Annotated in this window: 49 protein-coding genes, 1 tRNA gene and 1 other RNA gene (2 of these 51 only partly in view); 28 read left to right on the forward strand and 23 right to left on the reverse strand. The window is 64.3% G+C overall.

All coding sequences use genetic code 11. The features are described from left to right. A protein-coding gene (locus B7R93_RS11075) for an AAA family ATPase (protein ID WP_103020824.1) crosses the window boundary here: on the forward strand, window positions 1-981 show its 3' portion. 1,488 nt of this gene lie to the left of the window's left edge; the window shows 981 of its 2,469 coding nt (coding positions 1,489-2,469); its start codon lies off the left edge, out of view; it ends in the stop codon at window positions 979-981. A gap of 79 nt (window positions 982-1,060) precedes the next feature. Here B7R93_RS11075 and clpB read toward each other — a convergent pair whose 3' ends face one another. Continuing rightward, window positions 1,061-3,751 (reverse strand): ATP-dependent chaperone ClpB, encoded by a 2,691-nt coding sequence (gene clpB, locus B7R93_RS11080; protein WP_103020825.1) that lies wholly within the window; start codon window positions 3,749-3,751, stop codon window positions 1,061-1,063. A 351-nt stretch (window positions 3,752-4,102) separates the two neighbouring features. On the opposite strand from clpB, the gene B7R93_RS11085 reads away from it, so the two are divergent. The 3 genes from B7R93_RS11085 (at window position 4,103) to B7R93_RS11095 (ending at window position 5,743) form a co-directional block, all read left to right on the forward strand. Then, window positions 4,103-4,762 carry a phasin family protein gene (locus B7R93_RS11085; RefSeq protein ID WP_103020826.1) on the forward strand — a complete coding sequence of 220 codons (660 nt, stop codon included), beginning with the start codon at window positions 4,103-4,105 and terminating at the stop codon, window positions 4,760-4,762. A 43-nt stretch (window positions 4,763-4,805) separates the two neighbouring features. Then, entirely contained in the window at window positions 4,806-5,171 is a 366-nt protein-coding gene (locus B7R93_RS11090; protein WP_103020827.1) for a cupin domain-containing protein, read from the forward strand. 98 nt (window positions 5,172-5,269) lie between these two features. Beyond that, window positions 5,270-5,743 (forward strand): hypothetical protein, encoded by a 474-nt coding sequence (locus tag B7R93_RS11095; protein WP_232798343.1) that lies wholly within the window; start codon window positions 5,270-5,272, stop codon window positions 5,741-5,743. On the opposite strand, the gene B7R93_RS11100 is transcribed toward B7R93_RS11095, so the two are convergent. Further along, complete coding sequence (locus B7R93_RS11100) at window positions 5,740-7,545, reverse strand: ABC transporter ATP-binding protein (RefSeq protein WP_103020829.1); 1,806 nt, start codon at window positions 7,543-7,545, stop codon at window positions 5,740-5,742. The genes B7R93_RS11095 and B7R93_RS11100 overlap by 4 nt on opposite strands. A 253-nt stretch (window positions 7,546-7,798) precedes the next feature. Here B7R93_RS11100 and B7R93_RS11105 point away from each other — a divergent pair, with 253 nt between their 5' ends. Further along, a complete protein-coding gene (locus tag B7R93_RS11105; protein ID WP_232798344.1) occupies window positions 7,799-8,197 on the forward strand; it encodes a hypothetical protein in 399 nt (132 codons plus the stop codon). Between the two features lie 7 nt (window positions 8,198-8,204). Here B7R93_RS11105 and B7R93_RS11110 read toward each other — a convergent pair whose 3' ends face one another. The 13 genes from B7R93_RS11110 to B7R93_RS11170 form a co-directional block, all read right to left on the reverse strand. Continuing rightward, complete coding sequence (locus tag B7R93_RS11110; RefSeq protein WP_103020830.1) at window positions 8,205-10,754, reverse strand: DUF5686 and carboxypeptidase-like regulatory domain-containing protein; 2,550 nt, start codon at window positions 10,752-10,754, stop codon at window positions 8,205-8,207. 63 nt (window positions 10,755-10,817) lie between these two features. Then, window positions 10,818-11,582, reverse strand: a complete 765-nt coding sequence (locus tag B7R93_RS11115) for an ABC transporter ATP-binding protein (RefSeq protein WP_103020831.1) — start codon at window positions 11,580-11,582, stop codon at window positions 10,818-10,820. Between the two features lie 125 nt (window positions 11,583-11,707). Further along, a complete protein-coding gene (locus B7R93_RS11120) occupies window positions 11,708-13,072 on the reverse strand; it encodes an efflux RND transporter periplasmic adaptor subunit (RefSeq protein WP_103020832.1) in 1,365 nt (454 codons plus the stop codon). A gap of 51 nt (window positions 13,073-13,123) precedes the next feature. Beyond that, a complete protein-coding gene (locus B7R93_RS11125) occupies window positions 13,124-14,530 on the reverse strand; it encodes a TolC family protein (RefSeq protein ID WP_103020907.1) in 1,407 nt (468 codons plus the stop codon). A 49-nt stretch (window positions 14,531-14,579) separates the two neighbouring features. Beyond that, window positions 14,580-15,800 carry an ABC transporter permease gene (locus tag B7R93_RS11130; protein ID WP_103020833.1) on the reverse strand — a complete coding sequence of 407 codons (1,221 nt, stop codon included), beginning with the start codon at window positions 15,798-15,800 and terminating at the stop codon, window positions 14,580-14,582. A 153-nt stretch (window positions 15,801-15,953) separates the two neighbouring features. Further along, window positions 15,954-17,198: an ABC transporter permease gene (locus B7R93_RS11135; RefSeq protein ID WP_103020834.1), complete on the reverse strand. Its 1,245-nt coding sequence runs from the start codon at window positions 17,196-17,198 to the stop codon at window positions 15,954-15,956. 160 nt (window positions 17,199-17,358) lie between these two features. Next, entirely contained in the window at window positions 17,359-18,540 is a 1,182-nt protein-coding gene (locus B7R93_RS11140; protein ID WP_103020835.1) for a hypothetical protein, read from the reverse strand. 256 nt (window positions 18,541-18,796) lie between these two features. Then, window positions 18,797-19,231 (reverse strand): hypothetical protein, encoded by a 435-nt coding sequence (locus tag B7R93_RS11145; protein WP_103020836.1) that lies wholly within the window; start codon window positions 19,229-19,231, stop codon window positions 18,797-18,799. A gap of 179 nt (window positions 19,232-19,410) precedes the next feature. Beyond that, complete coding sequence (locus B7R93_RS11150; protein ID WP_232798345.1) at window positions 19,411-19,827, reverse strand: hypothetical protein; 417 nt, start codon at window positions 19,825-19,827, stop codon at window positions 19,411-19,413. Continuing rightward, window positions 19,828-20,595, reverse strand: a complete 768-nt coding sequence (locus B7R93_RS11155; protein WP_103020837.1) for a LytR/AlgR family response regulator transcription factor — start codon at window positions 20,593-20,595, stop codon at window positions 19,828-19,830. 82 nt (window positions 20,596-20,677) lie between these two features. Next, entirely contained in the window at window positions 20,678-21,955 is a 1,278-nt protein-coding gene (locus tag B7R93_RS11160; protein ID WP_103020838.1) for a sensor histidine kinase, read from the reverse strand. Window positions 21,956-22,065: 110 nt separating this feature from the next. Continuing rightward, window positions 22,066-22,152, reverse strand: a tRNA-Ser gene (locus B7R93_RS11165). A 139-nt stretch (window positions 22,153-22,291) separates the two neighbouring features. Continuing rightward, the gene (locus B7R93_RS11170; RefSeq protein ID WP_103020839.1) at window positions 22,292-23,836 is read right to left on the reverse strand and encodes a PKD domain-containing protein; all 1,545 of its coding nucleotides are present in this window, start codon (window positions 23,834-23,836) and stop codon (window positions 22,292-22,294) included. 462 nt (window positions 23,837-24,298) lie between these two features. On the opposite strand from B7R93_RS11170, the gene B7R93_RS11175 reads away from it, so the two are divergent. The 3 genes from B7R93_RS11175 to B7R93_RS11185 are packed head-to-tail and all read left to right on the forward strand — an operon-like array spanning window position 24,299 to window position 30,027. After that, entirely contained in the window at window positions 24,299-27,460 is a 3,162-nt protein-coding gene (locus B7R93_RS11175) for a SusC/RagA family TonB-linked outer membrane protein (RefSeq protein WP_103020840.1), read from the forward strand. A 55-nt stretch (window positions 27,461-27,515) separates the two neighbouring features. Continuing rightward, complete coding sequence (locus B7R93_RS11180) at window positions 27,516-29,033, forward strand: SusD/RagB family nutrient-binding outer membrane lipoprotein (protein ID WP_103020841.1); 1,518 nt, start codon at window positions 27,516-27,518, stop codon at window positions 29,031-29,033. A gap of 43 nt (window positions 29,034-29,076) precedes the next feature. Beyond that, complete coding sequence (locus tag B7R93_RS11185) at window positions 29,077-30,027, forward strand: endonuclease/exonuclease/phosphatase family protein (RefSeq protein WP_232798347.1); 951 nt, start codon at window positions 29,077-29,079, stop codon at window positions 30,025-30,027. A gap of 705 nt (window positions 30,028-30,732) precedes the next feature. Here B7R93_RS11185 and B7R93_RS11195 read toward each other — a convergent pair. Beyond that, window positions 30,733-31,161: a hypothetical protein gene (locus B7R93_RS11195; protein WP_103020843.1), complete on the reverse strand. Its 429-nt coding sequence runs from the start codon at window positions 31,159-31,161 to the stop codon at window positions 30,733-30,735. 648 nt (window positions 31,162-31,809) lie between these two features. Between B7R93_RS11195 and B7R93_RS11200 the strand changes: the two genes are divergently transcribed. The 5 genes from B7R93_RS11200 (at window position 31,810) to B7R93_RS11220 (ending at window position 35,253) form a co-directional block, all read left to right on the forward strand. After that, on the forward strand, window positions 31,810-32,436 hold the full coding sequence (locus B7R93_RS11200; RefSeq protein WP_232798348.1) for a hypothetical protein: 627 nt from the start codon (window positions 31,810-31,812) through the stop codon (window positions 32,434-32,436). 98 nt (window positions 32,437-32,534) lie between these two features. Beyond that, window positions 32,535-32,951 carry a hypothetical protein gene (locus B7R93_RS11205; RefSeq protein ID WP_232798350.1) on the forward strand — a complete coding sequence of 139 codons (417 nt, stop codon included), beginning with the start codon at window positions 32,535-32,537 and terminating at the stop codon, window positions 32,949-32,951. Window positions 32,952-33,010: 59 nt separating this feature from the next. Continuing rightward, on the forward strand, window positions 33,011-33,337 hold the full coding sequence (locus tag B7R93_RS11210) for a hypothetical protein (protein WP_103020845.1): 327 nt from the start codon (window positions 33,011-33,013) through the stop codon (window positions 33,335-33,337). Between the two features lie 446 nt (window positions 33,338-33,783). Beyond that, window positions 33,784-34,752 carry a ring-cleaving dioxygenase gene (locus B7R93_RS11215; RefSeq protein ID WP_103020846.1) on the forward strand — a complete coding sequence of 323 codons (969 nt, stop codon included), beginning with the start codon at window positions 33,784-33,786 and terminating at the stop codon, window positions 34,750-34,752. A 234-nt stretch (window positions 34,753-34,986) separates the two neighbouring features. Beyond that, window positions 34,987-35,253, forward strand: coding sequence for a hypothetical protein (locus B7R93_RS11220; protein ID WP_103020847.1), 267 nt, complete (start codon window positions 34,987-34,989; stop codon window positions 35,251-35,253). Window positions 35,254-35,337: 84 nt separating this feature from the next. On the opposite strand, the gene B7R93_RS11225 is transcribed toward B7R93_RS11220, so the two are convergent. Next, the gene (locus B7R93_RS11225) at window positions 35,338-35,718 is read right to left on the reverse strand and encodes a hypothetical protein (RefSeq protein WP_232798352.1); all 381 of its coding nucleotides are present in this window, start codon (window positions 35,716-35,718) and stop codon (window positions 35,338-35,340) included. 723 nt (window positions 35,719-36,441) lie between these two features. Here B7R93_RS11225 and dnaA point away from each other — a divergent pair. After that, window positions 36,442-38,022: a chromosomal replication initiator protein DnaA gene (dnaA, locus tag B7R93_RS11230; protein ID WP_103020848.1), complete on the forward strand. Its 1,581-nt coding sequence runs from the start codon at window positions 36,442-36,444 to the stop codon at window positions 38,020-38,022. Between the two features lie 129 nt (window positions 38,023-38,151). Next, entirely contained in the window at window positions 38,152-39,285 is a 1,134-nt protein-coding gene (gene dnaN, locus B7R93_RS11235) for a DNA polymerase III subunit beta (RefSeq protein WP_103020849.1), read from the forward strand. 92 nt (window positions 39,286-39,377) lie between these two features. Here dnaN and B7R93_RS11240 read toward each other — a convergent pair whose 3' ends face one another. Next, window positions 39,378-40,373 carry a tol-pal system YbgF family protein gene (locus tag B7R93_RS11240; RefSeq protein WP_103020850.1) on the reverse strand — a complete coding sequence of 332 codons (996 nt, stop codon included), beginning with the start codon at window positions 40,371-40,373 and terminating at the stop codon, window positions 39,378-39,380. Between the two features lie 244 nt (window positions 40,374-40,617). After that, window positions 40,618-41,253 (reverse strand): RNA polymerase sigma factor, encoded by a 636-nt coding sequence (locus B7R93_RS11245; RefSeq protein ID WP_103020851.1) that lies wholly within the window; start codon window positions 41,251-41,253, stop codon window positions 40,618-40,620. A 327-nt stretch (window positions 41,254-41,580) separates the two neighbouring features. Between B7R93_RS11245 and B7R93_RS11250 the strand changes: the two genes are divergently transcribed. Then, complete coding sequence (locus B7R93_RS11250; RefSeq protein ID WP_103020852.1) at window positions 41,581-42,492, forward strand: SCO family protein; 912 nt, start codon at window positions 41,581-41,583, stop codon at window positions 42,490-42,492. A 57-nt stretch (window positions 42,493-42,549) separates the two neighbouring features. Here the strand turns inward: B7R93_RS11250 and B7R93_RS11255 are convergent, their stop codons facing one another. Both B7R93_RS11255 and rpe read right to left on the reverse strand, forming a co-directional pair. Next, window positions 42,550-43,464, reverse strand: coding sequence for an SDR family oxidoreductase (locus tag B7R93_RS11255; protein ID WP_103020853.1), 915 nt, complete (start codon window positions 43,462-43,464; stop codon window positions 42,550-42,552). 93 nt (window positions 43,465-43,557) lie between these two features. Further along, window positions 43,558-44,232 (reverse strand): ribulose-phosphate 3-epimerase, encoded by a 675-nt coding sequence (gene rpe / locus B7R93_RS11260; protein ID WP_198598657.1) that lies wholly within the window; start codon window positions 44,230-44,232, stop codon window positions 43,558-43,560. Window positions 44,233-44,538: 306 nt separating this feature from the next. On the opposite strand from rpe, the gene B7R93_RS11265 reads away from it, so the two are divergent. Both B7R93_RS11265 and B7R93_RS11270 read left to right on the forward strand, forming a co-directional pair. After that, window positions 44,539-44,817: a metal-sensitive transcriptional regulator gene (locus B7R93_RS11265; RefSeq protein ID WP_103020855.1), complete on the forward strand. Its 279-nt coding sequence runs from the start codon at window positions 44,539-44,541 to the stop codon at window positions 44,815-44,817. Between the two features lie 47 nt (window positions 44,818-44,864). Next, window positions 44,865-45,479, forward strand: coding sequence for a hypothetical protein (locus B7R93_RS11270; RefSeq protein ID WP_232798354.1), 615 nt, complete (start codon window positions 44,865-44,867; stop codon window positions 45,477-45,479). A 74-nt stretch (window positions 45,480-45,553) separates the two neighbouring features. Here the strand turns inward: B7R93_RS11270 and B7R93_RS11275 are convergent, their stop codons facing one another. Beyond that, window positions 45,554-46,303: a hypothetical protein gene (locus tag B7R93_RS11275; RefSeq protein ID WP_232798355.1), complete on the reverse strand. Its 750-nt coding sequence runs from the start codon at window positions 46,301-46,303 to the stop codon at window positions 45,554-45,556. Window positions 46,304-46,912: 609 nt separating this feature from the next. On the opposite strand from B7R93_RS11275, the gene ffs reads away from it, so the two are divergent. The 4 genes from ffs to B7R93_RS15540 all read left to right on the forward strand — a co-directional run bounded on the left by ffs (window position 46,913) and on the right by B7R93_RS15540 (window position 49,161). Beyond that, window positions 46,913-47,012, forward strand: an RNA gene (gene ffs / locus B7R93_RS11280) — signal recognition particle sRNA small type. 137 nt (window positions 47,013-47,149) lie between these two features. Then, window positions 47,150-47,485 carry a preprotein translocase subunit YajC gene (gene yajC / locus B7R93_RS11285; protein ID WP_103020857.1) on the forward strand — a complete coding sequence of 112 codons (336 nt, stop codon included), beginning with the start codon at window positions 47,150-47,152 and terminating at the stop codon, window positions 47,483-47,485. A 54-nt stretch (window positions 47,486-47,539) separates the two neighbouring features. Then, window positions 47,540-48,787, forward strand: a complete 1,248-nt coding sequence (gene ribB, locus B7R93_RS11290; protein ID WP_103020858.1) for a 3,4-dihydroxy-2-butanone-4-phosphate synthase — start codon at window positions 47,540-47,542, stop codon at window positions 48,785-48,787. 209 nt (window positions 48,788-48,996) lie between these two features. Further along, the gene (locus B7R93_RS15540) at window positions 48,997-49,161 is read left to right on the forward strand and encodes a hypothetical protein (protein WP_198598658.1); all 165 of its coding nucleotides are present in this window, start codon (window positions 48,997-48,999) and stop codon (window positions 49,159-49,161) included. A gap of 649 nt (window positions 49,162-49,810) precedes the next feature. On the opposite strand, the gene B7R93_RS11295 is transcribed toward B7R93_RS15540, so the two are convergent. Beyond that, window positions 49,811-52,282: a DNA internalization-related competence protein ComEC/Rec2 gene (locus tag B7R93_RS11295; RefSeq protein WP_103020911.1), complete on the reverse strand. Its 2,472-nt coding sequence runs from the start codon at window positions 52,280-52,282 to the stop codon at window positions 49,811-49,813. A 216-nt stretch (window positions 52,283-52,498) separates the two neighbouring features. Here B7R93_RS11295 and nusB point away from each other — a divergent pair, with 216 nt between their 5' ends. The 6 genes from nusB to B7R93_RS11325 all read left to right on the forward strand — a co-directional run. After that, entirely contained in the window at window positions 52,499-52,981 is a 483-nt protein-coding gene (nusB, locus tag B7R93_RS11300) for a transcription antitermination factor NusB (protein ID WP_103020859.1), read from the forward strand. 56 nt (window positions 52,982-53,037) lie between these two features. After that, entirely contained in the window at window positions 53,038-53,700 is a 663-nt protein-coding gene (locus tag B7R93_RS11305; RefSeq protein WP_103020860.1) for a metallophosphoesterase family protein, read from the forward strand. Between the two features lie 85 nt (window positions 53,701-53,785). Beyond that, on the forward strand, window positions 53,786-54,880 hold the full coding sequence (gene ychF, locus B7R93_RS11310) for a redox-regulated ATPase YchF (RefSeq protein ID WP_103020861.1): 1,095 nt from the start codon (window positions 53,786-53,788) through the stop codon (window positions 54,878-54,880). Between the two features lie 138 nt (window positions 54,881-55,018). Continuing rightward, window positions 55,019-55,870: a hypothetical protein gene (locus B7R93_RS11315; protein WP_232798357.1), complete on the forward strand. Its 852-nt coding sequence runs from the start codon at window positions 55,019-55,021 to the stop codon at window positions 55,868-55,870. A gap of 71 nt (window positions 55,871-55,941) precedes the next feature. After that, window positions 55,942-57,201, forward strand: a complete 1,260-nt coding sequence (locus tag B7R93_RS11320; protein ID WP_103020863.1) for an ABC transporter permease — start codon at window positions 55,942-55,944, stop codon at window positions 57,199-57,201. 111 nt (window positions 57,202-57,312) lie between these two features. Further along, a protein-coding gene (locus B7R93_RS11325) for a phosphosulfolactate synthase (protein ID WP_103020864.1) crosses the window boundary here: on the forward strand, window positions 57,313-57,340 show its start. 794 nt of this gene lie beyond the right edge of the window; only the first 28 of its 822 coding nucleotides appear in the window; it begins with the start codon at window positions 57,313-57,315; its stop codon lies beyond the right edge, outside the window.

Raw genomic sequence — 57,340 nt, forward strand, 5'->3', positions numbered from 1 at the left:
ATCGCAAGTGATGATGCCGTCAAGCAGATAGACGCTCTGATGGAACCGCTTGATAAATGGGAGTCAGCAGAGGTCTTGGCCGAATACCACGGCTTGATGGATGAGGTCCGTGAGGCTGGACAGCGCCTCAGTGATCACCTTCAAGACAAGCAGGAAGAAAAGTTAGAAGATCGGGGAAAGGAGATCAAAGATTGGTACGGCGTGATGAATCCTGCATCCAATGTCGTCCCCAGTCGGCTTGATGCTGGAGCGGAAAGCTTGAGAATATATGCGGAGGCTTTCGACTCGGAGCTTAATGTAGCCACCGGTTTGAGTCAGTGCCAGGCAAACACGCTTGGTCTCAGTATCCATTTTATGAGGACTTTGTCTCCCGGCAGTCCGTACAGATTTATCGTTCTGGATGACCCGGTCCAGTCGATGGATGACAAGCATTTTGAGGCTCTTTCACGCGACGTAATTGAAAGACTGCTGGACCAGGAGAACCTACAAGTCATCGTCGGTACGCACACACGCGCTCTCTCAGATAAGCTATGGAGTCTACATATCGACCAGAGGTCTAAATACCTCAGAATCTCCGACATCAGCAGGGAAGGACCGACCATCTCGAAGGAAAAAACCTTCGAAGATGAACTCGAGAGGATAGAACACTTAGCGAAAGGGAATGAAGAAGACCGAGAAATTGCGCTTGATAGAATCAGGAATTCTACAGAGCACCTGATCGGGTTAATATGTCGAGTGGAGGGCCACCCACTTCTAGATCCCAATGAGCACCGAACGGCAAAGCAGAAACTCTACCACTTGAGTGAGTGCCCATCTGTAAAGGCCAAATACATAAGCACACTGAAGGATACCATAGAATTTAGCAACTCGGCCCACCACGAATCGGAAGGTGAAAGCGTCCCCGAAGAGGGCAAAATCCAGACGCATTTGTCGACCCTTCACAGTTACGGAGACATGTTTGAGGTTCTTGAGAAAAGATAGGCTTCATTCACAAACGCCGCCGCCCCCCGATCTCTCGGAAGACGACGGCGCATTTCTCCTTCGAAATTATGGCCGAACGTTAAGCATCAACCGTCGCGGCGCCGTCCCCGCCCGCCCCCGCGGCGTCGGCGGCCGACTCGGTGCCCGCCGGTTGCACCGCCTCGAACGTCAGGCCCTCCCCGTCGTCGCCCAGCTCGATGCGGACGGTGTCGCCGTCCGTGATCGTGCCGTCGAGCAGCGCCTGCGAGAGGCCGTTCGACACGTGCCGCTTCATGACACGCTTCAGGGGGCGGGCGCCGAAGGCGGGGTCGTAGCCACGGTCGGCGAGCCAGTCCTTGGCGCCGCCCGAAAGCGTGAGCGTCAGGTCGTGGTTCTTCGCGGCGAGCCGCTGGACGCGCCCGAACTGGATCTCGACGATCTCGCGGATGTGCTCGCGGCTGAGCGAGCGGAACATCACGATGTCGTCGATCCGGTTTAGGAATTCGGGCTTCACCTGGCGGCGCAGCATCTTGAGCACCTCTTCCTCGAGCTCCTGATGCTCGCGCTCCGAGAGGTACCCGCCCTCGACCGCGTCCATCCGCTCCGAGATTACGTCGGAGCCCATGTTCGAGGTCATGATGATGATCGTGTTCGTGAAGTCGACCGTGCGGCCCTGGTTGTCGGTGAGGCGCCCGTCGTCGAGCACCTGCAGGAGGACGTTGAAGATCTCAGGGTGCGCCTTCTCGATCTCGTCGAGCAGCACCACGGAGTAGGGCGTTCGGCGGACCGCCTCGGTCAGCTGGCCGCCCTCCTCGTAGCCGACGTAGCCGGGCGCCGCGCCGATGAGGCGGCTGGCTGTGTGACGCTCCTGGTACTCGCTCATGTCGATGCGCACCATCGCGTTCTCGTCGTCGAAGAGAAACTCGGCAAGCGTCTTCGCGAGCTCCGTCTTGCCGACGCCGGTGGTGCCGAGGAAGATGAACGAGCCGATCGGCTGGTCGCCCTCCTGCATGCCGGTGCGGCCGCGGCGGACGGCGTTGGAGACCACCTCGATGGCCTCGTCCTGCCCCACCACGCGCTCCGACAGCTCGTCCTCCATGCGAAGGAGCTTCTCGCGCTCGCTTTCCAACATCTTCGACACCGGGATGCCAGTCCAGTTGGAGACGATCTCGGCGATGTCCTCCCCGTCGACCTCCTCCTTCAGCAGCGCGCCGTCCTCCTGGATCTCTTCGAGCTTCTGGTTGGCCGCCTCGGCCTCTTCCTTCAGGTCCGGAATCTCGCCGTACTGGATTTCGGCGACCGCGTCGTACTTGCCCTCCCGCTCCAGGTTTTCGGCCTTCACGCGGAGCTCGTCGATGCGCTCTTTCGCGGAGCGGACCGTCTGGATGAGGTCCTTCTCCTCCGTCCAGCGGGCCTTCAGGGCGTCGCGCTCGTCCTCCAGGTCGGCGATCTGCCGGTCGATCTCATCGAGCTTGTCGGCCAGGTCGCCCTCGTCACGCGTTACGGCCTCGCGCTCGATTTCGAGCTGACGGATCTCGCGGTCCAACTGGTCGAGGTCGGCGGGCTTCGAGTCGATCTCCATGCGCAGGCGGGCGGCCGACTCGTCGATCAGGTCGATCGCCTTGTCCGGCAGCTGGCGGTCGGTGATGTAGCGCTCGCTGAGGTCGGCGGCGTTGATGAGGGCACTGTCGTGGATGCGCACGCCATGGTGCACCTCGTAGCGCTCCTTCAGGCCGCGCAGGATCGAGATCGTGTCCTCCACGCTCGGCTCCTCCACGAGCACCTTCTGGAAGCGGCGCTCCAGGGCGCGATCGTCCTCGATGTGCTTGCGGAATTCGTCGAGCGTCGTCGCGCCGATGGCGCGCAGCTCGCCGCGGGCGAGGGCCGGCTTGAGGATGTTGGCCGCGTCCATGGCGCCCTCCGAGGCCCCGGCCCCCACGAGCGTGTGCAGCTCGTCGATGAAGAGGACGATCTCGCCGTCGGACTCGGACACCTCGTTGACGACCGCCTTGAGCCGGTCTTCGAACTCCCCCCGGTACTTGGAGCCGGCCAGGAGCGCCCCCATGTCGAGCGCCACGATGCGCTTCGACTGCATCGACTCCGGCACGTCGCCCTGGACGATGCGCGTGGCAATGCCCTCGGCGATGGCCGTCTTGCCGACGCCGGCCTCGCCCACGAGCACCGGGTTGTTCTTCGTGCGGCGGCTCAGAATCTGGAGCACGCGCCGAATCTCCTGCTCGCGCCCGATCACCGGGTCGATGGTGCCCTCACGGGCCATCTCGTTCAGGTCCTGCGCAAACCGGTCGAGCGCCTCGTACCGGCTCTCGGCGTGGGGGTCGTCGGCCCCCTGCCCGCCGCGCACGTCGTCGAGCGCCTCCATGACGTGCTCCTTCGAGCCGCCCTGGTCACGCAGGGATTGGCCGATCTCGTTCTGGCCCTCCACGAGGCCGATGAGGAGGTGCTCGGTCGACACGTACTCGTCGTCCATCACGTCTGCCTCGGCGCGGGCACGGTCGAACACCTTCTTCAGCTCCTCGCCGACGTACTGGTCACCGGCACTCGCGCCCGTCACCGTGGGCAGCGACGCCAGGGCCGCCTCGACCTCGCTGCGCAGGCGATCAACGCTCACTCCCACGCGCCGCAGGATCGACACGGCCACACTGTCGGGGGTGCTCAAGAACGCCTCCAGCAGGTGCGGGGGCTCGATGCCCTGGTGATTTTTGGACGCCGCCAGTTCCATCGCCTTTTGGACGGCCTCCTGGGCCTTGACGGTAAATTTTTGCAGGTTCATAGGTCAAAGTTTCGGTTGGACAAACGGCAATGGGAGTGCAGCCCCCCGCCCTAGATGGGCGTCTCTGGAGGGAATGCCACACCGCTCACCCACCTCTGCGAACGAAAAGTGTACCAGTCGGCCACAATCTGACAGGATGGCAGAACAACGGATCATGCGTGACGGCGCGATGCGCGAAGACCGGCGGCCCTCACGAATCGCGTGTCGCGCCTCCCTCGCCTGCATTCGCGACACGATCGGTCAATTTCCGGAACCAATGACGCACTGCGTTATTACCAAGCCTGCAGTGCCCTTCGCACTGCGGCTGTGCACTCTTCGGAGGCCCATTTATCACCAATTTGACGGACTGTCATGACGGCCACGAACGACGAGACGCCGACGGACGACCGGAACAGCTTTTCCCTCAAGACCCTGCCCGACGAGGTATCGGGGCGGGCGCGTGAGATTTGGCTCGCCGGGCTCGGGGCCCTGGAACGGCTTGAACAAGAAGGCGACAAGGTGTTCGAAACGCTCGTTGAGCGCGGCCGGCACTACGAAGACGCACGCCGTGACCAGATCGAAGAGGCCACCGAGACCCTCCGCGACCAGCAGGCGACGCTCGCCGAGGACGTGACTCAGCGGCTCGACGACGCGACGCAGTCGGTGGAGGAGGCCGTCTCGGACACCCTCAGCGGCACGCTCGGCCAGCTCGGGGTGGCCAGTCGCAGCGAGGTGCGCGACCTGTCCCGGCGCGTAGGGGAGCTGTCGAAGAAGCTGGACGCCCTCTCGGAGATGCTCACCGCTCAACAGACGGCCGCAGAGGCCGGCGTCTTTCACGTCGCGCCCACCGACGATGGCTGGCACGTCACGGTCGAGGGGACGGACGACCCTGTGGGGACATACGGCACGAAGAAGGAAGCCGTGAGTACCGCCCGCACCACAGCCAAGGAGCAGGCCCCCAGCCAACTCGTCGTCCACAAGCAGGATCGCTCGGTCCAGGAGAGCTTCTCGTACGACACGGCCGACGCGTAGTCCTCGGCCTGCCGATCCCACCGGCCCGTCCCGACCGTTCCTCATGCACGCCGGAACCCTCCGCGACAAGCTGGAGCAGTTCGACGAACAGTGGGCCCCCCGCATCATCGCGGCGGTGAACGACCAGCACGTCAAGCTCGCCAAGCTGGCGGGCCCGTTCGACTGGCACCACCACGACGGTGCGGACGAGTTTTTTCTCGTGCTCCGTGGACGGCTCGTCATCGAGTTCCGGGACGCGGACGATCGTCGGCTCGACGAGGGCGACTTCTGCGTCGTCCCGAGCGGCACCGACCACCGCCCGGTCGCCCCCGAGGGGGAGGCCCACGTCCTGCTCGTCGAGCCCGCCGGGACCCGCAACACCGGACCGCGCGATACCGACCGCACGGTTGAGGATCCCGAATGGATTTGAGCCAGCGGCCCGGATTGGCGCGGACTCACGAGACGCACGCCGTCGCGCTTCCGAATCGACGGCCACATGTTTTTCTTTTCCAGAGTGCCCGCCTCGCCATGATCCAACAGGACGTGCTAATGCGGCAGATCCGCCAGTTCACGAAGGCCATCGCCACGCTGCTGGGACAGTCGTCCCGCGAGCAGCCCGACGACCTGTTGCGGGGCATCGACGAGGCCTGCCGCACGCACCTCGACGGGCGGGCCGAGGACCTGCGCACGCTTCCGCCGGACGCGCTGCTGGAGCTGTGCCACGACAACGACCGGTTCGTGCCGGACGTGGCCCAGACCCTTGCCCGGGCCCTCCACCGGATGGGGGAAACCTACGCGTACCGGGACGCCGACGAGAAGGCCGGGGCGAGCTTTGCACGGTCGCTCCTCCTCTACCGCCACCTCCTTCAGGATCCGGACGCACCGGTGTCGTGGCAGGTGGGCACGACGGTCGCGGCCCTTTCGGAGCGGGTGGAGGCGCTTCCCGTCGACGATGCGACGACGGAGGCACTGAAGGCGTTGCGCAACAACGGGACCCCCTAGCCAATCAGCTCTTCGTCTGCCCCACTCGGCTCGCGAAACTGATACGACGCCAGCCGGCGGTACAGCCCGCCCTCCTGCATCAACTCCGCGTGCGTGCCGCGCTGCACGATGCGGCCGTCGTCGAGCACGAAGAGGCGGTCGGCGGTCTGGACCGTGGAGAACCGGTGCGCGATGATGAAGGTGGTGCGCCCCTCCATGAGCCGCTCCAGGGCCTCCTGCACGAGGGCCTCCGAGGCGGAGTCGAGCGACGAGGTGGCCTCATCGAGCAGCAGCAGGCGCGCGTCGCGCAGCAGGGCCCGGGCGATGGCGACGCGCTGGCGCTGCCCGCCACTCAGCTTCACGCCCCGCTCGCCCACCTCGGCGTCGTACCCCTCGGGCAGGTCCACGATGAAGTCGTGCGCGTTGGCGGCGCGGGCCGCCTCGGCCACCGCTTCGTCGGACGCGTCGAGCCGCCCGTAGCGGATGTTCTCCCCAATCGTGGCGTTGAAGAGGTGCACCTCCTGCGACACGGACGCGATCTGTGCCCGGAGGGACCGCCGCGTGACGCGGCGCAGGTCGTGGTCATCGACGAGGACACGCCCCTCCTGAGGGTCGTAGAAGCGGGGGATCAGGCTCATGAGGGTCGACTTCCCCGCGCCGCTCGGCCCCACGAGGGCGACCGTCTCGCCCGCCGCCACGTCGAGCGAGAGGTCCTTGAGCACGGGCTGGCCCTCGTCGTAGGCGAAGGTCACGTCGTCGAGGCGCACACGGCCGTCGATCGGCGGCAGGGCGACGGCGTCCGGGGCGTCGCGGAGGCGGGGCTCGGTGTCGAGCAGGTCGAACAGGCGCTCCGTGGCGCCCGCGGCGCTGTTGAACGTGGAGTAGAGCTGCGACATGCTGCTCACACTGCGCGCGATGTTGAAGGCATAAAACACGAACGCCACGAGGTCGCCCTCCGTGAGCCGCCCGGCCAGCACCTCGATGCCGCCGTACCAGAAGATCGCGACAAGGGCCGCGAAGAAGAGCAGTCCCACCGTCGACTCGAACAGGGCCGTGACGACCACACGGTAGCGCGCCGTGCCGAAGAGATCTTCCACCGCTTCGTTGTAACGGTCCACCTCATACTCGGACCGGGCAAACGCCTTGACGACGCGGACGGACGCGAGGGCCTCCTCTGCCACGGCCGTCGTGTCGGCCAGCCGGTCCTGAATGTCGCGGGCGAGCGCCCGGATCTTGCGCCCGAAGTAGATCGCAAACCCGGTGACGGCCGGCACGATGAGGAAGATGATGAGGCTGAGGCGCCAGTTGAGCACCACCATGAGCGCCACCGAGCCCACCAGCGAGAGCGACTGGGTTAGGAAGTTTGGCAGCGCGTCCGTCACCGCGCTCCGCACCGAGCCCACGTCGTTGGTAAGGCGCGAGGTGAGGTCGCCCGTACGGCGGTCGGTAAAGAACCGCAGGCTCTGCCGGTGGAGGTGCCGGTACACCTTCGTCCGCAGGTCCGCCACCACGCGCTCCCCGACCCAGCCCAGCAGGTACTTGCCCCCGAAGGCCGCCGCGGAGCGGGCCAGAAACAGCCCGATGAGCACCAGGGTGAGAAGGTCGAGCAGGGCCCGATTTTCCTCCTGAAACACCGCGTCCACCAGCTCGCGCAGGCCCAGCGGCACGACGAGCGCCACCGCCGCCCCCACCACGGTAAGCACCACGGCCCCCGCGAGGCGGACCCGGTAGGGCCATCCGAGCCGGAGGATGCGCCGGAGGGATGTCCACAGCCGCGCAGGACGGAGCGACGAGGCGTCAGACGTAGAATCAGACTCCGGCATGAGCGGCGGGCGTGGATGGTGGATCGGCTGTTTTCCCCTTTGAATCAACCTTCTGCCCGACAGAAGGGATTCGCGGGGGATGTCCCCGTTTCGGAAAAAGACGAAACCCCGGGCGTCTGCCCGAGGACTTGGCGTCGCGCCGGCACGGCTTCGCCCCGACGCGCCCCGTTCCGCGCAGAGTCGAGCGCAACAACCACCGGGCCCGTGTGTGAAAAGGGCAGCCTCGCGTCTTCTGCTCACTGCCACTTTGCCCATGCGCGCTTCTACACTGCTGCTACTGCTTCTCGGGTCGGCCGGGGCCCTCGCGGCCTGCGCCACCACCGCCGGGCCTCTGTTCGACGACAAGCGTGAGTCGTACGTGCAGGAAAATGACCTGTCGGGCAAAGACAGCGTGCACGTGAGGGAGGGCCGCATCTACCGGGGCATGCCGATCAACCACGCGCTGGCGGCCCTGGGATCGCCCGCCGGCCAGGACACGACGACGACCGACGGCGAGACGCGCGTCGAATACACGTACCGGTCGCGCCCCAACGCTTTCGATCCCGGCAATGTGCCTCGGGCGTACGTCTACGCGGAAGAACAGGCGGTGGTCGACTGGAGAGGCCTCGACAAGATTCCCCGGTTCGACGCGTACTACGAGGGAGGGATGTGATCCCGGCCTACAAAAATCGCAGCACGCTCACGCCGAGACTGAGCCCCTCCGCGTCGAGCCGCTTCGTCAGGTCGAGACGAAGAGAATCGTAGAGCAGGCCGTTGACCGACAGCCCAATCTCGTGGTGGGACCCGTCCGCCTGCCGAACCGCGACGCCGCGCCGGCGGAGGCGCTGCTCGGTGTCGTCGTCGATCCAGGCGCGCCCGTGGCCGCCGTGCACGATGAGTTCGATGTCCTGCTCGACCGGCGCCTGCCACCCGAGGAGCTCGAAGGGCACCGTGCGGACGTTGTGCTCCCAGAACAGGGCCGCGTGGTGCTCGCCCTGGTACGGGCGGTCGTCAAGCGTACGGAGCGCGCCGAACGGCGTGTAGGGCTGCGGGCTCGCCTCCACCACCCCGAAGCGCTGCAGGGGCGGGTCCCCGAACGAGGCCCCCGCGTCGACCCGGAGGTCCAGCGTGTTGGGACGAACGCGGCGCTGGAAGAATGTCTCAAAGCGGGCATCGGCCACCGCCTCCACCCGCGTGAAGTCGAAGTCGCTCGCCGCCACGTCCGGGTCGCTGTGCTCGACGGTCACCTCGACGCGAGTGATCGGGAATACGCCCAGCAGCCCGCCGTCACCGAGCGTGGCCGTGAGCGCCCCCGACCGCAGCCAGCCGTCGTCGACCGACGGGTTCGCCGGCTGCGTCACAGACCGGCCGAAGGCATTGTAGTCCGTGGCCTTGCGGACGGAGAAGTGTCGCTCATTCCGAACTTGGAGCGTGAGGTCCAGCGCAGGATCCGAAATCGTCTGCCGGATGGACACGCGGAGCCGCTCGTTTCCGAAGTAATCGAAGTAGTCCGGCGCCCCCGCGAGCGTCCAGAGGCTGTTCGAGAGGCGCGCCCAGACGGATCCCATGCGGGCCCGGGCCCGGTAGCGCGGCGCGACGCCGTAGTGGTAGCGGGCGGACAGGTCCGTGTCGTCCGCCAGCGGCAGGGTGGCCTCGCCCCCGTACGACCACTGCGTGGATCCCGATGGCCCGGTGTTGTAGCCCCCCTGCCCCGTGACAGCGAGCGGCCCGACCCCGAAGTTGAGCCGGAGGCCAAAGTGTCCCCCCTCCACGCGGTTGTAGCGGAGAATCGGGAATCCTCCCTCAAAGTCGACGAACGAAGAGCTCCCAGAATCTTCCCCCGCGGCGTCCGTCGTATCGGACGCGGCCGTCTCGTCCGCGTCGCTGCCCCCAAGGCTCAATCCATCCTCCTCAACGAGACCGAGGTCCTGGAGCCATCCGTAGAGCCCGCCCGGATCGAACGCATCCTGCACCGTGTCGGTGCTGTCGATCTGCTCGTATGCCGTCTGCTCGTCCTGCGAGTATGGCACGAACGGGCCGCCCCCCAACGAGTCGGGCTGGGCGTTGGAGAGGGACTGAATGCCCACCGTGCTATCGGCGCGCATCGCAATCTCGTCGGTCTCGCCGTCAGCGTCATAGAGCGAATCGGGAAGCGGCACGTTGATCTGATAGTCGCTCAGGCGGCTGACCTGACGAATACGGATGTCGGAGAGCGAAAAGAGCGCGGAAAACTGCACGTCTAGGTCGCGCCGAGCCCGAAAGTCGACGGGCAGCCAGTACGGCCCGCCGAAGTTGGAGAATTGCTGCTCGAAGGTGATATTGACCTCTTTCAGCACCCGCGACGTGCTCAGCGAAGTCGTGGGGCGGAGCCGTGCCTCCAGCAGGGCATAGGTGCTGTCGAGCACCGTCACCGTCCCCCGGAACGTGGACGAGAGGCGGTTGTCCGGCTCCACCCGGATGAGAAACGCCCGCCGCCCGTCGATGGCACGCGTCGTGTCGAGCGTAAAGTCGTAGTCGTCGAGCGCGTCGGGGTGAGTGACGCCGATCATCCGGTTTCCGAAGACCTCGACGTTGTCGCGGTACAGGTTGCGGACCGTCGCGGCGGCCGGGAGGGCCCCGTCGGCGAGGTTTTGAAGGTTGGCCGTGCCGCGCTGGGAGCGCACCACCTCACGAGTCCCCCGCTCCGCGTCCCAGAACGCGGTAGTCTGGCTCTCGGCAATGGCCGCGATCGTGGTGTCGCTGGCCAGCGCGAAGCGGTTGTAGGCCTGCACCGAGTAGCTCTTCAGCTCCGGCCACCACTCCTGCTTGCGCTCGATCACGCGCCGCATGATCGTCTCGCCGGGATTTCCGGACCCGGTGACCGTCACCTCGTCCATCTGGACGGTCGACGGCGCCAGGCGAAATACCTGGCGGGACTCCGTATCGGCCGTGATTCGGCGCCGGACGGACTCGTAGCCGACGTAGCGCACGACGACGGTGACCGGCAGGCTGTCAAGCGTCAGGGTGTACCGGCCGTCCGCGTTCGTAATGGTGCCCTCGTACGTGTCCGCGATCCGGAGATTGGCCTGTGGGAGAGGGGCCTGCGTGTCCGCGTCGACCACTCGCCCGCTCAGGGTGAGGGCCGTCGGGGCTCGTGTGTCCTGTGCGTGCGCCGGCGCGACGACGATCGAAAGCAGGAGGACAGAAAACAGAGCGGCCCAGAGGGGACGGGAAGAGCTGGGAGGGGACATGCCAGGACCAATCGATCGTTTACAGAGACTCCATCCGGCCGGAATGCAGATGATTCGCCGTGCCTACCCGATTGAGATATCTGCGCTCGCCAGCACCGGTTCCTCCACGGTCTCTTCTCGCTCCAGCTTTCCGTCCCGGAGGTGGATAACGCGCCGGGCATGGTGGGCGATGACCTCCTCGTGGGTGACCAGCAGAATGGTGTTGCCCTGCCGGTGAAGGCCTTCCAGGAGCTCCATGATTTCGTCCCCCGTCTCCGTGTCGAGGTTGCCGGTCGGCTCGTCGGCCAGCAGGAGCGACGGGCGGTTGACGAGGGCACGGGCCGTGGCCACGCGCTGGCGCTGTCCCCCGGACAGCTCATTGGGGCGGTGGTCGAGCCGGTCGCCGAGCCCCACGCTGCGAAGCGCCTCGGCCGCCCGCTCGCGCCGATCGCGCTTCGACATGCCGGCGTAGATGAGTGGCAACTCGGCGTTGCGCAGACAGTTGACGCGGGGCAGCAGGTTGAACGTCTGGAAGACAAACCCGATCTCGTGGTTGCGAATCTCCGCGAGCTCATCGTCGGAGAAGGTGCTCACGTCTTCCCCCCGCAGGTGATAGGTCCCGCTGGTGGGTGTGTCGAGGCAGCCGAGCATGTTCATGAACGTCGACTTGCCGGAGCCGGACGGCCCCATGACGGCCACGTAGTCGCCCTCTTCGATTGAGAGCGTGACCCCGTCGAGCGCCCACACCTCTTGGGTGCCCATCATGTACTGCTTCTTCAGGTCGGTCACTTCGATGAGGGCCCGGTCTGGCGCACGGGTCGGAGCCCCATTGGTGGCGAGTGCTTCCATGGCGGTTTCTGGTGTGCTTTGAGCAAAACGGGTTGTGAGGAGGCCACTTGTTGGCCCCCGTCCCTGGCGAACACGGAGGGACGGACGGGGCGGTTCGTGGCCTCGCTCTCGTCTGCCGCTCCCTCCTACTGGGTCATGGCAATGGTTTCGCCCGATTGACCTCCTTCTTCACCGGTTCGGATCTTCATGCCCGGCTCCAGATTGCGGCTAATGGCGCTGTACGGCCCGGTGATGACCGTCTCTCCGCCCTCCAGCCCCGCCTTGATCTCCATGTAGGTGTCGTCGGCGACGCCGGTGTTGACTTCTACCATGCGGGCCGAGTCGCCCTCCGCCACGAACACGACCCGGCGCAGGTCCTCCGCCGCCTCGCCGTCCTGCCCAGCCGTATCGGCCGGGGCCCCGGAGCGAGCCTCGGCGAAGTCGCGCACCGTCACGGCCTGGATGGGCACCGCCACCGCGTCTTCGGCGGTCTCGGTGTAGATGTCGACCGCGCCGCTCATGCCGGGACGGAGGACCGGCGAGCCCCCACCCGTCGGAGGGACTTCGGGGCGCGCAATGGCTCCCTGCTCTCCGCTCGTAAGGCCAGTATTGGGGTTGTTCAACACGCGGATCGTGACGGGGAAATTGGTCACCTCGTTCTGACTCCCTTCGTTCTGAATGCGGGCCGAGTTGGCAATTTCCGTGACGGCCCCCTGAAAGGAGCGGTCGGGATGCGCATCGAACTCGATGGTCGCCGAGTCCCGCGACGCGACGTTCACCACGTCGCTCTCGTTGACGTCCACCTCCAGCTCCATCTGCCCGAGCCGCGACACCCGCATCATCTCGGTGCCGGCCCGCTGTTGAGTGCCCACCACGCGCTCGCCCTCCTCCACTTCCAGCCGTGTGATCGTGCCGGCCATCGGGGCGTAGATGCGCGTCTTCTGGAGCTGCTCACGGGCATCCTGCAGGTCGGCCTGCGTACTCTCGACCCGGAAGCGGGCAGCCTCCAGCTGGGCCACGGCCTGCTCGTACGTGGACTCAGCCTCCTCGAAGTCGCTCGCCGGGACCACTTCTTTCTCGTACAGTTCCTTCTGTCGATCGTAGGTGCGGCGCGCCTGCACCGAGTCGGCCCGGCGCTGGGCGAGGGTTGCCTTCGCCTCCGACACCCCCGCCTGCGCCCGCTCCACACTCGCGCGGTAGTCCTCCGCCTCGAGTCGAGCCAGCAGGTCGCCCTGCTCCACCACGTCGCCCTCCTGTACCGGCAGCTCCACGATCTCCCCCGGCACGTCGGGACTGATCTCGACCTCGACCTCGGGCTGGGCCCGGCCGAAGGCGGTCACCACCTGGGTGATGGTGCGGCGCTCGGCCTGCTCCGCCTCCACCGAGAGGCCGCGCTCCCCACCGCCGAACCATCCCAGCTGCCACCCGAGCCCGCCGGCAACGAAAAGAACGAGGAGCAGGCCGCCGCCTGCGTACAACATGCGATTCGAGGTGCTCTTCGAGGAGGCCATGGCGAAGGAATCTGGGGTCTGTGGAGAGATACGACGAGAACGGGGGACGGCCTACTGGTCCGCCGGGGCGCCCAGGAGGGGCGCAGACGGCGAAAGCCGGCCAACGTTGTAGTCAATCCGCTTCTGCTGAAAGAAGAGTTCGTATCGGGCCCGCACCTGCTGACTGGCCGCGTCGACGTAGTCGCGCAGGGCGTTCTGCAGCTCTACGATGTCGGCGGACCCGAGCCTATATCGTTCTTGGGCGGCCGTACGGGCCCGCTCGGCGGCCCGGAGGCGCTTATCGGCGGCCTCCAGCTGCTGCGTCGCATTCTGGTAGTCGAGGTACGACTGCCGCACCTGCAGGGCGATTTCCTGGCGCTGGTCCTCGAGCGCGTACTCGGCGTTCTGGGCCTGCACCTGGGCCTGCTCCACTTGATTGCTGCGCTGGAGGCGATTGAAGATGGGAATGCTGAGTGACAGCGAGACGCCGCCGCCCCGGTTCACGTCGAGCTGGTTGGTGAAGTCGTCGCTCACACCCCCTCCCACTCCCCGGCTCGACCAGTCCGTTCCGTAGTTGCCCCCCAGCGACAAGCTGGGGTAGTAGGCGGACCGCGCGGACCGAATGCCCTGCTCGGCCGCCCGCCGCTCGGCCTCCGCCACGCGCAGGTCCAGGCGGTTCTGGAACGCCTCGTCGATCAGGGCAGACAGCTCATACTGGGTGGGCTCCGGGGGGGCCTCCTCCAGGCCGGGCACCTGAAAGTCATAGGCCGCCCGGGGATTGAGCTGAAGGGTCTGGATCAGCTGCGTCTGGCTCACCTCCCGCTCTCGCTTTCCTTGTAGGAGCTGCTGCTCGGCGTCGGCCAGGTCGGCCTCCGCGGTGTACAGGTCCGAGGTGGGTCGCGAGCCGGCCTCTACAAACTCCTCAATCTGACGCAGGCGCTTGCGCTGCGCTTCGACCTGCTCCCGCCGCACCCGCACGATCTCGCGACTCTCCACCAGGGAAATGAACTGGTCCATCACGGTGAACACCACCTCCCGCTGCGTGCGCTTCAGGTTCGTCTGGTCCGCCCCGGCCCGCTCGCGGGCCTCTCGGAGGGAGGCTACGTTCTCAAACCCGTTGAAGAGCGTGACGCTCGACCGACCGCTCAGGTTGAAGAAGTCGGTCGACTGTGTCGTGAAGTCGCCGGTGACCTGGCTGAAGTTGCGTCCTACCCGCCGCGAGATGTCCGAGTTGATGCTCAAGTCCGGCGCGAAGTCCATCCACTCGGACTGCACCTGCACGTTCGACTGCCGGGCCTGCGCCTGTGCCCGCTTGATGTTGGTGTTTTGGTCGAGGGCGGTGCGCACCGCCTCGTCGAACGCAATCTGGGTGGTGTCCTGGGATGGCTGTGCGGTCGCCGGGGCCGTCCCGAACGTCAGGAGCACGGCGAGAAGGGCCAGTCCCGTCGCAACGGGACGGAGGAAAGAGAAGCGTTGCATGAGCGTGGTGGAGAACATGAGGAGAACACGAATGACCGGGGCCGGCACGCTACTCGTACCGAAGAGACTCGATGGGGTCCAGGCGGGCGGCCTTGTAGGCCGGATAGCCGCCGAAGACGATGGCCAGCAGAGTGACGCCCCCCACGGCAATGCCCGCCCACATCCACGGGAAGGAGGGACGGATGTCCCAGTAGAGGGCCGCTAGGTTGCCGCCCAGCCCCCCGAGCACGATGCCGATCAGGCCGCCGATCTGGCACAGGACGATGGCCTCCAGCAGAAACTGGCCCAGGATGTTGCGCCACTTGGCGCCCACGGCCTTGCGGATGCCAATCTCCTTTGTCCGCTCGGTCACGGAGACGAGCATAATGTTCATGATGCCCACCCCGGCGGCCAGCAGCGAGATGAGCCCCACGAGCGCCCCGCCCGTCGTGAGGGTGCTCGTAAATTCCCCGAAGGTGCTGCGGAGAAAGTCGCTCGATTCGATGTTGAAGGTGCTCGGGGCCCCGGGTGCCACCTGCCGAATGACCCGCAGCTGGCTTCGCACCTCGTCCTCGGCGGCCGAGAGCCGGGAGGACGCGGCGGCCCGGACGCGCGTGTCGTCCATGCTACGGCCCCCACTTCCGTACGCCCCAAAAAGGTGGGTGAGAGGGGCGTACACTCGCGTGTTCGGGCTCCGGAAGAGCCCCGCCTTCTCGGCCAGAACCCCTACCACCTTTAGCCGCACCCGCCCAATCCGGACCTGTTGGCCGAGCGGACTGGTGGCCGGGAAGAGCACATCGGCCACCTCCGCCCCGAGAAGGGCCACCGGGCGGCCGCTCTGCACATCCTGTTCCACGAAGGGCCGCCCCGCCTGCATCTCGTAGCCGAAGTTGGCGAGAAACGACTCGTCGGTGCCGTAGAGCGACACGTTTGGGTTCGTCTCCTGCCGGTCCGACTGTGCCTTCACGCCCCCGTCGAACCGCTCGCTCACACTGATCGTCAGGTCGGTGCCCACCCGCTCTTTGAGGCGCAGGACCTGGTCGTGCGTGATGGGGGGATGGTACCGCCCGGGCCCGTCGCCGCCGCCGTAGTCGTACCGTTCTACCGAAACGGTGGATGCCCCAAGGCCCTGAATCGAGCTCTTGAAGTACTGGTCGATCACGTCCACGGCCGTCACGGCGGCGATCACCGCAAAGACCCCGATGACGATGCCGAGCAGGGTGAGGGCGGAGCGCAATTTGTTGGCCCGGAGCGCCTGAAGCGCCTCCCGGATGGTCTCGAATCCGTTCATGAGAACAGCAGTCTCGTTCGGAAAGTGCAAAGGCCCTACGCTACGCGGTCTGTTCGTGCCGCACCACGAGCCCGCTCCGTGTCGGCACCGAGGGAGAGCGAGAGATCGGCATGGGCTTCTGTGAGGGGTGAGCTTTGCAGAAAGAACGTGCAGCTACTCGTACCGGAGGGCGTCGATGGGATCGGCCGTGGCGGCCTGCCAGGCCGGCGCGATGCCGAACAGAATGCCCACCCCGACGCAGATGCCGAAGGCGAGCCCCACCGTCTGGGCGGGCAGAGACGCGGTCAGCCCCAGTGCACTCACCCCCATCGCCCCGAGGGCCGAGAGCCCGAGCCCGAGGACGCCCCCGATCAGACACACGATGACCGCCTCGACGAGAAACTGAAACAGGATGGTGCGGCGTTTGGCCCCCACTGCCTTGCGGATGCCGATTTCTTTCGTCCGCTCACGCACCGACACGAACATGATGTTCATCACACCGATGCCCCCCACCACCAGGGCAAGGCCCGTCAAGAACAGCCCCACCCCGTAAATTGCGATCCGGACGCTCGCGAAGCTGTCCATGACCTGCTGCTGGTCGTTGATCGCAAAATTATTTTCTTCCCCCGGCCCCACCCCCCGAACCGTTCGCACAATGCCCGTAAGCTCCTCCTCGGCCCGGTTCATCAGGGCCGAGCTCTCTACCTTCGCCATGACGGTGACCCCGTCCTGGCGGCTGACGCCGAACACCTTGTCGTAGGTACGAAACGGCATCAAAATGCGCTCGTCCGGCGAGCCGGGCCCCCCAAACATGCTCTCGCCCTTTTCCGTCTGCACCCCAATCACTGTACAGGGGACGCCCCCCATCTTGAGTTCTTTTCCGAGCGGCGTGACCGCCGGAAAGAGCTCCTCGGCGACGGTGGCCCCGATGACGCAGACCTGTCGCCCCGCCCGCTCTTCAGACCGGGTGTAGAATCGCCCCCGGCGGAGCTCCACGTTGCGGATGCGCCCGTACTGGGGCGGCGAGCCCATGATTTCGGCCTCGACCTCTTGTCCGCGGTAGGTTGTCTGCCGGTCCGTGTCGATCATCGGCGCCGCCGTCTCGGCGAAGCGCGAGCGCTCCTGGATGGTCTGGGCCAGAGCCGGCTGAATGGCCGGGCGATTGCGAAGACGCCACCACTCGCGGTCGGTGTTCTGGCCCCACGGAAACTGATCGACGTACAGCACGTCCGTCCCGAGCTGCGAGAGGGCCTTCTCGAACTCCTGATCCAACCCGTTGATGACGGTCGCCATCAGCGTCACCGCCGCAATGCCAATGATGACCCCCAATGTGGTAAGCGTCGACCGCATCTTGTTGGCCCAGATGGCCTGTCCAGCAATGCGGATCCCCTCCACGACTTCGAAGACAAAACGGCGCATGGACTCTCACGAGCGTTCAACAGACACGAAATGGGAGCGTCCTTCCCCCTCGGCGGGCCGCTCCGCTGGAACCGGAGATCAGCCCATGGGGGCACAGGCTGCGGGCCTTCTTCAAGGTGCGCATACATTCCAACACCAGTAGGCCCTGCGTGATGCCGCCCTATCGACGAATTGCCCGGTTCGCCCGACGAATCGAAGCCACCGACCCACGAGCGGTCGGCACGTCGCGGTCTGCCTGGATCGTCTGCCGGAACTGCTCGCGGCCCACCGTGAGCTGCGCGTGCACGACCGGGCCGTCTCGCTCGATGCTCGCATCATCGAGCAGGCCCCGCAGGCCGTTGGCGTCCGGGGCGTCTCCGGACAGCCGGACCGCCGCCATCACCCCCTTCGACACGTCGACGACATTGGAGGCACTGGTCTCGTCCCGCATCGTGAGGTAGGCCTCCCCCTCTACGGATTCGGGGCTCAGGGTCACCGAGACGGCCTGCTCGCGCACCTGGCGCCGCAGTCGTTCGAACCGACTGTCGTCCGGGGCCTCGACCTCAAACGCCGGCGGGTCGTCAAGCCCCAACATGCGGTCAGCCCACGCGCCGAGCATCCGCTTCAGCCCGGCCCCGTTGGGAGCAGGGGCCGTCGCGGTGTCGCCTCGTTCCCCCACGGAGTCGCGAAGCGCGGTCTGCAGGACGTCGCGCCCCACGAGCCACGCGGTACTGCCGTGGCCCACCCGCTCCACGAGCGTCATGTAGGGATCGTTGCCGCGAAGGCCGGGGGCCTCGTCTTGGTGCCGATCCACCATGGCTTCAACGCGCCCGGCCTCCGGCGCCACGGCAATTACCCCGTCCCGCACAAACCCCAGCGTGAGGGTGTCGGGGGCGGCGGCGTCCGACGGCGTTCCGGCAACGAGGTGATAGACGGGCACCTCCCCGTAGGTCGTCGTGTAGCCGGCCTCCGGGACCCGGTCCAGGTACCGGTCCATCTGGGCCGGGGTCAAGTCCGCAAACACCACCGCGCTGAACGATTGGGCGCGCCCTCCGGTCCCGTACACCGCCTTCAGGTCCGCCTCCGGCTTCATGCCCGTCGCGTCCAGGAAGGTGCCCAGGCGGGTGCCCTCTGCTCTCCGGAGTTGTTCGCGCAGGCCCATGTCCGTCCACGCCCCAAGCTGCCCCGTCATCGTTTCCAAGTCAACCATGCCGGCAAAACGAGGCGTCTCCGGGAGCAGGGCCGTCGCCTGCCGCGTTTGCGTAGGGACGCGGTCGGTGAGACTCATGTAGGGCTCGCAGCCGGCAAGCCCCACGGCAACGACGACAAGAAGGCCCCAGAGCGGTGGGCGGCGAGCAGACATGGCGACACGGATTGGTCGGGACACAAGAACGGCACGGCGCAGCGGAGCGTCGTGTTGGGTGCCGGTCCCGTACGTGCCGTGGCCCGCCGTGATGCCGGGCGTGCGACGGACCGGCCACGCGACGCGACGAATGCCCGAGCAGCGGAGATGGATGGGGCCGCTGCTCGCGTGTTCTCTTCAGCTTCTGGCCCAGACGGCCATGCATCCGCGCCGTCCTCGCTCGCCCAAGACGCAGACCGAGCCCCAGAAGGCAGTACTACGTCATGGTGATGTGTTTCTGCAGACGGTCGTCCGAGATGGAAAGCTGCCCCTCCTCGTTTACCTTCTCGTACAGCGCTTCGGAGCACACGCGGGTGCTCATCTCTTCGCACCAGCAGGCAAACTCGTACCCCACGGCCCCGTGGTCGTCGCCAAAGGCCTCAAACTTGGCCGTCCGCAGGCTCTCTTCGGGGGACGTGCCGACGCCCCAGACGATGCCAGTCGTTCCGTCGAACGTCACCCAGTGGGCAGGCGTGGCGACGCGCTCGAACTTCTCAAGCTTCCCCCCCACGGCGGAGTCGTCGCGTTCGACCTCCCGAAACCCTGCGTTGGAGGAACTCCAGACGAGGTCCTTGGGGGCGATCCGGCCCTCTGTTTTTTCGACGTACCCGTCGGGAAAGCGGTCGGGGTGTGTAGCGTGGGGATCAGCCATGACGTGTGCCTTTGACCGGAGCGGAACGGAATGCGGTGCGATCGATCACCACAGGCTTGTGCCCAGGCAAAGTCCGCACTGCCGGCTCTCGCGGATGGTTCACCCCACATCTCCGTTCTACGCCCAAGCGGGCTCTTTCCACGACTTCGTTACGTGGGCAGCTGGCCCCCAGGGCCTCCTCAGCCCCCCGCTAGGAACTCGCGTTCCAGATCGCGGAGTTCACCGAGCACCGCTTCTCGGTCGCCTGCGTCCTCCAGATCGACCGTGCGGAGGTTCGTCGAGGCCGTATGCACATCGAGGGCCGTTCCGTTTTCCCCCGTCACGATGAGCCCGAGCCGCAGGGGCGACTTAGCGTCGGCGGGCGACTGGGCCTGTCGCACCCGCATCTCGCGGCGGGCATCGTCGAGGGCCCGGAAAAGCCGCCGCGCCTCGGCGCCGTGCACCGAGGTCGGCAGGGCCGTGTCCGTCAGATCAAGGGGAGATCGGTCCGCCCCGTGCACGGGGTGAGAGGAGCGGTGTCCGACCACGGCGAGGTGAGCGTTCATGGCGTTGCGGATGAGGCAAGCGTTGGGGGGAGCACTGACGGTCGCTTTCATCTAGCCCGTGGCGTCGAGCAGCGCGTCGATGTTGTCGCTGTAGCCCCGGCTCGTCTTCAGGGGCGTGCCGCTCGCCATGCGAAGCTGGTAGGTGCCATGGTCGAGGGGGCGCAGCTCATCGATGTGCTCCACGTTGACGATGTAGGAGCGATGCACGCGCAGGAACCGATCGGCGTCAAGCTGCTCCTCGAGCTTCTTCATCGTCTTCCGGACCAGATGGGCGTCGTCGCCGTCGTGCAGAGCCACGTAGTCGCCCTCCGACTCGATCCACTGTACGTCCTCGGCGTCCACGAAGTAGATGCGATCTCGACTCCGCACCGTGAAGCGTTCGATGCTGGTCTCCTCGTCCGCGTACTCCCGGAGCATCCCCCGAAGCTGTTGGTTGAGGGTGTCCGCTTCCGTCTGGCGGAGCTGTTGACGGGCCCGTTCCATCGCTTCCTGGAAGCGGGCCTCCTCGATCGGCTTAAGCAAATAGTCGAGCGCGTGGGCCTCGAAGGCCTCCAGCGCATACTGGTCGTAGGCCGTCACGAAGATGGTGAGCGGCATCGCTTCCACCCCCACCTCGCGCACGACCTCCAGCCCGCTCATTTCGGGCATCTGCACATCGAGAAACACGAGGGCGGGCTCCTGCGCCTTGATCTGACGCACCGCCTCGTCCCCGTCGGTGGCCTCCCCGACGATGGTCACATTATCGAGGGGCTCCACAAGCTGCCGCACCCCGGTGCGGGCGAGCGGCTCGTCGTCGACGATGAGGGCGCGAATGGGCATACGTCTATGTGATGCGGGCGTGGGTGCGCAAGTGCGTGTGGGGAAGGGCACGTCGGCCGGCCCCGCGTGTGCCGACCTGCGCTCACGGCTGCACACTTGGGGCCGACGCCGCGGGGGCCTCTCGCTGCGTCGGCGAGGGGGACAGTGCATCGCGGGGGCTGCACGGAATCCGAATCGTCACGCGTGCCCCGCCCTCCGCAGCGGGTCCGAGCTCAAGGGCGTGCGCTTCGCCGTAAAGCGTGTCGAGCCGACGCTTCGTGGTGGAGAGGCCCACCCCTTCGCTCTCCTCCAAGAGGGTTTCGGGGGCCTCCGAGAAGCCCGGGCCGCTGTCGGCCACGGCGAGCTCGACGCCCTTCTGGTCGTGGGACGAGGCCGGACGGGCAATCACGCGCACCGTCCCGGGCTCGGCGTGGGGAGCGATCCCGTGTCGAACAGCGTTCTCCACGAGGGGCTGGAGCAGCAGGTAGGGCACCGCCACCTCGCTGACGGCCGGGTCGACGTCAATTTCGGTCCGCAGGCGGTCCTCGAACCGAATCTCCTCGATCTCAAGGTAGCGCTCCACCAGGTCAATCTCTTCCCGTAGTGGCACCGTCTGGACGTCCGCCCCCTGAAAGGTGGCCCGCAGCATGTCGCTCAACAGGCGAAGCGTACGGCCGGCCTTTGCCGTTTCGCCGCCCCGCACCAGAACCGTGATTGCGTTCAGGGTGTTAAACAGAAAGTGTGGGTTCACCTGCATGCGCAGCGCCTGCAGCTGGGCCTGAGCCAGTTCGGCCTGCAGCGCCTGGGTCCGGGCTTCCTGCTGCCGGGAGCGCACGAAGTGCTCGTACGTGAAGCATAGTGCCGCCACGATGAAGTACGTGAAGTAGTCGGCAATGAAGCGCCGCACGAGAAAGACGGCGAGCCGCCATCCGCCGAGGCCGTAGGGGTCGACTGCCCGAAAGTCGAACGACGTCGTGAAGTTGGGATAGATGCCCTCGCGGGTGAGGGTGGCGACGGCGAAGATGCCGCGCTCGACGGCCACATGGACGACGGCGATGCCCCCTCCAATCGCCAGCATCGCACCCACACCGTGCTTCAGCCCGGCGCGCACGTCGGCCCAGCGGAAAAGCGCGAGCACGACGGGCAGGAGCAGGGCCCAGAGGTGCAGTCGTGTCCACAGCCCCACGGCGAACGTGAAGAAGGCAAACGGCACGCGGCCCCACAACTGCTGGCCGGGGGTCGCCCGGAACCATTCGACGAGCCACGGCCCGGTCCCTTCGATGAGCAGGAGGGCGCCCAACAGGGCCGCGGTGCCGTACTGCAGGTAGCGCCGCGTGAGCCGGCGAAGGGCAGACAACTCCGGGGTGGCCGGCACGGCCATGGCGGATTCCGGCGGGTGAGCGGCGTCGGGGACAGGTCTGGGGGCCGGGCGTGCTTCTACGTGGCCCGGCGTTTGCAAAAGAGGGTCCTCGACAGATGCGGACTGAGGGGCGGAGGGGGAGGGATTCGAACCCCCGGGGCCTCGCGGCCCGCCGGTTTTCAAGACCGGTGCATTCGACCAGGCTCTGCCACCCCTCCGAGGGGACTTATTGCTCTGGCCATTCTTTCACACAGGCCGTGGGGGACGGTTTCAACGGGGGATTGAATTGGGCATAGGGACAGGAGGCATCGTGTAGGGACCGGGGGCTGGGCATCGCGCAGCGGGCCCTGCTGCCTGCTACTCAAGCCGCAGGAGCCACGCCCCGGACGGTAGGTCGTCCGACCGCTCCACGAGCACGCGTTGGGCCGCCGCGTCCTCCCCAAACGGCCCGATCACCACTCGATGCCGCCGGGCGCCCTGCTCGGTCTCGGCCGTCACCATCTCCACCCGCAGGGGACCGGGGAACTGTTCTCGGTACCGACGGGCCACGGCCGTCGCCTGCCCCTCCGCACTCATGGAGGCAACGACAATGCCCCATCGCTCTTGTGGGGGCGCCTCGGCCGAGGACCCGGTCGGCGTGGGAGGCGTCGTCGACGAATCCGTGGGACTCGGCCCCGCCGCCGAGGCGCTCGTGTCCCGCTCGGCCGGCCGGGCCACCCGGACGTCGATTGTCCGATTGTCCGTCCCGCCCCGGTTGGAAACGCGGAGCCGGGCGGCGTACGTGCCCGGGGTGTCGTAGGTGTGTACAGGAGAAGCGCCCGTGGCCGTTGCCCCATCCCCAAACCGCCACTCGTACGCAAGCGAATCGCTCCCCGTAACCGCCGCACGGAACCGCACCGGGGCCCCCGCCGCAACCGATGCCGGCACGGCGCGGGCCGAGACGATCCGGGCCGGATCTGGGGGCCGCTCAGCCACAACGGCGATGGAGTCGCCGGCCGATCCAGCCTTGTTGCGCGCGGTGAACGAGACGACGTAGCGCCCGGGACGATCGAAGGAGTGCGTGGCCGTTCGTCCCGTCGCGGCCTCGCCGTCGCCAAAGTCCCACTGGGCGTCGAGGGGGCGGTCGGCGTCCTCTTCGTTGACGGTCGCCACGAACGTCACCGTCGTGTCGGTCGGCACAGTGGCCGGCCCGTCCACCTGAAGGATTCGCGGAGGGGTCGGCGTCGTGAAGTGGACCTTCAGCCCGATCCCAAGAAGCTGACCGGTCACATCGAACCGATTCTCGCCACCGGCCCCGTCCACGGCATCGTCGGGAACGGTCAGGTTGATCCGCGACTCGACGTAGAGCGAGGCCGCCCGTCCCAGCTGAATGTCCACACCGCCCCCCACCGAGGGACCGGCGCCGATGCGCGTCGGGGGACGGTCCCCCCCGAGCGTGGCATGCACCCCAAGGTCCACGTACGGGGCCACCGTCCCACCGGCAAACGTGTACCGCCCCAGAAGCCGCGGCGTGTAGCGGTACGCATCCGAAATGCCTTCAACCTCGGGGTAGACCTCCACCGGATAGTTTCCGCCCTGGAGCCCAACCCCCAGGGCCCACGCCGGAGAAAACTGATACCCGATCTCGCCGACGAACACGACGGGGGGACCGGTCCCCCGCGAAAATTTCCCTCCCCCAAACGGGTGCGCCGGGCGCCACGACGACAGGTCGCTCGCAAAGTCGGAGAGCCCGCCCCCGAGCCTGCCGTAAAATTTCCCGTCGGCCCGCGGGGACTGGGCCTGCACGGACGGGACCGTGACGCCGGCCATCACCCCCGCCAGAAGAAGCGTCCGTCCCACAAGCTGGAGAATCTTGCGCGCACGACGGGGCGCACAACGAAAGACACGACGAGGAACAGGCATGGAGACGACGCGGGGACCAATGGACCGAACGCACGTGCAATTGGAGCGCCCCAAACGATTGCCCCCGTCCCCGCATGCTCCCTCTCGGGGTCTCGGCGGCCTCTTGTTGGGCGACAGGGAAAGCCGCAAAGATCTTGCCTTCTCTCTTGCCAACGGGCAGGTGCCGGCAGTCCACAGTGGGGCAACCGGTTGCACGGGTCCATCTTTACGCCTTTCGCTTCGGCCCGAGTGCATGCCCAAAAGTTGATAATTTACGTTCCGTCTGGACAGATTATCACTCGTATCGACTCTTATTTACTATTACCTCAATGTTATTTAGGTATTGCCTAATTTTAAATGATATTGGGTGATAATATTATTCTTTGTGGCAGTACACGAAAGTGTTCTAATCATCACAAATGGGTCCGTCTTCGTCCATTCCTTAGGGAGAGCGTATTGCACTCATTCGACTTCGCCTCTTCTATGCTACGGTATTCTGTGCTGCTTCTGGGCCTCCTGCTCAGTGCACTCTGCCTCGTCCCCACCAGCAACGCGCAGGACCCTGCCACCATCCGCGGGGTCATTACGGACTCCACTGGTGCTCCCCTGCCGGGTGCCAACGTGCGCGTTGAAGGGACGCAAACCGGCGTCTCGGCCGACGCAGACGGGGTCTACGAACTCGCCACGGTTCGTCCCGGTCGCCGAACGATCATCTTTTCGTTCGTCGGGTTCGAGAACACGTCCCGCACCCTTGAACTCTCCGCCGGCGAAACCCGGACGCTCGACATTGCTCTGGGGGCCGGGACGGTCGGGCTGGACGATGTCGTGGTGACCGCCCTTGGGGTCGACCGCGAGGAGCGCTCCCTCGGCTACTCCGTGGAGCGGGTCTCGGGAAGCGACGTGGCGGAGGCGCCGGAGCCGAACGTCATGAGCAATTTGTCCGGGAAGGTCACCGGCCTGGACGTGACCGGCGGATCGGGTGGCCTGGCCAGCACCCCGCGCGTCACCATTCGCGGAGAGTCCTCCCTGTCTGGGTCCAACCGGCCCCTCATCGTCGTGAACGGCGTTCCGATCGACAATACGCCCAACACGCAGGGCTCCGACGCGCAGACCACGCAGGTGGACTTCGGCAACGGCCTCAGCCAAATCAACGCCCAGAACATCGCGGAGATGAGCGTGCTGAAGGGCCCGAGTGCTGCGGCCCTGTATGGCTCGCGCGCGGCCGACGGGGTCATCCTCATCGAGACGAAGGACGGCTCGGAGACGGACGGGATTGGGGCGACGGTTCGCACCAGCGTGACGGCCAGCCGCCCGCTCCAACTGCCGGACTACCAGAACGAGTACAGCTACGGGAATGGGGGCGATTTCGCCTACGTCGACGGCACGAATGCCCCCGGCTGGAACTGGGGCGTCCGCATGGACGAGGGCGTCGAGCGGCCGCAGTGGCAGGGACCCCGCACCGAGAACGGCGAACTGACCCCAACTGAGGTAACCTCCGCGCCCGACAAGGTCCGCAACTTCTTCGATACCGGCACCAACGTCAGCACAGACGTGGCTGTGCGGGGTGGGGGCGAGAACAGCTCGTTCCGGGCCTCCTTCTCTCGGAGCGACCGGACCGGCATCGTCCCGAATACCAACCTCGACCGCACCAGCACGTCCCTGTCGGCGAGCTACGACATCAGCGACGCCCTCACCGTCGACGCCAACGCCAACTACGCGAACACCGCGAGCGACAATCTTCCCAGCTCGGGGTACGGATCGGAGTCGATCATGTACTACTTCACGTGGGGCGCCCGCCACGTGCAGACTGACCTGCTGGAAGACTACTGGCAGGAGGGCCAGGAGGGCACCCAACAGGCGCACTACGACCTCAACTGGACGAACAATCCCTACTTCCAGGTCAACGAAAACACCAACGGCCTGGACCGGGACCGCCTGTACGGAGGCGTCTCTGCTCAGTACGAGTTTACCGACAACCTGAACCTCCGCGCCCGCACGGGCCTCGACTACAGCAACCAGGGCACGAAGCAGCGCAAGGCGTTCAGCTCGATCACCGCCCCGAACGGATGGCTGCAGGAGGTAGACCGGACGTTTACGGAGTGGAATTCCAATCTCCTGCTCAACTACACCCGCGAGGCCGGCGGCTTCACGTTCGAGCCCTCGGTGGGAGCCAACTTCATGCGGCAGACTCAGCGCAACGTGCAGCTGACGGCCCAGGCCCTGAGTGTCCCCGATGTCTACAACATCGGAAACGCCCGCTCCAACGTGCAGGCCGACGAGCGGGATGCGACGCAGGAAATCCTTGGGGTGTTCGCCTCCGGGACAGTGAGCTACCAGGACCTGCTCTTCCTCGATCTCACTGGTCGCAACGACTGGTCAAGCACGCTGCCGCTGGGCAATAATTCCTACTTCTATCCGTCGGCCTCCCTCAGCGTGATCGTGTCGGACCTCGTGGAGGTGCCGGAGTCTCTCCCCCTCTCGTTCGCGAAGCTGCGGGCGAGCTGGGCCCAGGTCGGGAACGACACCGATCCGTTTCGCCTCACCAACACATATACCTTCGGAGAGGCGTGGGGCAGCACCCAGACGGTAGTGTCGGAGGCCGATTTGGCCAACGCTGACCTACAGCCGGAAATCACGTCCTCCTACGAGGTCGGCACCAACCTTCGATTCTACGACGGCCGTGCCCAGCTCGACGTCACCTACTACCGGAGCACCACGCGCGACCAGATTCTGAGCGTCCCGCTCGCCCAGTCAACCGGGTTCAACAGCCGCCTCGTCAACGCCGGAGAGATTCGCAACACCGGGGTGGAAACCCGCCTCCAGCTGAGCCCCATTCAGAACTGGGGCGGCTTCGGATGGGACGTGTCCCTGAACTGGACGCGCAATCGCAGCACGGTCGTGGAGCTGGCAGACGGCATCGATACCTTCGTGCTTGGGGAGGGGCCCTTCGGGGGCTCCGCACAAGCCCGGGAGGGCGGCCGGATGGGCGACATGTACGGCCGCGTCTTCGACCGGGTCGACGACCCCAACAGCCCGCACACCGGAGAAATCATCTACGAAGACGGCCTGCCCCAGCTCACCGACGATGTCGAGAAGGTAGGCAACTACAACCACGACTGGCAGGGCGGCATCGGCAGTACCCTCAGCTACGACAACCTGCAGCTGAACGTCCTCTTCGACGTCCGAAAAGGCGGGCTCCTCTACTCCAACACCCACGCCACCGGCATCGAGGGCGGCTCGCTGGAGGGCACTACCCGCGCTCGCAACGAGACAGTGGTGGGCGACGGGGTGGTCCAGAACGACGACGGGACGTTCTCCGAAAACACCCAGGAGGCCCGCTACGTCACCTGGCTCCGCACCTACTACGACCGCCCCAACGTCGAGTCCAACTCCTTCGACGCCACCTACGTGAAGCTGCGGGAGCTGTCCCTCCGGTACAACTTCACCGCCGACTGGCTCGCACGAGCCGGGGTACAAAACGTGGGCGTGTCCGTGACGGGGCGCAACCTGTTCCTCTGGACCGACGTGCCGCACGTCGACCCCGAGACGACGATCTCGGGCGGGAACGGACAGGTTCCGGGCTTCGAGGTTCAGCAGATTCCCTCCACCCGGTCCTTCGGTATGAACCTGCAACTCGACTTCTAACCCCCCGGTTGCCTGCAGTCTCTCCCCACAGCCTCTCAATGTCGTACACGCTTCCATGCGATCCTTCCCCCGTTCTTTTCCTCTACGCGTCCCTTCTCTTTTCACCCTCCTCGCGGTGCTCACCGTGGCCGTGGCCAGTACGGGCTGCGACAGCCGATTCGAAGATGTCAATGACAATCCGAACGAGCCGGAAGAGGTGACCCCCAACCTCCTGCTTCCGAACATCATTCGGAGCTCGGTCAACACCTCCGTGAACACGGCCCATACCACCGGCAACCTGGTGCTTCAGTACACCGCCAAGGTCTCGTTTGCCACCGAGATCGACCGGTACAATTGGGCGGGCGTCGGCTACTGGCAGCCCCTGTACGACGACCTCCGAAATGTGGAGGACATGATCCGAATCGCTCAGGAGCGGGACCAGCCCCAGTACGAGGGGGCTGGGCTCGTGCTCAAGTCCTGGATTTTCTCGATGCTGACCAATGCGTACGGGGACGTGCCCTACTCCGAGTCGGTGGCGGTGCAGGAGGGCATCGAGACCCCGGCCTACGACCGCCAGGAGGCCATCTACCGGGGCATGCTCGCCGACCTGCGGCGGGCCAACGACCTACTCACGCCGGGCAGCGGGGCCATTCAGGGCGACGTTCTGTACGAGGGCGACATTGCGAAGTGGAAGAAGCTCGCCAACTCCCTGCGGCTGCGCCTCCTAATGCGGCTCTCCGAGAAAGACATCACGCTCGACCTGGACGGGAGCGACGTGAGCGTATCCGAGGCCTTCCAGTCCATCACGAGCGCCCCGGACACAGCGCCCGTCTTCACGTCCAACGACGACAACGCGGCACTGGAGTACCTCGACTCACGCCCGAACGAGTGGCCCCGGCATACGTCGCGGATTGGTACCTTCCGGACCTTCAAGCTGAGCGAGACGCTCACCGATACCCTGACGCACTTCGACGACCCGCGTCTGTCGGTCTTCGGCGACCCGACCGCCGCCTCCGTCGAAGACGGATCCCCCGAGTTTGTGGGTGTGCCGAATGGATTGACCGACGACGCCTCCGACAGCTTTAACGGGGGGCGCGACTTCCAGTCTGGTCTCAACTTCACCCGGTACTTTGATGAGCCGGACGCTGCGAAGGGCCTCATCATGACCTACGCGGAGGTCCTGTTCCTGAAGGCCGAGGCGGCCGAGCGGGGCTGGATTTCGGCGGACGCCGAGACGCACTACCGAGACGCCGTCGAGGCGTCGTTTGAGCAGTACGGCCAGTCGACGCCGTCCGGATACTTCGGACAACCGGGCGTGTCGTATCCGACCAGCAACCAGACGCAGGCCCTGGAGCGGATCGGGACCCAGAAGTGGATCGCGCTCTTCTACACCGGCCTGGAGGGGTGGTTCAACTGGCGCCGCACCGGCATTCCGGACATCGATCCGTCCGTCGACAACGTCAACGGCGACCAAATTCCGGTCCGGTTCCGCTACCCCGAAAGCGAGCAGTCGCTGAACGCCGACAACTACGAGGCGGCCGTCGAACGCCAGGGGGCCGACGACATCAACACCGAGATGTGGCTTCTTGAGTAGCACTCACGTCCTCGGTGCTTTCTATTCCTGATCTACTGGCTCCATGCTTTCGGCTCGCCCATCTCGGCTTGGTTTCGTTCTCGTGCTCCTCACAGTCTTCGCGGTCTCCTCACTGGGAGCGGCGGGGGCCTGGGCCCAAGAGACCCCCGCTCCTCAGCGCGACCGGCCGGACTCGCTGACGCTGATGACGTACAACGTGCTCTACGCCACCCCGGACACCGGCACCATCCGGGCGATCGACGCGGCCGACCCGGACATCGTGGCCCTACAGGAGATTAGCGAGCCTCGGCTCCGCCACATCGCCGACGCGCTCGATTACTACTTCCACCACAGCGACGAGCACGAGGCGAATGAGGAGGACACGGGACTCCTCAGTCGGTATCCCATCTCTCGCCCCACGCGGTACGGGGCCGTGCTATACCTGACGGTCGACGATCCCGTCCACATCGCCAACGTCCACCTGAGCCCCTACCCCTACGAGCCCTACGCCCTCCGGGACGAAGAGATGACCCCGGAGGAAGCAGTGGCCCAGGCTGAAGAGACCCGAGCCCCCGAGATCCGGCCCGTGCTCGACGCACTGACAGAATCCATGCAGGCGGACGTGCCGACGTTCTTGATGGGAGACTTCAACGAGCCCTCGCACCTCGACTGGACGCCCGCGGCCGCCGAGGCCGGCCTTCATCTTGGCGTGGAGGCCCCATGGCCGACCTCCCGGATGGTGAGCCAACGCGGCTTTCGGGACGCGTTCCGTGTAGTGCATCCGGATGAGGTGGAGCACCCCGGGTACACCTGGACGACCCTCACCGGAGACTCAGACGAGGTCCATGACCGCATCGACTTCATCTACGTAGCGGGTGAAGCGGCTACTGTTGACACCACATACACGGTTGGTCTGCGGGAGACGTCCCCGACGGATCTCTCGGTTCCGGGCTACCCTTCGGACCATCGAGGCGTCGTTACAACCGTGTCGCTGGACGCTTCGTCCGATCAGTGATTCCCGACGGCTTCGTTTGGCGGGCGGTCCGCTTGCCACGGCCTTCGTTCCCATCAGACGCGACACGAGGCCACCTAGACCACGAGAATCGCCGCAATGAGCACCGCGGAGACTGCGACGAGCATGAAGTCGTCAAAGTTGGAGGCGTCGTGGAGGCGATTTTCGTGAGAGTGGGTCATGGCGTGCGATGCCTGATGGGTTCGGTCACGACAACGAATGGGCGAGCGAGGCACGCGGGGACGTCCCGCGACCAGTTCCCGCCTCCTCGCGTGGATCGGACCGGACCTGCCCCCCGATGGATTCGGCCTCTCCGACGAACCGGGGGATCTGTGCGACGAGCGAAATGGCCCAGGCGACGAATCACTCCGGCCCTCGATGGGGGACGCCACGCACGATTCTGTCAGTCCCTTTCCGCCCGCCCGTCGACGCTCCACGAGCAGTTCGCTCGTGTGAACTGCCGTAGTTCAGACTGCAAGAAGCTGGCGTGTTGATTTTCCCCCGCGAGAGGGGTGCCTTCCCAGCCCTGTTGGGAAAGATCCGAGGACACTCGGACGGGAGGCGACTCGTGGAGATCAACGGCCCGACTGGGACATTTGACACCAGTGGGGCCACCAAAGAGACGCGGGGACGATGCACAACGGTGGGCGGCATCGGGGGGCCTCCCTCCTCGATGGATGAGCCGGCCCGGGAGCACTGCGACAGTGCCTATGCCTCTATCTCCTCTCCGTCGAGTATGTCAACCGGACGCACATCCCAGAGAAGCATCGTCTCAATGTCAACGTAGTCTTCCTCTACCGCCTCCTCTTCGTCGCCGTAGTCGTCGACGAACTTGTAATCCCCGTAGGTGGATCGCTGAAAAGGCGGGAGGCGATGCCACTCCGTGCCCTCCCGATCGACGAAGTGGTCCGGGAACGGGCTTTCGACCTCGTAGCTGGGATGGTAGGAATGGTAGGTCTTGCGCGCCTCGTGGATGGCAGCGCGGCGGGCCCCGGCCTTCGTTCGGCTTTCTCCCTCCACACTAAACGGAGAAATTTCGATCTTGGCCGTGATGAAGCCGTCGTCGTTCTCGTAGTAGGTCGGCCGCATCACTTCAAAGTCACTCGGCTCGGGATATGCACTACTTTCGTCGGCCATGGGAAGGGGACGGGTCCAGATGAGGGGTGCGTGTGACGGCGGCCTCGTAGAGTTGCCGCTGACTATCATTTTCAATACGACCGCCTTCTAGAGAGGATTCCGGGGGAGTCGAGGCCGTCGCTGCTCTCGTTCAGAATTCGCACAAGTCGTCCGGGGGCGCCTCCCCACTCACGACCCTGCCGGGGCTGACAAAGACTACGCGCCCCAACCCCCCAGTGACCTGTGGACGGCAATGTGGATAACTTTTCCCCGCGGTCTTCCGCGTACCAGAACGAGAACAATAACGGATTTTAATCACGGAGTGTACCCCGAAAATCCCGTTTTTGCGCCGACAAGATAGGTTCCGTTATTTATAAAAGTGGGGCCCGTTCGTGGACGCGTTGTGGACAACAAAGCCTCCCTGGCACGGCGACCGCTCTGGGGAGGATCCAGGCACCGTCCGGACAGTCACTGAGTCTGTCGTCAACGGCCCACCGCGTTCGCCTCTTCTCCAATTCGTGCGTGGGCTCTTTTGTGTCGGCGACGATCTGTCGTCTCTCAAGCATCGGACGTTATGCCTGCGCCGTTTCACCTGTCTATGGCATCCGCCCCTGGCATCGATGCCGAGGGTGGAAGGCTCATCCCCTACCATCGCACACTGATCCTGCCATGTCCGCACCTCGATCAGTCCTTTTGTTGGGGGCGCTCTTTCTGTCCGTCACGCCCGGGTACGCCCAATCCCCCGTCTCCGATTCCGTCACCCTCTCGGCCGAATCGGTTCGTGCCCTGCAGACGACGCTCTCCGACGCCCGGGGCATGCTCGACACTCGAACTCGCCCCGCGGCGTCGGGGAAAACCCCGTCCGCACGCAGCGGGATGGACCGCAGTCGGGTCGTCAATGTGCTCTTTTTGGTGCTCGCTCTCTCCCTCGTGTTCGAGTCGGCCATGTCTGTGCTCTTCGACTGGCGGCTCTTTATTCGCTACTGCGAGGGGCGTGGCGTGAAGACCCCATTCATCATCGCCGTCGCCTTTCTGGTGTTTCTAAACTACGACCTCGACATCGTCGCTGAGCTTCTGAGGGGCTTTCCGGAGATTCGGGCGCAGAACATTGGGAGCCCGACCCTCCCGGGACAGATTCTCACAGCTCTCCTCATCGCGGGGGGAAGCGGAGGGGTCTTTCGAATTTTTGCTCGTCTCGGCATTCGGAGTCCGGAGGAGCGGGATCGGAAGGCCCGTAAAGAGCGAGCCTCGATGAAGGAGAGTTCGGAGGAGTCGTCCCCCGACACAGACTCGTAACACGTTGCCTCACCCCTTCGGTACTCATGCCACATCCTGCGTTTTGTCCGCGGCACCGCCCCGTGGCACTCGTCCCTCTCGCAGAAAGGACTGCGCTCTTGGGACTTCTGCTGCTGGCCGCCGCGGCCTGCAGACCCACCATCTCCGAATTCAACGCCCGAGCGTACGAGCAGGCCACCTCGCTAAAGGTGGAAGCGCTGGCCCTGATGGACGAGGCCACCATGCCCCACGCGGAGCACGCCGACGCTGTTCAACACCTGACAACCGAGTTGGAGAAGGCCCACGAGTTCGCGAAGGGACGCCCCGATAACGAGATTTCAGCCCGGCAGTGGCGCATCCTCACCGATCCGGAGCGGGACCTTTTGGGAGGATTCTTGGCCGACTGGGAGGAGCAGTCCTCGTTTTCGGCGGCCTTCGTCGAAGAGAAGAAGATCCAGGTTGCCCGCGCCTTCGACACGATCATCGAGCTGGAGAGCGGAAAGAAACCCCCCGACGAGGTCCGCGACAGCCCGTAGTGCAGGCCCGCATCCCACGTCCCTTCCGGCCTCCTTTCACCAATCCCGCCCCTGGACTGATGCCCAACGTTGACGCGTTTTTTGACGCCCTCAGAGACGAAATCACAGACCTGGCCGAGACGCACCGACAGGAAATGCAGGAAGCTGCCCTCGAGGATGGCGAAGCGTTCCTGAACCAGACGCGGGACGACCTGGAACGATGGAGTCGCTTGCTGGAGCAGGGAGAGCTCTCCCAAGAGGAGTTTGAATCGCTCGTTCGGGGCCAGAAGGACCTGGTCGAGATGGAAGCCCTCAAACAAGCCGGGCTCGCCGCCGTCCGGGCCGAGCAGTTTCGGGACGCGTTGATCAACCGAATTGTCGGCACCGCCGGTCGGATTCTTCTGTAGGCACCACCGGCCTCCTTCGTCGGCCCCCCCTACGTGAACCGTCCAGAGCCGGTGTGCCGACACGACTTTTTTCTTCACCGCGGGACAGTCAGTCGCCCAACACAGAAGCGACCGGATGAGAAGGGGCCCACTCGGCAGAATTGCAGAACGGAGCGCCCTGAGAAACGGCCCTACAGTTGAAAACGCCTGTCCTGAGCGGGACCAGCAGAGACGTTCTTGATGACTGGGGGAATGTCTCATCTCGCAAAACCTGCTTTGGGGAGCAATTACCCTCAGAGATACAGCTCTGTAACAGTCTGGTCCTTCTCAAAGTTGGTCGCTCGAACAATTTTCGACACCAGGGTTTGTAGATTGTGCCCATGGGGGTCGAACGTGCGTCGAAGAAGCCGTATCGTTGTGTTTCCTGCCCGGTCCCCTCGCCCTTTTTTGAAAAAGCCCTTCCATTCATGAGCGATCCAGTCTCCGGCATTCACCATGTTACCGCCTACGCCCACGATCCACAAGAGAACCTTGACTTCTACACAGGCGTCCTGGGACTTCGTCTCGTCAAGCAGACGGTCCTGTTCAACAACCCCTCGGAGGCATTTCAGGGGCCGACAATGTACCACTTCTACTATGCTGACGGGACGGGGACGCCCGGCACCGTTCTGACCTTCAAGCCGCATCACAGCATCCAGAAAGGGCAGGTAGGACGGGGACAGGCCACCGCCACGGCCTTTACCATTCCGGAAGGGGCCGTAGACTACTGGGTCGATCGGCTAGAGGCGGCCGACGAGGCCACCCTGTATCCCGTGACGGAGCGCTTCGGGCGGACCGTGATCCAGTTTCAAGACCACGACGATCAGCCCCTTGAGCTTATCACGGGAACGTCCGACATTGAGCCGTGGGCCGATGGGCCCGTGCCCGCCGAGCACGCGACACGCGGGTTCCACGGCGTGACCATTCACCCTCACAATGGCCAACTGACCGCGGATGTCCTCGAGCTGATGGGGTACGAGCAGGTCGACCACGAGCCGACGCCCCAGAACGGCGACTGGACTCGTTTCCGGGTCCCCGGCCCCGACCACGCCCAATTCATTGACCTCTACAACGAACCCAACATGCACGAGGGACGGTGGGGGTACGGCACGGTCCACCACGTTGCGTTTCGGGTATCGGACGACGAGCATCAGCGGGCCGTCCGCCAGCGGCTTCGAAGCGCCGGCCACGACGTTACGACAATGAAGGATCGCAATTACTTCCACTCCCTCTACTTCCGCGAGCCGAACGGCGTCAACTTCGAGATCGCAACGGACCCGCCCGGCTTCCTCCACGACGAGTCCATTGATGAGCTCGGCACGACGCTGATGCTGCCGCCCTTCCTCCAGGACCGGCGTGAGGAGGTGGAAGCACAGCTCGCCGACATTTCGGTGTAGCGATCTTTCGTCCCGGCGCCTCTTCCCCGACGACTGCGCCCGCGGCCTCGACCAGCGTTGAGGCCACGGGCGCTTTTGTTTTGGGTGATTTGCTTCTAGGCGACGGGCCGGAGGGACCTTTCCCCCAAAACATCGTGGCGCCGCCCCAATTCAACCGGGGCGCGTGCTCGTTTTTCGCGGAAGTGGTCCGGAACGAGACGTCGCTTGTGCTCCCCCCAATTTCTCTGCCCCACAATGGAAGACATGGAAGGCCCCACACCGGAGTTTATCGCGGCCACCTCGATTGCGCAGCTGACACCGCTTCTCTTCGACGCGGCCGAGGACGTGGACAAGCTCGGTGAGCAGCCCGAACATGTGGCCGTGGCCGAAGAGACCGTCCGCGCGTTCCTGGAGGGCAAAGCCCCCGATCTCGACCGGTCGGTGGCCACAGTGACGCGCCTGGAGGATGGGGTGGAGATTGAGTACGAAGGGCGCACCGTCACCATCACGTACGACGAGTAGCGTTCGGTAGAATCGTCGCTGCGACGGTGGAGCAGCACAAGGGGCAGCGGCTCGGTCGGGGCGGAAGCCCCCCTGATCGACGCCCTATGCTTCTCGCGTCTCGACCGTCCCGATGGTGTACCCTTCGATCTCACTCGTACGGAACCGGAAGACGGAGCCCCCAAGGTTGATGGCCTCGGCGCCGGTCATGACCTCCTGCACGGACACGTGTACGAACGTGCCGTCGTCGGACGTCCCCACCTCGTCGAGCATGGCAGAGATCGAGTCGCCCATCGCCTGCACGGCCTCGTCGTCCTCGGCCTGCTCCTGCGCCATGTCCACCATCCGGGCGGTGTCCGCCTCGAAGGTGTCTCGCGCCACGACATGCCCGGTGACCATGTTTCCGCTCACCACTAGGGTAACCGGACAGGCGGCCTGTTCTTGTGTTGCCTTCTTGCTGAGTGCTTCGATGCCTGGATCGCTCATCAAACCGTCGAGTCTACTCGAAAGATGTGTGCAAACCCGGCACTAAATGCCGAGAACTGTGCATTTTAATGTATGGGTGCGCCGGGGACGACGACAACTCGCCCCGGACGATCTCATGTTGAATATTTTCCCTCGACGAGGCCCGTGGGGCGGGCGGCACCGGGCCCTCTCGGTTCTTGACGTTGCCACAGGCGATGATTATCGTTCGTACGCCCAAATTGGCTCAGGATCGTCCAGTGGCGTGCGTGTCAGCCCGCAGCCGGTCCGTTCCGTTGAGGACAGTGCGACAATGCCAGCACCCGCTGGGACAATGGAGAACGACACTTGACCATCGTTCCCCAGGACCTCTCAGGCTTCTTTCAGGGAACGGGTTTCAGAAAACGGGCCCTGTTTTTGTAGGCGCCCTACGGAGTCGCAGTCCGTAGACAATCCAGTAGACAATCCGCCAGACAGGGGTTGAGCACCCGTCTCGATTTCCGTCTCGAGGCCCCGCCCGGAAGCGATGGCCCGCACATCGCCTCCGGGCCCGGGCGGTCGTCCCACGTGTAGCCCGCGGCCGTGAGCCGATTTTCGGCTCCTCGATGCTCGCCCCCATCCGATCCAAAATCAACGCAGGTTCTTCGTCTCCCACGTGTCTCACGGGCCCCGGAAGAACCGCCTTTCGCCTCCGTCCCCAATCATCCTGGCGAGCCTTCCTGCTCGTGAGATTGACCCTGGCCTGGCATGGATCAGTCCGCCGACCACGCCTGGAATGAATGTCTCGACATCATTCGGGACAACGTGAGCCGTCAGAGCTTCACGACCTGGTTTGAGCCACTGGAGGCTCAGTCTCTGGAGGAGGCGGACGACCTGCACAAGCTGACGGTTCAGCTCCCGAGCCAGTTTTACTACGAGTGGATCGAGGAGCACTACTTCTCTCTGCTCCGGAAGACCGTCACGCGGGTGCTCGGCCCCCACGGCCGCCTGTTCTACGACGTGGTGATTGAGCAGGACGACCCGGAGGCCTCCGAGCAGAGGGGGGCCTCCATGCAGCTGCCTGCACGCCCCTCCGGCCCGGACCCGCCTCAGGAATCATCGGACGCGTCCACGGAACCGTCCGGGTCCCCGGAGGCGTCTGCCCCGCCCCCGACGCCTTCCTCCTCCTCGACCACTCCGCCCGGAGACAAGCCCCGCCCCGACGACACACAGTCGGAGCCCGCAGGAGAGGAAGACAAAAGCGCCCCTCCGGTCCAGAACCCGTTTGCCATTCCCGGCCTCAAGGACACCGCGGTCGACAGCCAACTCAACGACAGCTACACGTTTGACCGCTTCATCAAGGGAGCATGCAACCGCCTGGCCCGCAGCGCTGCCCGCTCCATCGCCACCGATCCCGGCGAGACGAGCTTTAACCCGTTTCTCGTCTACGGCGGTGTGGGGCTTGGCAAGACTCATCTCATTCAGGCCATCGGGAATCATGTCGCGGGGCACAGCCCCTCCAAGACCGTCTTCTACGTCTCCAGTGAGCGGTTCACCACCGAGTTTGTCCAGTCGATCCAGGAAAACCAGATTGGCGAATTTTCGACGTTCTACCGTCAAGTCGACGTGCTGATCGTCGACGACGTACAGTTTTTCGGCGGCAAGGAAAAGACCCAGGAGGAGTTCTTTCACATTTTCAACGCCCTCCGGCAGGCAGGGAACCAGATTGTGCTGTCGGCCGACCGGCCGCCACGCGAGATCGACGGCCTCGAGGAACGCCTGCTGTCCCGGTTTCAGTGGGGCCTTTCCGCCGACCTGAAGCCTCCAGGACTGGACACCCGCATCTCCATTCTTCGCCGAAAGGCCGAGGATGACGGAATCGACCTCGACGACGAGGTCGTGGAGTTGATCGCCCGGAGCATCGAAAGCAACATCCGTGAGCTCGAAGGGGCGCTGATCCGTCTCCTTGCCCACGCCACCCTCCACCAGCTCGACATTACCCTCGACCTTGCCGAGGAGGTGCTCCACGACCTCTTTCAGGAGCAGGAGGCCCTCCTCACAGTCGATGACATTCAACGCATCGTCTGCGGGCACCTTGGCGTCTCACAGGAAAAGATGCGGGGCAAGACCCGAAAGCGAGACATCGTCCGCGCCCGACAGATCGCGATGTACTTTACCAAGAAGCACACCCAGCACTCCCTGAAAGACATCGGCCTCCACTTCGGCGGGCGGGACCACTCGACCGTTATCCACGCCAACAACGCGGTGGAGGACCGGATGGCCGACGACGAGTCGTTCCGGGAGACAGTAGATGCAATCGGGCACAAGCTCGAACGCCACGGCCGGTAGGCGGCGTCGAGGCCTCGTGAGGCTGAATCTTCCACCGCCCCCTCCCGTACAGGTGGTAGATGCATTCATGCATCCGTCTATTTCAGCGAAAATCCCCCGACACCTCCTTTCCGCAACGCGCCGATACCCATGAAATTTACCGCCTCCAGTGCCGACCTTCTCGAGGCGCTCAACACCGTCAAGGGCGCCGTTCCGTCGAAGAGCACAATGCCCATTCTGGAGTGCATTCTCTTTGAACGGGACGGGGACACGTTGCGTCTGAGCGCCACCGACCTCGAAATCTCAATCATCCAGGCCGTGCCCGTCCAGTTCGAAAAGAACGGCACGCCGGAGAGCACCCCCATCGCGGTGCCGGCCCAGCGGCTGATTGACACCCTGCGTGCGTTGCCGGACATGCCCATCGAGTTCGCGGCGGACAGCGACTTCGAGATTCGGATGGACACCGATCAGGGCCACTACAAAATGGTGGGCCACGACGGATCGGACTATCCGGAACTGCCGGAGCTCGAGGAGCAGCACGAGATCAACGTAGAAGGAGGGCTTCTGGGCCGCTCCATCGACAAGACGGCATTTGCCGTGAGTCAGGATGCCCTGCGCCCCGCCATGATGGGCGTGTACTTTCAGGTCAGCGAGGAAGAAACCTCCGTGGTGGCGACCGATGGACACCGGCTCGTGCAGCTCACCCTGCCGGAGCTTCGGGCCGACACGTCCGCCGACTTCATCGTGCCGGAGAAGGCCACCAAGCTGGCCGGACGCATCGTGGAGGACGACGAAATCTGCACCGTCCGGGTGGACGAGAGCCACGTGAGCTTCGAATTCGGCGATTCCCGTGTGCTGGCCCGCCTGATCGACGAGACGTATCCCAACTACCAGTCCGTCATTCCGGACGGGAACGACCGCAGCCTGGTCGTGAACCGTGAGGACATGCTCAACGCCGTCAAGCGCGTGGGGCTGTACTCATCCAGCATGACAAATCAGATTCGGCTCGACATCACGGCTGATACCGTTACAATCTCGGCGGAGGACGTGGAGCGCTCCAGCGAGGCCGAGGAGACCATCCACTGCGACTACGACAACGAGCCGATGGAGATCGGATTCAACTCAGAGTACCTTACCGAGGTGCTCGGCAACGTGGGGTGCGACGAAGTGGTCTTCGAGCTCAGCTCCCCGAACCGGGCCGGCATCGTCCTGCCCCGCGAGGAGACCGACGAGGAAGACATCCTCATGCTCATCATGCCGGTGATGCTCAACACCTATGCCTAACGTCACACAGTGAGGGCTCTCGTCGAGGCCCGTGTCCGGGTGAGCACCAGCGTGCGGCGCTGGTCCCCAGTGGGGTTCAGTGAGAAAAGGCCCTATGACTTAGCGCCGCTATACTCCCGCTGAAGGGCCTTCAGGATTTCGTGTGCCTCCTGTGTCTGCCGACCCTCTCGCTGTACGACCGTCTTGAAATGCGTTCGCGCGGCCTCGACGTTTCTCTGTGCGAGGGCAATCTTCCCAAGATAAAAGTGCGCCTCCAGGGCGAGGAACGAGTTGGGCTCCGTCTCTTCGAGAACATGCCCGAGACGCTGCTGGGCCTGCCCCAGTCGGTCGGTATTGTACCGGGCAAACAGCCCCAACGTGGAGATGCGTGCGTCCTCTAGAATGGAGAGTGCCTCCAGGTAGTGCTCGTCCGCAACCGACGAGGCCTCCGGCGGGGCACTGCGCATCCTCGCGCTGGCGTAGTTGTCGGCGACCTGCTCACTGACCTCCACCGCCGCGAGCCGGTCCAAGGTCGACTGTGTCGTGAGACTGATTCCGTACAGGCCTCCGTACAGCCCCACGAGGATCACCGCAACGGCTACGCCCCGTGGCACGAGCCAGGGAAGCCCCTCGAACACATCCCACCAGGAACCGGTCGGGAGCGATGACGTCCCGTGGTCGGAGCCAGCAGCATCGCGCGCCGCCGGATCCAGCGTTTCCTGCGCCGCAAGCTCATGCTCCGTGAGCGCCTCGAAGTGGGAGACCGGATCGACGGCCGCCTCTGCCTCTCGCAACCGGCGCTCCGCCGCTTCCACCTCGCGCCGGAGCTCATCGTCCTCTTGAATGCGTGCCTCAAGCCGTCCGAAGGCCTTCTGCACTCGGGCCGACATGTCCTCGTCGTGCTCCAGGTAACGCACCATTACGTAGGTTGCCAGAAGGGTGTCGGAGGGAAGGCCCGCACTCACGTTTGCCGAAAGTCCCTCCACCGACCGAACGTCCCTGAGCAGCGAGGCCCACTCCGGGTTTTGTTCCACGTATGCCTCGATGTCCTGCTGGGTCTCTTGAGGAAGATGGGGGTACGAAAGGATCTGCTTTTCGATGTCATCCATGAGCGGTACGCTACACGACTGCACGCAAGAAGAAATCCACCAGTGCTCCCAAGAAGTCCCGAAATGAACAGGTCTCTTCCTGTCGGGACGACGAGAACGTTGATTCTGGACGGCCACAAGCCGGTACGGCCCAGGTCACCCCCTTCGGGAGATAGGGCGAAGGAAAGACGGATGCGAAGGGATTCAGAAAGACATGTCGAACCCAAATTTATAACTACATAAACTAAAATTTGACATTTCTCACTTATAAACCACCGCGGTTTGCGTATTCGCGGAGGCGATCGTCGGTGCGAAGCTGCTTCATGGCCTTGTGCTTGTACGTTCGAACCGTTGCCACAGGCTTTCCAACGGCTTCGCTGATCTCTTCAAACTCCCGGTCCTCCAGAAAATAGAGCCGGGCCGGCTCCTGCAAATAAGCGGGGAGTCGCTCGATGGCTTCCACGAACGCCTCATGCACGAAGCCAACTTCCGCGACGGTGTTCGTCGTCCCGGCGGTCAGGACGGCCCGATCCGTGTCGTCAATCGACTCGGAAAACTGGTTGCGACGAGTGTAGTTGAGAAGCGTGTTCTTACACACCACACTCACCCAGTTCGCATATCGGCCGGCGTTCCGGACCCCATCACGGTTCTTCTGCACCTTGCGATAGGCCCGCGTGGTCAGCTCGTCGGCGTCGGACGGATTGTCGAAGGTGCCCCTGGCCGACTTTGCCAGGAAGTACCGACAGACGTAGCAGTACGTCCAAAGGTCCGCGAGGCGCTTGGCGTCTGGGTCTTCCTCTTCCTTCCACTGCCGAAAGGCATCGTTCGCAGCCCCGGTGTCGTCTACCGAGAACGGCAGACGATCAGTCACGGTTTGGAGTTCGGAGGCGGACGCAGGCATGGGGACATTCCGTACGCAAAAGAGGCCGCACCAGGTTGGGACTAGATATTTTTGTAATTCCCCCAACGCACAGGAGTATAAGAATCAAAGCAGCGGACGTCAACGTGCGGCTTTCTTCTCTTTCCCTCTCGGTTTTGCACCTTGGAGGCGGATTTCGCGGGCCCGGGAGGCACGCGTCTTTGCTTGCCTGGTCCCCCCTGAGACGGCACGGTCGCCCCAAGGACGAGCCTCATGGACACGGCGCATTCGGTAGAGGGGCCCTGCAACCTTTCGGCACCGCCCCTGGTTTAGAGGACCCGAGACTCCCTAGACCCTCTTCCCTGTCCCATGCCCAACACGCGTCTCGCACAGCCGAGCGGACGGTTTTTCCATTTCTCTTGGCTCGAACTGGCAATGGCACTTGCCTTGTTCTGGAGCGGGGCCTTTGCCTCGGCCGCCCACGCCCAGCGGGCCGGCCACACCCCGGAACAGATTGAAGGGGTGGGGGTGGACCAGAAGCTCGGCGCGACGATTCCGAAGGACCTCTCGTTTCGGAACGAGCAGGGGGAGCCGGTCCGCCTCAGTCAGTATCTCGACGGGTCGACGCCCGTGATGTTGACCCTCAACTACCACGAGTGTCCCCAGTTATGCCGCATTCAGCTGCAGAAATTTGCCAAGTCGCTAGGCGGCATGTCGTGGACGGCCGGCGACGAGTTTGAAGTGCTGACCGTCGACATCAGCCCCCATGAGGGTCCCGAGATCGCCCGCAAGGCCCAGGCACGCTACGCCGCCTCCCTGGACCACCCGGAAGAGACGGTCGACGGCTGGCACTTCCTGACCGGCAACCAAGCGGAAATTCGCACGCTTGCCGACTCAGTGGGCTTCCGCTACCAACCTCTTCCGGAGAAAGAACATCAGTTTGCCCACCCTGCGACAATCATCTTCCTGAGTGGCGACGGAGCTGTCACCCGCTACTTTACCACTCTCGCCCCTGCCTCCGGCGATCTGCGAACAGCTCTGGTTGAGGCGTCCGACGGCACGGTGGGCAGCATTGCCGACAAGGCCTTCCTGGCCTGTGCACGGTTCAATCCAGACTCGAATTCGTACTCCGCAAGTGCGTTCACGCTCATGCAGTACGGCAGCGCCCTCATGGCGGTCGTGATGGGGGCCGCGCTGTTCGTGTTCTGGCGCCGCGAGAACAAACAGCTGGAGGCCGCGCAGGAGGACGGGCTCAACGCGATGATTGGGGAGCAGGCGTGACAGTCCTGCCCCGCACCCAGGGGAGCGCGCAGTGCCGCCTTTCCCCGGGCCGTTCGGCTACTCGTCCTCCTCCCGGTCGGCAAGTCCCGTCATTGCCCGACTGACCGTCCAGAGACGTGCCTCAGCCTTTTCGTCGTAGGCCTCGGGAGAGGGGTTGACGACCTCGGTCTCCTTGAAGTATTGCCCCGTTACGCCCTCTATCTCGGGTGAGGCCGCAAGGTGCACGACGCTACGGGCCCCTTCCTCCGGGCGCTTGTACAGCCAGGAGAAGAGGCGGGCGACCCAGGAAATCCATCCGGAGCCCCGCCAGATGTTGGTGTTGACGATCCCGGGGTGCACCGCATTCGCAACCACGCCCTCGTCCTGAAGACGACGAGACAACTCGTGGGTGAAGAGGATGTTGGCGAGTTTCGACTGGGCGTAGGCCTGCAGGGGGTTGTAGCCGGTCTCCGCGTTGAGGTCATCGAAGTTCATGCTGGCGCCCCGATGGGCCTCGGAGCTGATGGTGACGATGCGGGCCTCTCCGGCCCGTCCGGCGGTCTCACGGACACGGGGCAGCACGAGATGGGTGAGCAGGAAGGGGGCGAGGTGATTGACGGCAAACGTGGTCTCAATGCCGTCGATCGTCTCCTCCCGGGCTTCGAGGAAGACACCCGCGTTGTTCACGAGTACGTCGAGCCGATTGTAGTCGGCCCGGAGCGTCTCACCGAGGTGATAGACCTCCTCCTGAACGCCGAGGTCCGCAATGCAAAGGTCGATCGTGTCTTCGCGGCTGGGGTGGGCCGTGCGGGCCGCGGCCCGAATTTCGGCCTGGGCCTCTCGTCCACGCCCCTCATCCCGGCACACCATCACCACTCGTGCCCCCAGGCGCGCGAGCTCGGCGGCCGTGGCCCGGCCGATGCCCGAGTTGGCCCCCGTCACCACGCACACCATGCCGCTCATGTCTTTCAGGTCAGATCGCGGGTTCTCCATGGCCCCTGGTACGTTCGATGCGTGGGTCCCCGGTGGAGGGGTGAATCCGATACGGCCGTGTGGATGAACGCCTCCTAGCTCCCCGAACGCTCGTCACACCTTCAGGGTAAGCGCGTTCCGCAGGGCCTCCACGTTTTTCGTCACGGACTGCTCACCGCCGAACACGGCGCTTCCAGAAACCAGCACATCGGCCCCAGCCCGCACAAGCTCCATTGCGTTGTCCGGGGTCACCCCTCCATCCACCTCCAGGTACGCACTGGACCCAAGGGCGTTGAGCTGGCGACGCGCCCGCTGAACCTTTGCCGTCGACTCCGGAATGAAACTTTGCCCACTGAAGCCCGGATTGACCGACATGACGAGCACAAGGTCGACGAAGGGCAAAATGTCTTCGAGGTGCCCCAGGGGCGTGGCCGGATTGAGCGCAACCCCCACCTTGCACCCCGCCGCCCGAATTTTTTGGGCCACCCGGTGCAGGTGCGTACAGGCCTCCGCGTGCACGGTGAGCATGTCCGCCCCGGCCTCGGCGAACGTATCGACGTACTGCTGCGGCTCTTCGATCATGAGGTGCACATCGAGCCATGCGTCGTGCTCGTCGGCCACGGGCCGAAGGGCCTGGACCACGTTGGGACCAATGGTCATGTTGGGGACAAAGTGGCCATCCATCACGTCAACGTGGAGCCAGCCGGGACCGGCCCCGAGCACTTCGTCGGCGCAGGCGGTGAATCGGCCCGGGTCGGCGGCAATAATGGAGGGGGCGAGTGTCGGCATTGTGGGGGAGGCGGGCATGGAGAGAGAGCGCAGTCAGCAGCAGAAAACGGCAACGACACTTTTAGAATAAAGGGTGCGCTCGGGTGAAGAAAAAGAAGAACCGCAATCTTTCGGTGAAAGGCACCACCAGAGCGTCCGTAGTCCAGGCCTTTTTCCTCCGCAGCCGTCTTTTTTCTCCCTTATCGGAGAAACATTTTTTTCTACGGCAAAGTAGGGGCAAGGGTAGGTGGCATTTCTCGTAGGCTACTGTCCGAGGCCCGCGGAGTGCTCTCGTCCCGACTGTTCCGTCTATCTCTCTCCGCTCCCATGCCGGTTCGCGACGCCGACCGTGACGACATCACCGATCGTCTTAGCCGTATCGAGGGCCAGATCCGAGGCCTGAAGCGAATGGTCGAGGACGATCGCTACTGCGGCGACCTTCTTGACCAAATCCATTCGGTACAGCAGGCCCTCAAGTCCGTGGGGCGCGCCATTACCCGAAACCACTTGGAGACGTGTGTGACCGACGCGATCCGGTCGGGCGATGACCAGGCCGCTCAGGAGAGCTACGATGAGATCATGGGACTGCTCGAAAAGGAGCTGTAGCCGACCGGCTCCGAGAACTCTCGTCGCCATGCCCCCTAGCGATCCGGATGATGGAGGAGCTTCTTGCCGACCGCACGTCCCCGGAAGACGAGCCACCCTCCGAGGAAAAGCGGTCGGTCCACGTCAAGTTCAAGCTCAGCAAGGCTGCTACCGAGGCAAAAGAGGAATTGGCCACCCACTGGGGCGTGTCGGAGAAAGCCGGGGCGGAGATGGTGGCTCGGCTTGCCGTGTCGTTTCTCGAAGAGGAGGACGAGGACACCCGACGCCGGTTCGTCGAGAAGGCGCAGGACCAGCCTCGCCCGCTCAGGCGAGAGACCCACGTGGTGGGCCGTGCCACGAAGTCCCTTCTGGAAGCGACGGCGAGCGATCTCAACTTGACCCGAGACCAGTGCTTTGATGCGTGCCTTCGCCTCGCACACACCATCGTGCAATTCCTCCAGGACGATCAGCTCGAGCGCCACGAGGCCCTCGTCTCTGAGCTGCGCACCCTTCTCGGCCGGGCCAGAACAATCGAGACGACGCTTCAGGAAGAGACGACCGATATTGATCCGCTGAGCCCAGCCGTTACCACAGTTCGACGCTACATTGAGGCGATCGTGGACGACATTGAAGACGAGCTGGCGCACGGACGCCCGCTCGACCGCACCCACGAGTTTGTGTAGTCGACGATGTCGGGCATGCCCCTGTTCGTCGTTGGGGGTCCCTGCACGATGTCGCGTCGCCGCAGGCCCCTGACTCAGTTCTCCTCGTGTCTCGTTTTTCCGAGAAGGGGCGTCAGGCCCGGATACACAGTGTCTCTCTCCACCCGGCGTGGGGCAAACTCGTCCGTTCGCGTGGCAACGAAGCGAAGCAGCCGCCGCTCGGCATTGGTGCCCGTTGCCACTTCGTCCCCCGCAACCACGTCGCGAATCCGTCGGTGAATCGCGGCCGCCCGTTCTCGGAGCGCTCGGAGGGCGTCTCGGCCGGCCCGGGGCGTCCACGTCCCGTCCACATGGTCGGCCACCGACGATTCCGCGGCGGCGCTCCCCCGCCAAAACACAGGCTTCAGGAAGATGCGCGGCTCGGGATGATGCCGAATGCGCCTCAGAAGCCGGTAGGCGCCCTTCTCTCCTCCCCGTAGGAGAAACGCACCGGCTCGTTGGGCACGGGATCCAGCTAGATGCTGGATCCCCACAGACGTCGTGCTCCCGTCCGAACGACCGCTCACCCAGAGAAACGACGGTGCCGGACGGGCGGGAAATACAATCGTCGGGAACGACTTTTCGTCCGCACCTGTCTGGTCGGGAGAGGCGTGCCGGACTCGCCGCCTGTAGAATGCTCGACGGAACGCCCGTGCACGATCTTCGGCCCCCTCTTTCAGCTCGCCGGATCGATCCGGCTCGTCCGTGACGCTTCCATCGGACGCCGACCCGTTCTTGCGTTCTGTTTCTGCCTCCGACGGAGCGGGACGGGGCCCTGGCGCCCCAGCGGAGTTCTCTTCGGACATCCCCTCCACGGGGGTTTGATCTCTGGTTTGTTGATCGGCCCGGCCGTTTCCGATTTCACCTCCGGCCGTCCGGAACGCAGTGAGTGTTTCCTCAACCCACGTCTCAACTGCCCCCGCTTCACTCTTCTGAACCAGTTCTGGGCCCTGCTCCTCATGATTGACGGCCGATGGAGGCCGACCCAATGCCGAGCCCTGTTGTTGTGCCTCGCCCTGTCGTTGCAGATGGGATGTGTGCCTCTCCCGACGCCCAATCGCCTTCCGATACGCACCAAGGACAAGCTCCGGCGAGGGCATTTGGGAGACCGGTCTCGGGTCGTTGTGAAATGAAGCGTCGGCCATGGCGGTGGTTCTGGAGGTGGTGGTGCGTCCGGCAATTCAGAGCAGCGTATCGCCGAACAGCGTCTCCCCCCAGAGGTTCATTCAGGGCACCTGGAGCGTTGGTCCCTTTCACAGAAGTGCGGAGAGCAGGCCTTCGCCCCGCGGGCCGAGCCGAGCGGGCTCCCGGGCTTGACAATATTTTCAGGGGGATTGCTCACCACGGGGAACTGTTTGGCGCCTGCACTGTCTCACTCGGTACGACATTTCGCGGGGATTCCCCGCACCGACAAAGGGCAAGTCCCGCACGGCCAGCTCCCTCTGAACCCCGTCAGGGCCGGAAGGCAGCAGCGGTAGGAGGTCGCAGCGGCGCGCTGCGGGTCGCTTGCCCTTTTTCTTTTGCCGTAGCCTCCCCCCGGTTCCTCTGAACCGGCCTCCCCCCGTCCCGTTTACCGAAGGAGTGGATCGTTTCTGTCCCTTTCATGGGAACGCCGCTCTCTTCCCGACCTCTGATCTTCGAACACACCCACCATGCTCTCCTCCCCTCTCTCCGCCCTTGATCCGATTCTTCTCGTCGGGCAATCTGGCAGTGGCAGCGGCGGCATCGTCGGCCTGCTGTTTCCTCTCGTTCTGATCATCGGCGTCTTCTACTTCTTCATCTACCGCCCCCAGCAGAAACGTGAAGAGGAGCATCAGGAAATGGTGGACACCCTGGAGCAGGGCGACAAGATCGTGACTGTGGGCGGCATCCACGGCACCATCCAGAAGATCGATGAGGACAGCGTCCTGGCACAGGTCAATAGCAAGGGCACGCGGCTTCGTTTCAACAAGGACTCCATCGCGAGCCTCACCGGCGACGAGGAGTAGGCGTTCCTCTTCACATTCCCTCGGGACTGCACCAAACAGGTCTGTTTTGCCCCCATGAGTCCTTCCTCACACTCCTCTTCTTCGTCCTCGGAAACGCCCTTCGACGCCATTGAGGACGCGCTCGCGGCCATCCGAGACGGCGGACTTGCGATTGTTGTAGACGATGAGGACCGCGAAAATGAGGGGGACTTCATTGGGGCGGCCGAGGCAATGACGCCCGACCTCGTAAACTTCATGACGAAGGAGGGCCGCGGCCTCCTGTGCACGGCCATCCCTCCCGAGCGGGCCGACGAACTGGATCTCGACCTGATGGTCGACGCCAACTCGTCGCTCTACAGCACCCCCTTCACCGTTTCGGTCGACTACCGACAGGGCACGAGCACCGGAATCTCGGCGGCGGACCGCGCAAAGACAATTTGTGCCCTGGCGGATCCGGATGCCTCCCCGTACGACTTCGTCCGCCCCGGACACGTCTTTCCCCTTCGTGCCCGCACGGGGGGCGTGCTCCGCCGCGCAGGGCACACCGAAGCCGCCGTGGACCTCGCCCGCCTTGCCGGCCTGGAACCAGCCGGCGCCCTCGTCGAAATCATGAACGAAGACGGGAGCATGGCCCGCGTTCCGCAACTCCGCGAGCGTGCCGAGGCCCTGGACATGCCGTTCATTACCATCCAGGACCTCATCGCCTACCGCATGCAAAACGAACGGCTCATCGAGCGGGAGGCAGAGGTGACTCTGAACACCGCGTTCGGGACCTTTCGAGTGATCGCCTACCAGGAGACGCTCACTGGCGACGTGCACCTGGCCCTGTTAAAGGGCGACTGGGCCGAAGATGAGCCCGTCCTCGTCCGTGTGCACTCGCAGAATGTACTGGGCGATGCGCTAGCGGCACGGCGCGAATCGTACAGCGAGCAACTGGCCGAGGCACTCCTCCAGGTGGCGCACGAAGGCACGGGGGCCATTCTCTACATGATGCAGAGCAACCACGGCCAGGGCCTCCTCTCGAAGCTCAAAGACCTGGAGCGTCATCAGAATCAGGACGACGGAGGCCCCGCAGACGTATCGCTCGAAATGGATCACCGCGACTACGGCATCGGGTGTCAGATCCTCCGGGACCTCGGCATCCGAAAGCTCCGGCTGCTCACAAACAACCCTCGCAAGCGGATTGGGCTGGCCGGATACGGCCTCGACCTCGTCGAGCAGACCCCCATTGAGTTGCCCACAGAGGCTCAAGACCACCTGTCCACCGTCGCGGCCGACCGGCTCACACCACTTCTGATGGAGCTTATCGATCCCGGCGTTTAGAACCTGTTTCAATGCGTGCCTTGAGGTCCCAACCGGAGGCAATGACCGGCACATCGCCTCCGGCTTCAAGCGGTCGTGCCGCGGTGCCCCTCGACCATGGGTCGACCCGGTCCCTCGGTGCCCTCCCCATCTGATTCGAGCCCAAGACAGATTCTTGGTCCTGGGACGTTCCCCCTTCGTTCGTGCCTCCGGCCCAGCCTCCCTTCCGTATGTCAAGCTCCCAGATCTTTCAGGCCATCTACGCGCTCATCGCCATCTTCAGCGCGTCGCTCACAGTGATCCGCCTGCAGGCCGGAGACTGGATGGCCGCATTATGGCCCGCCCTCATTGCCGGCTTCTGTATCTATCGTCTCTTTACGGTGTCAGGGGACTAATCCCTTCCAGCAAATCGTCCTCGGCAGGGTGGTCCTTCCCCTATGCGTCTGAGAATGCCCTTTATCCACAAGATTGTGGATAACTCGTGGATAAGTGGGGGATAACGTCTGGATAATCTGTGCACGAGAATTGAGATTCTGTCGCCCGTGCATAACTGCCCCGGATATCCACACCGGTCCCCACCTTGTGCACACTGTGGACGAGTGTTCATAACTAGGCCCGTGAGATCCCCCATTCTCTCGTGGATTACTGTGGACACGTGGAAAACTACGCCTTCACCGGCCTTCAGCGCCGTGTACCGGCTTTCAGTAGCCGTCCGTTTGTGGATAACCTCGTGAATGACTGGGGAGACTATCCACATCCCAGCGGCACGGATGTGGGCAACTCAGTTATCCACATTTCCACACGCCTAACAACAACAACCACATCTTTTAAAAAATCCCAAGTGCTTTATTCATACTAGGGAGTGTGGATAACTTGACGCTCAGGCAGCGCCCGACCAGGAGAGGCCACATGTCAGGAGGTTCTTCTCTGGAAAACTGATACACGGTTTTGTATCGGTTGAGTCTGAAGGATATTCCCATTTAGGAATAAGTAAGGTGTCTAGTGACACCGGCACGAAAGCCCCTGAACGAGAAGATTTATATCCTACTTCCACCGTGCTTGCCATACTTCCTTTCCGTCTGTGCGAATCCACACTGCACCCTTTTTGCTAATGCTGTGTACTTGCTCTGATCGCTCTTGCCACCTGCGAATCACCTTTTCACTGGGCATATCATATTGAGTGCTTCTACCTGTACTTACCACCGCATGCGTTCGCTCTGGATCGCCCACTAAGTGCACGAACTCTGGGTGGCTACTGGTCTCGGATCCGTGATGCGGAACCTTTACTACGTGTCCTCCCAGATTCTCTCCGTATGTTCGAACCAGGTCTTGTTCGGCGAGCCTTTCAATGTCTCCAGGGAGAAGAACATCCACACGTCCATACTGGACACGAAGCACGACAGAAGCATCATTTTCTCCCCCAAAGTTGTCATGGGCAGGCGGACTAAGGACCCTTGCCCGAACGGATGCCCCCAGCCGAAGTGTGTCTCCCCGCCGGGCGGCCTGATGAGGAATGTCCTCTTGATCGAGAAGACGACGCGTTTCATCGTACAACTCGGTGTCCACCGGGTACCCATTGTGCACCAGGCGACCCACCTGCACTTCTCTCAAGAGAGTCGGGACTCCCCCTAAGTGATCCTGGTCGGAATGAGAGACAACAACGAGGTCCAGTCGTTGGATGCCTTGTTGCTCCAGAAAGGGAAGGACCGTGAACTCTGCGGCCGCCCCACTCGGGGATCGTGGCCCCGTGTCAACAAGTACGTGCCGCCCTGAGGGCGTTTTGAGAAGGGCAGCGTCTCCCTGTCCCACGTCGAAGAACACGAGGTCGAGGGTGGGCCTTGCTCCGGGTCCAACCACAGATCCCCAGACAGCCACGGTTAGGAAAAGAGAGCTCGCAATTACCCAGCGCCACCGGAGACGGGGGCGTGGCCACTGTGCGATGGCGACCAGTCCGGCCCCAAGGGCCCCTAGCTTCCAGAAATCCGGGGTTGACATTCGGATTCCTGCCCAAGAAAACCAGTCGGCTCCGTACCGGGACGTGGCAAGAAGCCCCTGCAGAAACAGATCCGCTGCACTTCCGAAGGAGGCCGCCGCCGCGGTCCACAGGCCCCCCATGGTGACGGTTACAATTGCGGACGTAAGGGCCAGTCCCGTGCACGGAATCCCAATCATGTTCAGGAACAGGCCGGCAGCGGACACCCACCCAAAGTGGTAGAGAAGAACGGGAGCGGTTCCCAAGATGGCAGCCGCCGAGGCCGTACCGGTCGAGACAAGCCAGTCCAGAGACGCAGAATTCCGATACCGCTCCGGCACCCCCTCACGAAATCGAGGATTGAGGGCCACGATGCCCGCCACTGCCGCCATCGATAACTGAAACCCGGCGTCAAACAACATGGGAGGTCGCACCGCAAGCAGCACCAGGGCCGCACTCCCAAGTGTGTTCAGTGGATGAGCCGACCGCTGAAAAAAGATGCCTCCGATAAACAGGGTTGCCATGACCACAGCCCGAACGACCGACGGCCGCCCTCCCGTCAACAGCATGTAGATGATCAAGACGAAGACCGTAACCACGGCCCGCACAACCTCCACCGTGCGCCACCGCAACCGAAAGCGCATCAGGAATGGGCGGAGCAGCGTATAGAGCACCATGCCCACCAGGAAGACGTGCAGGCCCGACACGGCGAGGAGGTGCATGAGTCCGGTTTTTGCGAAGCGATCTCGCTGGGCATCGGTAATGCGGCTCCGGTCCCCCAGCAGCAGTGCCCGGAGCACGGCGCGCCCCTCCCCACTTGGCACGTACCGGGCGATCTGCCGACGGATGTGCCCGCGGACCGAAACGAGCGCATCTTGCAGTGCCCCACGCCGATTTCCCAAAACGATGACATGGTCGGGCGCATCGACGTACAGAGTGCAGCAAATGCCCCGTCGGGACAAGTAGGCACTGTAGTCAAACCCCCCCGGATTGCGACGCCCCGAGGGACGTCGCAAAGACCCGTGGAGCCGAACCATGTCTCCCTGATGGAGTTTTGGGAAAGACGGAGCCGCGTTGGCCCAGGGAGACGGCTTCAGGGTCGCCCGAACCTGCCCGTCTACGGCGGCTGTGTCGCGGGGGCCGAAGAGGGTGTCGGTCTCCAAGACAAATCGCGTGGCCTCCTCGGTCTGTTGAGGAGCGTTCGTGATGGCTCCCTGCACACTCACCGCGTTCCGGCTTTTCTCAGCTGCGGGAGCGAGGCCTCGGGGGGAGCGGGCCTCGTAGGCGGCATGGCGGGCCCCGCCGGCAGCACACATGACCAGCATGACGGCAAAGGTACGGCCGAGAGGGGCAAGGGTGACAAGCCGGGTCCGGTCCCACCACTGCATCCCTACGAACAGCGCGAGCCCACCCCCAACGCCACCAAGCCAGAGAAAGAAAGAGGCCGCAACGAGCCTCGACGCCCCCACAATTCCAAGTGCGAAGGCCCCCGCCACACAGAGGGCCGGATACGCACTCCATTGAATCGACGAGTCGGAACGCATGAAGCGGGACACTACCGTCCAGGAGAAGCGGGCTCGAAAGACACATTGCTCCCGGAGGGCCTAACATTTTCTCACGGCACGGCAAAAGCGACCCTAAATCCAAAATTGAGGGAATCCAGGTACAGGCCCGAACCTGCCTTCGCCGCAGAAAATAAAAGCTGTCTCCGCACAACTGCGGCTTCCCCACCCCCCCTATCTTCCGGACGGTCCTTCGCCATGAGTTCCCGACGCAACGCCCGTGAGCAGGTTATGAAGGCGCTCTACGCGAATGAACAGACCGAAGGGGACGCCGATCAGGCCGTGCATGCCCTCGTGCAGGTGCCACTTAGCGACGATCCCCCGACCCGGGATTTTGCCGAGCGCCTCTTCCAAGAGACCCTGGATGCGATGGAGGTGGCCGACGGGATCATCGAAAAGCACACGGACAATTGGGAGATTGACCGCATTGCGGCCATCGACCGGTGCCTGCTCCGGATGGCGACCACAGAACTTCTGGAGTTTGAAGAGGTCCCGCCGAAGGTATCGGTCGACGAAGCGATTGAGATTGCCAAGCGGTACAGCACGCCCCGAAGCGGGACGTTTGTCAATGGGGTGATCGACGCCGTCCTGCTCGACCTCCACGACCAGAAGCGGCTCAACAAAACCGGCCGTGGCCTCATCGGGATGGACACCATTCAGGAGCGGGCCGACTCGTTGTAGGTCCCAGCCGTCGGCCGAGTCGACTTTTCTCTTCCCCTCACTGCAGAGCACACGCGATGGGACTTATAGCCGTCGGCGACATCCACGGATGCCTTGCGTCCCTCAACGCCCTCCTGGATCGGCTGAGTCCCTCCCCGGACGATCATCTCCTGTTTGTCGGGGACTACATCGACCGAGGCCCTGACTCAAAAGGAGTGATCGACCGGCTGCTGGACCTGCGTGAGGAGGTTCCCTGTACATTTTTGCGGGGGAACCACGAGGCGATGATGATCGAGTACCTCGACGCCGGGGCCTTTAGCCTCTGGCGCATGAACGGGGGCGTCTCGACGCTCCAGAACTACCTCAAGGGCGACAGCTCGGAGGTTCACATTCCGGCCGCGCACGCCGAGTTCGTCCGCGACACGAAGCTCTACCACGAGACGGACGACTTCCTGTTCGTCCACGCCGGGCTGCGCCCCGACCTCACGGTGGAGGAGAACCTCCAGCAGCCCGACGAAGAAGTGCTGTTGTGGGAGCGTGGGCACCTGGAGGCCTCCGGGCTGGCCTGGGAAAAACCGGTGGTGTGCGGCCACACGCCCCAGCCGGACCCCATCAGTCACGAGAAGCTGATTCTGATCGACACCGGCTGCGTCTACCACATAAAGCCCGGCCTGGGGCGCCTTACGGCGGTGCGTCTCCCGGAACGGGAATTTGTCGACGTGCCCTACGCCGACGGGTGAGCCTGCGCTGGACTGGACGCAGGAACACACCTGTCGGACGCGCAATTCACCCCGGTCGCATTCACCTCCAGGTCCCCACCCTCCAATGTCGCTCCAGTGTGGCCTCGTCGGCCTCCCCAACGTGGGCAAGTCCACCATCTTCAACGCGCTGAGCAGCGCCGGCGCCGAGGCCGACAACTATCCGTTTTGTACGGTTGATCCCAACGTGGGCGTCGTGCCGGTGCCCGACGAACGGCTCCCGCGCGTCGCCGAGCTGGCCGGGTCGCCGGAGACGGTTCCTACCAGCATCGAGTTTGTCGACATCGCCGGGCTCGTGGAGGGGGCGGCCGAGGGCGAAGGATTGGGCAACCAGTTCCTTGCTCAGATTCGAGAGGTGGATGCGATCATTCACGTCGTGCGCTGCTTCGAGGATGAGGAGGTGGCCCATGTTGCGGGCTCGGTGGATCCGGTGCGGGACGTAGAGGTGATTAACACGGAGCTGCTGCTGAAAGACCTGGAGACGGTCGAGAAGCGCCTCGAAAAGGTGAAGACGGCCGCGAACAAGGGCGACCCGGACGCCGCCGAGGAACTGGAGGTGTTCGAGCGGCTCCACGACCACCTGAGTGGTGGGGAGTGGGCCCGCTCGTTCGAGGTTGGGGAGCCCGCGCGTCCACTCGTCGACGAGCTGTTTTTGGTGACCGACAAGCCGGTTCTGTACGTCGCAAACGTGGGGGAGGAGGCCCTTCCCGACGGCAACGCGTACGTCGATCGGCTCCGGGCCATCGCCCACGATGAGAACACCGGGGTCGTGGTCACGTCGGCGGAGCTGGAGGCCCAGCTGACCACGCTTGACCCGGAGGAGCGTCAGCTGTTCCTGGAGGATGCGGGGCTGCGCCGAGCCGGTCTTGAGCGCCTCATCCATACCGCGTACGACGTGCTCGATCTCATCACCTTCTTTACGGCCGATGAGAAGGGGGCCTACGCCTGGGCCATCGAGGCGGGGACCGAAGCCCCACAGGCCGCCGGCGAGGTCCACAGCGACTTCGAACAGGGATTCATCAAGGCCGAAACGATCCCCTTCTCGGACTTCGACGAGGCCGGTTCCGAGGCTGCCGCCCGCGAGGCGGGGCTCATTCGCACCGAGGGAAAGGACTACGTGGTGGAGGACGGGGACGTGATGGAGTTTCGGTTCAACGTGTAGTCCCCCGAAAGCCCCCGTCGTGTACGGGCCGACTGTCTCACGGCCCTGTCCCCTACTCCGCAAGAAGTCGGGGCTGCACCTCTGCGTCCTGCCCTGTATATTGCCCCTGTTCTATCTTTCCAAGCCACGTTTTCCAGCATGACGCGCGGTTCCGCTTCGCTGATCGCTACGTTTCTGATGGGCGGCCTGCTCTGGGCCGGCTGCTCGTCGGACTCGACCCCCGGTTCGGAGTCCGTCGTGTCCCCAACCGATACCATTGCGCCCAAGACGCGGGCCGACTCGGTGGCCTACCGGCTTCTCCAGGCCCACGGCATGGACGCATGGGCGTCGTCGCCGTATCTCCGGTTTAACTTCGGCATCGAGACGCCGGGCGGTGCGCAGACGATTGCGCGGCACCTCTGGAACCGAAACACGGGCGAGTACCGGATCGAGTGGTCTGCCGGGCCGGATTCCTCCTACGTGGCGCTCGTCAACGTTCGGGACCAGCACGACGGCCGCCTGGGCGGAACGGCCTATCTGAACGGAGATGAGCTAACGGGAGCGGCGGGGGAAAGCGCCCGCGAAGAGGCCTACGGGCGGTTCGTGAACGACACGTACTGGCTGCTGGCCCCGCTGAAGGCCTTCGATTCGGGGGTGAACCGCAGCTACCTGCCAGATTCCTCCACCGCCGAGCACGATGTTCTCCGGCTGACCTTCAACGATGTCGGGCGCACGCCGGGCGACCAGTACTGGCTGTACGTGTCAACCGAGACGGGACGACTCGACCGGTGGGCCTATCACCTCCAGGGGATGCCCGAAGACGCGCCGCCTCAGTTCTACGACTGGACGCAGTACCGGGAGCTGCCGTCGTCCGGTGGAACCGTCCGCCTTGCGTCTCGGAAGGCGGCCGTTGGGGCGGATCAGGCGCTCCTCACCAATCAGTTGGCGCTTCCCGAATCGCCGCCGGAGGGGGCGTTCTCGACGCCCAAACCGATGCTCGGAAGCGAGTGATCTCGTTTCCTCGGGGCGGCGGCGCCCTGGGGGCCGTTCCGCGCTGACCGACGGACGATAGACGACCCACCGTGGACTACCGGTTTCAAATCGCTCGGCGCTACCTGGCCAGCCGACGGGAGGTGTCGCTCATCTCGATCATCACCGGCATCTCGACGATGGGCGTCGCCCTTGGGGTTGCGTCGCTCATCGTCGTGCTCTCCGTGATGAACGGGTTCTACGACGTTGTGCGGGATCTCCTCGTGTCGCTCGACCCCCACGTCCGGGTCGTGAGCGCGGAGGGACAAGGGGTTGCCAATGCCGACTCGCTCCTCCGTGTCGCCCGTGAGACCCGACACGTGACGGCGGCGGCGCCCTACGTGGAGGGGAAAGCCCTGCTCATGAGCGACAACGCGGACGACGCCCATCGGGTGGTCCGTGTTCGGGGCGTCGAGGCGTCCATGATGGAGGCTGCGGCCCCGACGATGGCCATGGGGCGCTTCGATCTGAGCCGGAACGCGGACGAGGGGCCGGGAATCGTCCTGAATCAGCGGCTTGGGCAGCGGGCGGGGCTCATGCCGGCCGGGCGAACGCAGTCGGCCAGTGCGGTGGGGCTGCTGTCGGCCCCGGCTGTCGAGCGCACCCTCACCAACATTTTTGGGAGCCCGCCGGTGCGGCGCTTCGACGTACGGGGGCTGTTCCAGTCGCAGGGGGCCTCAGAGGGCCAGCGTGTCTTCGTGTCGCTGGAGGAGGCGCAGCAGTTGTTTCGCACAGAGGACCGGGTGACGGGGATCGAGCTCCGCCTCGACAATCTGGAACGGGCGGCGGGCGTGAAGACGGCCCTGCAGCAAAAACTCGGGACCGACCGGTACACCGTACAGACGTGGTACGACCTTCAGCGGTCGCTCTACGACGTGATGCAGTTGGAGAAATGGGGGGCGTCGGCCATTCTCGGGCTCATTGTCATCGTAGCGGCCTTCAACATCGTCGGGTCTCTCACGATGGTGGTTATCGAGAAGCGGTCCGATGTGGGGGCGCTCCAGGCCATGGGGGTTTCACGAGGGAACGTGCGCCGCATTTTTCTGCTTGAAGGGGCCCTCATCGGCGCGCTTGGAACGGGCCTCGGGCTCGTCCTGGGGCTCGGGCTCGCCTTTCTGCAGCAGTACTCCGGAATTGTGCCGGTGGCCCAGGCCGAATCGTTTCTCATCGATGCCTATCCGGTGTCGGTGCAGGCCCTCGATGTGGTGCTTATTGCGGTTGTCTCATTTGGGCTTTGTGTGCTGGCCGCCCTGTACCCGGCCGCCCGAGCGGCCGCGATCAAACCGGCCCGGGCCGTGCACCTGGACAGCTGAGCCCACAGTCGTCGACCGACACCGGACCTGAGGCCCTCTCGGGCCCATTGAAACATCTTGCCGAACTCCTCGATCAGGCGTCGCCTTCCGTTTCGTCCTGCCCCCCGTCCCATGACCAACGACGCGTTCGACCTGATTG

This window comes from Salinibacter altiplanensis (genome assembly GCF_002894645.1).
GTDB classification, from domain to species: domain Bacteria; phylum Bacteroidota; class Rhodothermia; order Rhodothermales; family Salinibacteraceae; genus Salinibacter; species Salinibacter altiplanensis.

Coding starts and splice junctions, on each gene's coding strand:
- B7R93_RS11120 (WP_103020832.1), bottom strand. CDS start 13,072: ATGGCCTCCTCGAAGAGCACCTCGAATCGCATGTTGTACGCAGGCGGC.
- B7R93_RS11085 (WP_103020826.1), top strand. CDS start 4,103: ATGACGGCCACGAACGACGAGACGCCGACGGACGACCGGAACAGCTTT.
- B7R93_RS11135 (WP_103020834.1), bottom strand. CDS start 17,198: ATGCGCCGTTTTGTCTTCGAAGTCGTGGAGGGGATCCGCATTGCTGGA.
- dnaN (WP_103020849.1), top strand. CDS start 38,152: ATGAAATTTACCGCCTCCAGTGCCGACCTTCTCGAGGCGCTCAACACC.
- B7R93_RS11220 (WP_103020847.1), top strand. CDS start 34,987: ATGGAAGACATGGAAGGCCCCACACCGGAGTTTATCGCGGCCACCTCG.
- dnaA (WP_103020848.1), top strand. CDS start 36,442: ATGGATCAGTCCGCCGACCACGCCTGGAATGAATGTCTCGACATCATT.
- B7R93_RS11125 (WP_103020907.1), bottom strand. CDS start 14,530: ATGCAACGCTTCTCTTTCCTCCGTCCCGTTGCGACGGGACTGGCCCTT.
- B7R93_RS11275 (WP_232798355.1), bottom strand. CDS start 46,303: ATGTCCGAAGAGAACTCCGCTGGGGCGCCAGGGCCCCGTCCCGCTCCG.
- clpB (WP_103020825.1), bottom strand. CDS start 3,751: ATGAACCTGCAAAAATTTACCGTCAAGGCCCAGGAGGCCGTCCAAAAG.
- B7R93_RS11225 (WP_232798352.1), bottom strand. CDS start 35,718: ATGAGCGATCCAGGCATCGAAGCACTCAGCAAGAAGGCAACACAAGAA.
- B7R93_RS11160 (WP_103020838.1), bottom strand. CDS start 21,955: ATGGCCGTGCCGGCCACCCCGGAGTTGTCTGCCCTTCGCCGGCTCACG.
- B7R93_RS11180 (WP_103020841.1), top strand. CDS start 27,516: ATGCGATCCTTCCCCCGTTCTTTTCCTCTACGCGTCCCTTCTCTTTTC.
- B7R93_RS11305 (WP_103020860.1), top strand. CDS start 53,038: ATGGGACTTATAGCCGTCGGCGACATCCACGGATGCCTTGCGTCCCTC.
- B7R93_RS11265 (WP_103020855.1), top strand. CDS start 44,539: ATGCCGGTTCGCGACGCCGACCGTGACGACATCACCGATCGTCTTAGC.
- B7R93_RS11255 (WP_103020853.1), bottom strand. CDS start 43,464: ATGGAGAACCCGCGATCTGACCTGAAAGACATGAGCGGCATGGTGTGC.
- B7R93_RS11140 (WP_103020835.1), bottom strand. CDS start 18,540: ATGTCTGCTCGCCGCCCACCGCTCTGGGGCCTTCTTGTCGTCGTTGCC.
- B7R93_RS11130 (WP_103020833.1), bottom strand. CDS start 15,800: ATGAACGGATTCGAGACCATCCGGGAGGCGCTTCAGGCGCTCCGGGCC.
- B7R93_RS11210 (WP_103020845.1), top strand. CDS start 33,011: ATGCCCAACGTTGACGCGTTTTTTGACGCCCTCAGAGACGAAATCACA.
- B7R93_RS11115 (WP_103020831.1), bottom strand. CDS start 11,582: ATGGAAGCACTCGCCACCAATGGGGCTCCGACCCGTGCGCCAGACCGG.
- B7R93_RS11200 (WP_232798348.1), top strand. CDS start 31,810: ATGTCCGCACCTCGATCAGTCCTTTTGTTGGGGGCGCTCTTTCTGTCC.
- rpe (WP_198598657.1), bottom strand. CDS start 44,232: ATGCCGACACTCGCCCCCTCCATTATTGCCGCCGACCCGGGCCGATTC.
- B7R93_RS11270 (WP_232798354.1), top strand. CDS start 44,865: ATGATGGAGGAGCTTCTTGCCGACCGCACGTCCCCGGAAGACGAGCCA.
- B7R93_RS11110 (WP_103020830.1), bottom strand. CDS start 10,754: ATGTCCCCTCCCAGCTCTTCCCGTCCCCTCTGGGCCGCTCTGTTTTCT.
- yajC (WP_103020857.1), top strand. CDS start 47,150: ATGCTCTCCTCCCCTCTCTCCGCCCTTGATCCGATTCTTCTCGTCGGG.
- ychF (WP_103020861.1), top strand. CDS start 53,786: ATGTCGCTCCAGTGTGGCCTCGTCGGCCTCCCCAACGTGGGCAAGTCC.
- B7R93_RS11245 (WP_103020851.1), bottom strand. CDS start 41,253: ATGCCTGCGTCCGCCTCCGAACTCCAAACCGTGACTGATCGTCTGCCG.
- B7R93_RS11315 (WP_232798357.1), top strand. CDS start 55,019: ATGACGCGCGGTTCCGCTTCGCTGATCGCTACGTTTCTGATGGGCGGC.
- B7R93_RS11145 (WP_103020836.1), bottom strand. CDS start 19,231: ATGGCTGATCCCCACGCTACACACCCCGACCGCTTTCCCGACGGGTAC.
- B7R93_RS11170 (WP_103020839.1), bottom strand. CDS start 23,836: ATGCCTGTTCCTCGTCGTGTCTTTCGTTGTGCGCCCCGTCGTGCGCGC.
- B7R93_RS11195 (WP_103020843.1), bottom strand. CDS start 31,161: ATGGCCGACGAAAGTAGTGCATATCCCGAGCCGAGTGACTTTGAAGTG.
- B7R93_RS11100 (WP_103020829.1), bottom strand. CDS start 7,545: ATGCCGGAGTCTGATTCTACGTCTGACGCCTCGTCGCTCCGTCCTGCG.
- B7R93_RS11250 (WP_103020852.1), top strand. CDS start 41,581: ATGCCCAACACGCGTCTCGCACAGCCGAGCGGACGGTTTTTCCATTTC.
- ribB (WP_103020858.1), top strand. CDS start 47,540: ATGAGTCCTTCCTCACACTCCTCTTCTTCGTCCTCGGAAACGCCCTTC.
- nusB (WP_103020859.1), top strand. CDS start 52,499: ATGAGTTCCCGACGCAACGCCCGTGAGCAGGTTATGAAGGCGCTCTAC.
- B7R93_RS11150 (WP_232798345.1), bottom strand. CDS start 19,827: ATGAAAGCGACCGTCAGTGCTCCCCCCAACGCTTGCCTCATCCGCAAC.
- B7R93_RS11295 (WP_103020911.1), bottom strand. CDS start 52,282: ATGCGTTCCGACTCGTCGATTCAATGGAGTGCGTATCCGGCCCTCTGT.
- B7R93_RS11105 (WP_232798344.1), top strand. CDS start 7,799: ATGCGCGCTTCTACACTGCTGCTACTGCTTCTCGGGTCGGCCGGGGCC.
- B7R93_RS11185 (WP_232798347.1), top strand. CDS start 29,077: ATGCTTTCGGCTCGCCCATCTCGGCTTGGTTTCGTTCTCGTGCTCCTC.
- B7R93_RS11090 (WP_103020827.1), top strand. CDS start 4,806: ATGCACGCCGGAACCCTCCGCGACAAGCTGGAGCAGTTCGACGAACAG.
- B7R93_RS11095 (WP_232798343.1), top strand. CDS start 5,270: ATGATCCAACAGGACGTGCTAATGCGGCAGATCCGCCAGTTCACGAAG.
- B7R93_RS11240 (WP_103020850.1), bottom strand. CDS start 40,373: ATGGATGACATCGAAAAGCAGATCCTTTCGTACCCCCATCTTCCTCAA.
- B7R93_RS11215 (WP_103020846.1), top strand. CDS start 33,784: ATGAGCGATCCAGTCTCCGGCATTCACCATGTTACCGCCTACGCCCAC.
- B7R93_RS11175 (WP_103020840.1), top strand. CDS start 24,299: ATGCTACGGTATTCTGTGCTGCTTCTGGGCCTCCTGCTCAGTGCACTC.
- B7R93_RS15540 (WP_198598658.1), top strand. CDS start 48,997: ATGTCAAGCTCCCAGATCTTTCAGGCCATCTACGCGCTCATCGCCATC.
- B7R93_RS11155 (WP_103020837.1), bottom strand. CDS start 20,595: ATGCCCATTCGCGCCCTCATCGTCGACGACGAGCCGCTCGCCCGCACC.